This window comes from Actinoplanes sp. NPDC024001 (assembly GCF_040638955.1).
GTDB lineage: Bacteria > Actinomycetota > Actinomycetes > Mycobacteriales > Micromonosporaceae > Actinoplanes.
Window position 1 is genome coordinate 1 of sequence record NZ_JBEZZB010000077.1, and the last position, 46,883, is coordinate 46,883.

Annotated in this window: 35 protein-coding genes; 20 read left to right on the top strand and 15 right to left on the bottom strand. The window is 71.9% G+C overall.

What is annotated here, in order from left to right; all coding sequences use genetic code 11:
- Both AB0F81_RS27655 and rfbB read right to left on the bottom strand, forming a co-directional pair.
- Nucleotides 1–640: NAD(P)-dependent oxidoreductase (locus AB0F81_RS27655; RefSeq protein ID WP_360201855.1), on the bottom strand; the 640-nt coding region annotated here is incomplete at its 3' end.
- On the bottom strand, nucleotides 640–1,617 hold the full coding sequence (rfbB, locus tag AB0F81_RS27660) for a dTDP-glucose 4,6-dehydratase (RefSeq protein ID WP_360201804.1): 978 nt from the start codon (nucleotides 1,615–1,617) through the stop codon (nucleotides 640–642). The genes AB0F81_RS27655 and rfbB, both read right to left, overlap by 1 nt.
- Before the next feature lie 45 nt (nucleotides 1,618–1,662).
- Here rfbB and rfbA point away from each other — a divergent pair, with 45 nt between their 5' ends.
- The 4 genes from rfbA to AB0F81_RS27680 all read left to right on the top strand — a co-directional run bounded on the left by rfbA (nucleotide 1,663) and on the right by AB0F81_RS27680 (nucleotide 6,384).
- On the top strand, nucleotides 1,663–2,535 hold the full coding sequence (rfbA, locus tag AB0F81_RS27665; protein ID WP_360201806.1) for a glucose-1-phosphate thymidylyltransferase RfbA: 873 nt from the start codon (nucleotides 1,663–1,665) through the stop codon (nucleotides 2,533–2,535).
- Complete coding sequence (rfbC, locus tag AB0F81_RS27670) at nucleotides 2,532–3,128, top strand: dTDP-4-dehydrorhamnose 3,5-epimerase (protein ID WP_360201808.1); 597 nt, start codon at nucleotides 2,532–2,534, stop codon at nucleotides 3,126–3,128. Before rfbA ends, rfbC begins: the two co-directional genes overlap by 4 nt.
- Before the next feature lie 479 nt (nucleotides 3,129–3,607).
- Nucleotides 3,608–5,056, top strand: a complete 1,449-nt coding sequence (locus tag AB0F81_RS27675; RefSeq protein WP_360201810.1) for a sugar transferase — start codon at nucleotides 3,608–3,610, stop codon at nucleotides 5,054–5,056.
- Nucleotides 5,056–6,384, top strand: coding sequence for a UDP-glucose/GDP-mannose dehydrogenase family protein (locus tag AB0F81_RS27680; protein WP_360201812.1), 1,329 nt, complete (start codon nucleotides 5,056–5,058; stop codon nucleotides 6,382–6,384). Before AB0F81_RS27675 ends, AB0F81_RS27680 begins: the two co-directional genes overlap by 1 nt.
- Nucleotides 6,385–6,444: 60 nt before the next feature.
- Here AB0F81_RS27680 and AB0F81_RS27685 read toward each other — a convergent pair whose 3' ends face one another.
- Nucleotides 6,445–9,624, bottom strand: coding sequence for a N,N-dimethylformamidase beta subunit family domain-containing protein (locus AB0F81_RS27685; protein ID WP_360201813.1), 3,180 nt, complete (start codon nucleotides 9,622–9,624; stop codon nucleotides 6,445–6,447).
- 220 nt (nucleotides 9,625–9,844) lie between these two features.
- Between AB0F81_RS27685 and AB0F81_RS27690 the strand changes: the two genes are divergently transcribed.
- Entirely contained in the window at nucleotides 9,845–10,780 is a 936-nt protein-coding gene (locus AB0F81_RS27690) for a glycosyltransferase family 2 protein (RefSeq protein WP_360201814.1), read from the top strand.
- Here AB0F81_RS27690 and AB0F81_RS27695 read toward each other — a convergent pair whose 3' ends face one another.
- Genes AB0F81_RS27695 through AB0F81_RS27705 form a run of 3 tightly spaced genes read right to left on the bottom strand, consistent with a single transcriptional unit; the run spans nucleotide 10,781 to nucleotide 13,604 of the window.
- Nucleotides 10,781–11,446, bottom strand: coding sequence for a polysaccharide deacetylase family protein (locus tag AB0F81_RS27695; RefSeq protein ID WP_360201816.1), 666 nt, complete (start codon nucleotides 11,444–11,446; stop codon nucleotides 10,781–10,783).
- 8 nt (nucleotides 11,447–11,454) lie between these two features.
- A complete protein-coding gene (locus AB0F81_RS27700) occupies nucleotides 11,455–12,306 on the bottom strand; it encodes a glycosyltransferase (protein ID WP_360201817.1) in 852 nt (283 codons plus the stop codon).
- The gene (locus AB0F81_RS27705) at nucleotides 12,303–13,604 is read right to left on the bottom strand and encodes a glycosyltransferase family 4 protein (protein ID WP_360201819.1); all 1,302 of its coding nucleotides are present in this window, start codon (nucleotides 13,602–13,604) and stop codon (nucleotides 12,303–12,305) included. Before AB0F81_RS27705 ends, AB0F81_RS27700 begins: the two co-directional genes overlap by 4 nt.
- A gap of 400 nt (nucleotides 13,605–14,004) precedes the next feature.
- Between AB0F81_RS27705 and AB0F81_RS27710 the strand changes: the two genes are divergently transcribed.
- Together AB0F81_RS27710 and AB0F81_RS27715 are read left to right on the top strand one after the other, a co-directional pair.
- Nucleotides 14,005–14,919: a hypothetical protein gene (locus AB0F81_RS27710; RefSeq protein ID WP_360201821.1), complete on the top strand. Its 915-nt coding sequence runs from the start codon at nucleotides 14,005–14,007 to the stop codon at nucleotides 14,917–14,919.
- A gap of 25 nt (nucleotides 14,920–14,944) precedes the next feature.
- Nucleotides 14,945–16,330: an O-antigen ligase family protein gene (locus AB0F81_RS27715; RefSeq protein WP_360201823.1), complete on the top strand. Its 1,386-nt coding sequence runs from the start codon at nucleotides 14,945–14,947 to the stop codon at nucleotides 16,328–16,330.
- Between the two features lie 324 nt (nucleotides 16,331–16,654).
- On the opposite strand, the gene AB0F81_RS27720 is transcribed toward AB0F81_RS27715, so the two are convergent.
- Entirely contained in the window at nucleotides 16,655–17,803 is a 1,149-nt protein-coding gene (locus AB0F81_RS27720) for a hypothetical protein (protein ID WP_360201824.1), read from the bottom strand.
- 291 nt (nucleotides 17,804–18,094) lie between these two features.
- Between AB0F81_RS27720 and AB0F81_RS27725 the strand changes: the two genes are divergently transcribed.
- The 9 genes from AB0F81_RS27725 to AB0F81_RS27765 all read left to right on the top strand — a co-directional run bounded on the left by AB0F81_RS27725 (nucleotide 18,095) and on the right by AB0F81_RS27765 (nucleotide 30,160).
- Nucleotides 18,095–18,958: a hypothetical protein gene (locus tag AB0F81_RS27725; RefSeq protein ID WP_360201826.1), complete on the top strand. Its 864-nt coding sequence runs from the start codon at nucleotides 18,095–18,097 to the stop codon at nucleotides 18,956–18,958.
- 35 nt (nucleotides 18,959–18,993) lie between these two features.
- The gene (locus AB0F81_RS27730) at nucleotides 18,994–20,541 is read left to right on the top strand and encodes an acyl-CoA ligase (AMP-forming), exosortase A system-associated (protein WP_360201828.1); all 1,548 of its coding nucleotides are present in this window, start codon (nucleotides 18,994–18,996) and stop codon (nucleotides 20,539–20,541) included.
- Nucleotides 20,538–21,761: a pyridoxal-dependent decarboxylase, exosortase A system-associated gene (locus tag AB0F81_RS27735; RefSeq protein WP_360201829.1), complete on the top strand. Its 1,224-nt coding sequence runs from the start codon at nucleotides 20,538–20,540 to the stop codon at nucleotides 21,759–21,761. Before AB0F81_RS27730 ends, AB0F81_RS27735 begins: the two co-directional genes overlap by 4 nt.
- Nucleotides 21,762–21,779: 18 nt before the next feature.
- Complete coding sequence (locus AB0F81_RS27740) at nucleotides 21,780–22,043, top strand: phosphopantetheine-binding protein (protein ID WP_360201831.1); 264 nt, start codon at nucleotides 21,780–21,782, stop codon at nucleotides 22,041–22,043.
- Between the two features lie 211 nt (nucleotides 22,044–22,254).
- Entirely contained in the window at nucleotides 22,255–25,923 is a 3,669-nt protein-coding gene (locus AB0F81_RS27745) for a DUF4082 domain-containing protein (RefSeq protein WP_360201832.1), read from the top strand.
- A gap of 100 nt (nucleotides 25,924–26,023) precedes the next feature.
- Nucleotides 26,024–27,112 carry a glycosyltransferase gene (locus AB0F81_RS27750; RefSeq protein WP_360201833.1) on the top strand — a complete coding sequence of 363 codons (1,089 nt, stop codon included), beginning with the start codon at nucleotides 26,024–26,026 and terminating at the stop codon, nucleotides 27,110–27,112.
- Nucleotides 27,109–28,119, top strand: coding sequence for an ABC transporter ATP-binding protein (locus AB0F81_RS27755; protein WP_360201835.1), 1,011 nt, complete (start codon nucleotides 27,109–27,111; stop codon nucleotides 28,117–28,119). The genes AB0F81_RS27750 and AB0F81_RS27755 overlap by 4 nt, the downstream gene beginning before the upstream one ends.
- A gap of 5 nt (nucleotides 28,120–28,124) precedes the next feature.
- Nucleotides 28,125–28,946, top strand: coding sequence for an ABC transporter permease (locus tag AB0F81_RS27760; RefSeq protein WP_360201856.1), 822 nt, complete (start codon nucleotides 28,125–28,127; stop codon nucleotides 28,944–28,946).
- Nucleotides 28,943–30,160, top strand: a complete 1,218-nt coding sequence (locus AB0F81_RS27765) for a hypothetical protein (protein WP_360201836.1) — start codon at nucleotides 28,943–28,945, stop codon at nucleotides 30,158–30,160. Before AB0F81_RS27760 ends, AB0F81_RS27765 begins: the two co-directional genes overlap by 4 nt.
- Here AB0F81_RS27765 and AB0F81_RS27770 read toward each other — a convergent pair whose 3' ends face one another.
- Genes AB0F81_RS27770 through AB0F81_RS27780 form a run of 3 tightly spaced genes read right to left on the bottom strand, consistent with a single transcriptional unit; the run spans nucleotide 30,161 to nucleotide 33,437 of the window.
- Nucleotides 30,161–31,180, bottom strand: a complete 1,020-nt coding sequence (locus AB0F81_RS27770; RefSeq protein ID WP_360201837.1) for a glycosyltransferase family 4 protein — start codon at nucleotides 31,178–31,180, stop codon at nucleotides 30,161–30,163.
- A gap of 11 nt (nucleotides 31,181–31,191) precedes the next feature.
- Entirely contained in the window at nucleotides 31,192–32,208 is a 1,017-nt protein-coding gene (locus AB0F81_RS27775) for a hypothetical protein (RefSeq protein WP_360201839.1), read from the bottom strand.
- Nucleotides 32,205–33,437 (bottom strand): MFS transporter, encoded by a 1,233-nt coding sequence (locus AB0F81_RS27780; RefSeq protein ID WP_360201840.1) that lies wholly within the window; start codon nucleotides 33,435–33,437, stop codon nucleotides 32,205–32,207. The genes AB0F81_RS27775 and AB0F81_RS27780 overlap by 4 nt, the downstream gene beginning before the upstream one ends.
- Before the next feature lie 186 nt (nucleotides 33,438–33,623).
- Between AB0F81_RS27780 and AB0F81_RS27785 the strand changes: the two genes are divergently transcribed.
- A complete protein-coding gene (locus AB0F81_RS27785) occupies nucleotides 33,624–34,283 on the top strand; it encodes a class I SAM-dependent methyltransferase (RefSeq protein ID WP_360201842.1) in 660 nt (219 codons plus the stop codon).
- A 1-nt stretch (nucleotide 34,284) separates the two neighbouring features.
- Here AB0F81_RS27785 and AB0F81_RS27790 read toward each other — a convergent pair whose 3' ends face one another.
- The 5 genes from AB0F81_RS27790 to AB0F81_RS27810 are packed head-to-tail and all read right to left on the bottom strand — an operon-like array spanning nucleotide 34,285 to nucleotide 39,168.
- The gene (locus AB0F81_RS27790) at nucleotides 34,285–35,379 is read right to left on the bottom strand and encodes a DegT/DnrJ/EryC1/StrS family aminotransferase (protein WP_360201844.1); all 1,095 of its coding nucleotides are present in this window, start codon (nucleotides 35,377–35,379) and stop codon (nucleotides 34,285–34,287) included.
- Nucleotides 35,380–35,391: 12 nt separating this feature from the next.
- The gene (locus AB0F81_RS27795; RefSeq protein ID WP_360201845.1) at nucleotides 35,392–36,021 is read right to left on the bottom strand and encodes an acetyltransferase; all 630 of its coding nucleotides are present in this window, start codon (nucleotides 36,019–36,021) and stop codon (nucleotides 35,392–35,394) included.
- Nucleotides 36,018–37,157, bottom strand: coding sequence for a DegT/DnrJ/EryC1/StrS family aminotransferase (locus AB0F81_RS27800; RefSeq protein ID WP_360201846.1), 1,140 nt, complete (start codon nucleotides 37,155–37,157; stop codon nucleotides 36,018–36,020). The genes AB0F81_RS27795 and AB0F81_RS27800 overlap by 4 nt, the downstream gene beginning before the upstream one ends.
- A complete protein-coding gene (locus tag AB0F81_RS27805) occupies nucleotides 37,139–38,104 on the bottom strand; it encodes an NAD-dependent epimerase/dehydratase family protein (RefSeq protein WP_360201847.1) in 966 nt (321 codons plus the stop codon). Before AB0F81_RS27805 ends, AB0F81_RS27800 begins: the two co-directional genes overlap by 19 nt.
- The gene (locus tag AB0F81_RS27810; protein ID WP_360201849.1) at nucleotides 38,101–39,168 is read right to left on the bottom strand and encodes a Gfo/Idh/MocA family oxidoreductase; all 1,068 of its coding nucleotides are present in this window, start codon (nucleotides 39,166–39,168) and stop codon (nucleotides 38,101–38,103) included. Before AB0F81_RS27810 ends, AB0F81_RS27805 begins: the two co-directional genes overlap by 4 nt.
- A 281-nt stretch (nucleotides 39,169–39,449) precedes the next feature.
- Between AB0F81_RS27810 and AB0F81_RS27815 the strand changes: the two genes are divergently transcribed.
- The 3 genes from AB0F81_RS27815 to AB0F81_RS27825 form a co-directional block, all read left to right on the top strand.
- A complete protein-coding gene (locus AB0F81_RS27815) occupies nucleotides 39,450–40,058 on the top strand; it encodes an acyltransferase (protein WP_360201850.1) in 609 nt (202 codons plus the stop codon).
- 387 nt (nucleotides 40,059–40,445) lie between these two features.
- A complete protein-coding gene (locus AB0F81_RS27820) occupies nucleotides 40,446–45,896 on the top strand; it encodes a carboxyl transferase domain-containing protein (RefSeq protein WP_360201851.1) in 5,451 nt (1,816 codons plus the stop codon).
- Between the two features lie 84 nt (nucleotides 45,897–45,980).
- Nucleotides 45,981–46,883: EAL domain-containing protein (locus tag AB0F81_RS27825; RefSeq protein ID WP_360201853.1), on the top strand; the 903-nt coding region annotated here is incomplete at its 3' end.

The following is a 46,883-nucleotide window of genomic DNA, read 5'->3' on the forward strand; positions in this document are numbered from 1 at the left end:
AGGTGGTGGAGCCGGCGGCGGTGCCGTGGTAGGCGCCGGGCGCGGCGCGGCCGTCGGCGACCGCGGCGCCCAGCGCGACCAGCTGCCGGGCGAGCGCGTAGGACCAGGTCGGCGGGCCCTGCTGGTCGTCGACCACGGCGACCGTGTCGCGTTCGGCGGCGAGCCGCAGCATGGTGCGCACGAAGTTGGGGCCGTGCTCGCCGTAGAGCCAGGCGGTGCGCACGACGTAGCCGCCGGAGGCCAGCACCGCCCGCTCGCCGAGGGCCTTGCCGCGGCCGTACGCGTTGATCGGGGCGTGCGGGGTGTCCTCGGGGACCGGCGTGGTGGCCGAGCCGTCGAAGACGTAGTCGGTGGAGACGTGGACGAGCCGCTTGCCGGCGGCCGCGGCGAGCGCCGCGACGGCGTGGCCGTTGACCGCGGTGGCGGCCGGCTCGTCGGATTCGGCCCCGTCCACGTCGGTCCAGGCCGCGGCGTTGAGCACGATGTCGGCGCCGGCGACCGCGTCGCGGACCTGATGAGGATCGGTCACGTCCAGGTCGGCGCGGGTGGCCGCGACCACGTCGGCCGCACCGGCGCCGGCGAGCACGGCGCACAGATCCTGGCCGAGCATGCCGCCCGCGCCGGTGATCAGCCAGCGCATCAGCGGGCCGCCCGGCCCTTGAGCGGCTCCCACCAGGCGCGGTTCTCGCGGTACCAGTCAACCGTGGCGGCCAGGCCGTCGAGCAGGCTGATCCGCGGCGCGTAGCCCAGCTCCTCGCTGATCTTGCTGATGTCCAGCGAGTAGCGCCGGTCGTGGCCCTTGCGATCCTCGACCGGCCGCACCATGTCCCAGCTGGCGCCGCAGGCGTCCAGCAGGCGGACGGTGAGCTCCTTGTTGGTCAGCTCGGTGCCGCCGCCGATGTGGTAGATCTCGCCGGACCGGCCCTTCTCCAGCACCAGCTGGATGCCGCGGCAGTGGTCGGCGACGTGCAGCCAGTCGCGGACGTTGCCGCCGTCGCCGTAGAGCGGCACCGGGATGCCGTCGAGCAGGTTGGTGACGAACAGCGGGACGACCTTCTCCGGGAACTGGTACGGCCCGTAGTTGTTGGAGCAGCGGGTGACCACCACGTCCATGCCGTGGGTGCGGTGGGCGGCCAGGGCGAGCAGGTCCGAGCCGGCCTTGGAGGCGGCGTACGGCGAGTTCGGCGCCAGTGGCCAGGTCTCGGTCCAGGAGCCCTGCTCGATCGAGCCGTAGACCTCGTCGGTGGAGACGTGCACGAACCGGCCGACCCCGGCGGCGCGGGCGGCGTCGAGCAGCACCTGGGTGCCGAGCACGTTGGTGGTGACGAACGGAACCGCGCCGGAAATGGACCGGTCAACATGGGATTCGGCGGCGAAATGCACTACGGCGTCATGTCCGGGAAGCAGTTCGCGCAACAGGTCAGAATCGGAAATGTCGCCCTGCACGAATCGGAGTCGGGAATCCGACAGCGGCAGGTTGGCGCGATTACCGGAATACGACAACAGATCCAGAACGGTCACGGTCGCACCGGCTGCACCCGCGTACTCGTCCTGCAGGAGGGCCCTGACGTAGGTCGATCCGATGAATCCGGCACCGCCGGTCACGAAAATCTGCACGACTGGCGAGTGTAGAGGGTGGACGCTGAAGTTTAGGGTTCCCCGGTGCGCGGAATTCTGCTCGCCGGGGGAACCGGCTCGCGACTCTGGCCGATCACGATGGCCATGTCGAAACAGCTCATGCCGATCTTCGACAAGCCGATGGTCTACTACCCGCTGACCACTCTGGTGTCCGCCGGGATCCGGGAGATCCTGGTGATCACGACACCCGAGGATCAGCCGCACTTCCACCGGCTGCTGGGCGACGGGAGCCGGCTCGGGCTCTCGCTGTCCTACGCCGCCCAGCCGAAACCCGACGGGATCGCCCAGGCGTTCCGGATCGGCGCCGACTTCATCGGCGACCAGCCGGTCGCGCTGATCCTCGGCGACAACATCTTCCACGGGGTGGGCCTCGGTCGGCAGCTGGCCCGGTTCGGGCAGCCGAACGGGGGGCGCGTGTTCGCGTACCCGGTGGCCGACCCGGAGCGCTACGGTGTCGTCGAGTTCGACGCGGCCGGCAAGGTGCTGTCCATCGAGGAGAAACCACAGCGCCCCAAGTCGCGGTACGTGGTGCCCGGCCTCTACTTCTACGACGCCGACGTGGTCCGCATCGCCGAGAAGCTGGAGCCCAGCGCTCGCGGTGAGCTGGAGATCACCGCGGTCAACGAGGAGTACCTGCGGCAGGGCCGGCTCGACGTGACCGTGCTGGACCGGGGCACCGTGTGGCTGGACACCGGCACCTTCCAGTCGATGGTGCAGGCGTCGGAGTACGTACGGGTGATCGAGGAACGGCAGGGCTTGAAGATCGGGTGTGTGGAGGAGGCGGCCTGGCGGCTCGGCTTCATCTCCGACGCCCGGCTGCGCGAGCTGGCCGGCCCGCTGCTGAAGAGCGGGTACGGGCAGTACCTGGTGGAGCTGCTGGACGGGGGTCTGGGATGAAGATCCGGCCGTTGACGATCGAGGGCGCCTTCGAGGTCACGCCGGTGCAGCACGGCGACGACCGGGGAACCTTCCTGGAGTGGTACCGGTTCGACGCGCTGGCCGAGGCGGTCGGCCATCGGCTGGACCTGGCCCAGGCCAACCTGTCGGTGTCGGCCCGCGGCGTGGTGCGCGGCATCCACTTCGCCGACGTGCCGCCGGGGCAGGCGAAATACGTGACGTGCGTGTCCGGCGCGGTGCTCGACGTGGTGGTGGACATCCGGGCCGGCTCGCCCACGTTCGGCGCCTGGGAGGCGGTCCGGCTCGACGACGCGGACCGGCGGGCGGTCTATCTGGCCGAAGGCCTCGGGCACGGGTTCTGTGCGCTCACCGACGGCGCGACGGTGGCCTACCTGTGCTCGTCGACCTACCGGCCCGGGCACGAGCACGGGGTGCACCCGTTCGACGAGCAGCTGGGCATCGAGTGGCCGGTGGAACGGCCGGTGCTCTCCGGCAAGGACGCCGAGGCGCCGACCCTGGCCGAGGCCCTCGCGGTCGGGCTGCTGCCGCGGTACGACGACTGTGCCGCCTACATCGAGGCGCGCCGCGGGTAGATCCGCGCGGCGCGAGTGACGGGGCGGGGCGCCGGTCGGCCCCCGTCCCATTCGAGTGCACTGAAATAGCGCCCAGTCGGATTGATTACATTCAATCGTGGCCGTGGGGCCGTTGACCCGTTGCCATTTCAGTAGTAAGTGGCCGCCACCGAGACCTCGGTTCCGCCATGGTGTGGGCCGAAGCAGGTGGGAAATCGGGTTGGTCCGAACTGGACCCTCTGCACCCTTTTCGTTCTCCCCATCGTCCGAATCGCCATTCCTAACGAACGGAAAGGTGTAGCGCGAGGGGGCTACGGTTCAGCAGTCTGTCCAGTGTGTCCCGTGGCTCGCTGCCCCGGGAGGAATCCACTCAGTCCGGCCTCACCGGCATGTCCGGTAAACCGGGAAAATCGGACCATGAGTAGACCGCAGTCAATGACGGGGGCAAGGGAGTGCAGACAGTCGAATCTGCGTCGACGGTGGACCTGGCAGAGACTGCGATGCAGCTCAAGGCCCGGAACCGGGCCGGCGAGGCCCGCGCCGGGTGGCACGGTCGGTACGCACGCAACCTGTACCTCATCGACCTGGCGGTCGGGCTGCTCGCGGCCAGCGCCGCGCTGGTCCTGAGATTCGGATCCTCCGGCCCCGAGCCGTATTTGCGGGACCATCTGCTGCTCACGCTCATATTTCCGATCGCCTGGACGGCCTGCCTGGCGGTCAACCGGGCATACGAGCCCCGCCACCTGTTCGTCGGCACCGACGAGTACGCACGGGTGTTCCGTTCCGGATTGGCGCTGACCGCTGGCCTCGCCATTGTTTCCTTTGCGTTCGACCTGCGTTTGGCCCGGGGATACATCCTCATCGCGATTCCGCTGCTGCTCCTCGCCGATCTCGGCGCGCGGTACGCGTTCCGCCAGCGGCTGCACCGTTCCTGGGCCCGCGGCGAGCGGCTGCACCGGGTCATGCTGGTCGGCCACGAGCGCGCCGTCATCGACATGACCCGCCGGCTGCGCCGCGAGCGCTACCACGGTCTCGGCGTCATCGGCGCCTGCCTGCCGCCCGGGATGAGCCAGGCCCGCCTGCTGCCCGGCCTGCCGCCGGTCTACGGCACCTTCGACGCGATCGCCTCGGCGGTCGCCCGTTCCGACGCTGACACCGTCGTCGTGCTCTCCTGCCCGGAGATCGACGGGCCGATGCTGCGCCGGCTCGGCTGGCAGCTGGAGCGCGACGAGATCGACCTGATCGTGGCGAGCACGCTGATCGACGTGGCCGGAGACCGCACCACGATCCGCCCGGTCGACGGCCTGCCGATGCTGCACGTCGAGCACCCGCGCCTCAAGGGCAGCGCCCGCATCGTCAAGACTATCTTCGACCGGGTCGGCGCGCTGGTCCTGCTGCTGCTGAGCGCCCCGGTGCTGGCCGTGGTGGCGGCGCTGGTGATGTTCGGCCCCGGTGGGCGCGGGCCGGCCATCTTCCGGCAGGAGCGGGTCGGCAAGGACGGCCGGCCGTTCACGCTCTACAAGTTCCGCACCATGGTGGTCAACGCCGAGGCGCGGCTGCAGGAGCTGCGCAACCTCAACGACACCGACGGCGAGCTGTTCAAGATGCGCCGGGACCCGCGGGTCACCCCGGTCGGGCAATGGCTGCGCCGGTTCTCCCTCGACGAGCTGCCCCAGCTGTTCAACGTGCTCAAGGGCGACATGTCACTGGTCGGGCCGCGGCCGCCGCTGGCCCGCGAGGTCGCCGGCTACCCGTCCGACATGCTGCGCCGCCTCGTGGTCAAGCCCGGCCTCACCGGGCTGTGGCAGGTCTCCGGCCGCTCCGACCTGTCCTGGGAGGAGTCGATCCGGCTGGACCTGACCTACGTGGAGAACTGGTCGCTCGCCATGGACGTGGCGATCCTGGCCCGCACGGTGAGTGCCGTCGTGCGCAGCTCGGGGGCGTACTGATGAGCGCCGCCCCGCCCTGTCTCACCGTCGTCGGCACCGGCTATCTCGGCGCCACCCATGCCATCTGCATGGCCGTCATGGGCTTCGAGGTGCTCGGTGTCGACGTCGACACCGACAAGATCGCCAAGCTGGCCTCCGGCGAGGTGCCGTTCTTCGAGCCCGGCCTGCCCGAGCTGCTCACCAAGGCCCTCGACTCGGGCCGGCTGCGGTTCACCACCGACTTCGCCGAGGCCGGCGCGTTCGGCGACGTGCACTTCATCTGCGTGGGCACCCCGCAGCGGGCCGGCTCCGAGGCTGCCGACCTGACCTATGTCGACGCGGCGGTCACCGAGCTCGCCGCGCACCTGCGCCGCCGCGCGCTGGTGGTCGGCAAGTCGACCGTGCCGGTCGGCACCGCCGCCCGGCTCGCCGGGCTGGTGCGCCGGCTCGCCCCGGCCGGCGACGCCGTGGAGCTGGCCTGGAACCCGGAGTTCCTGCGCGAGGGCTTCGCTGTGGACGACACCATGAAACCCGACCGGCTGGTCTTCGGCGTCACCTCCGGGTGGGCCGAGGAGCAGCTGCGGGCGGCGTTCCGGCCGGTGCTCGCCCAGGGCGTGCCGGTGAAGGTCACCGACTTGCCGACGGCCGAGCTGGTCAAGGTAGCGGCGAACTCGTTCCTGGCCACCAAGATCTCCTACATCAACGCGATGGCCGAGATCTGCGAGGCCACCGGCGCGGACGTGCACGATCTGGCCGAGGCCCTGGCGTACGACGAGCGTATCGGCGGCAAGTTCCTGCGCCCCGGTCTCGGGTTCGGTGGTGGGTGCCTGCCCAAGGACATCCGGGCGTTCGCGCACCGGGCCGAGGAGCTGGGCGTCGGTCAGGCGGTCGGCTTCCTGCGCGAGATCGACAGCATCAACCGGCGGCGGCGGGCGCGCACCGTCGACCTGGTCGTCGAGCTGTGCGGCGGCGACGTCACCGGCAAGCGGATCGCGGCGCTCGGGGCGGCGTTCAAGCCCAACTCCGACGACATCCGGGACGCTCCGGCGCTGGACGTGGCGGCGACGCTGCACACCATGGGCGCGCACGTGGTCGTCTTCGACCCGGCCGCGATGGAGAACGCCCGGCGCGTGCACCCTGAGCTGGAGTACGGCACCAGTGCCCTGCACGCCGCCCGCGACGCTGATGTCGTCGTGCTGCTGACCGAGTGGACCGAGTTCCGCGACATCGAGCCGTCCGCGATGGCGGCCGTGGTCCGCCGCCCCCGCATCGTCGACGGCCGGCACGCGCTGGTCCCGGCTCGCTGGCGCGCCGCCGGCTGGGAGTACCGGGCCCTCGGCCGGCCCTGACCCGCGCCGGGTGAACTTCCGGCGCGTTCCGCGGCCGAACTTCCCACGCTGGGGAAGCGCCTACGACGCGGTGAAGACGACGTCCACCCAGTAATTGCTCGACTGCCACGTGTTCGTGGGGAAGCCGCTGGTTCCGTACCGATAGACGCCGTTGCCTCCGTCCACGCCGTCGCGCAGTGCGTGCAACGGCCCGCTGTCCGCCCCGCCGGCGGCGAAGTAGCCGTTGTCGGCCGCGTAGCGGCCGTTCGGCGCGTGATACGACACGATGTAGGTCGTCCCCGCGCTGATCGCCACCGGCGTGGCGAAGTTCGCCTGCTGCCATCCGGTGGCCGTCTCCGAGCCGAACGTCGCCGTGCCGAGCAGCTGACCGTCACGCGACCACAGATGGCCGACGTGCGTGCCGCTGTTGCCCGGGCCCTTGTAGAGCCGCACACCGGTGACCCGCCCGGCCACGTCACTGCGGAACTTCATCCCCACCTCGACCGCCGCGGTGTCCGAGTCGGCCGGGGTGCCCGGCGTCGCCGAGGCGGGCCAGACCGAGTAGGTCCCGGTCGGCGCGGCAGCCGTGGTGAACTGCCACGACGTGCTGGTCATCGTGTTGCCCGCTGCGTCGCGCGCGCCGCTGACCGTCACCGTGTAGGTCGCTGGGGCGGCCAGCGCGGCGCTCGGCGTGAACGTGACCCGCGCCGACGCGGTGTCGTAGGCGGCCGATCCCGGCACCGCGCCGGACGGCCCGGTCACCGTGACCACCGGACTGCCGGCGACGACCGGCTCGCTGAACGTCGCGCTCACCGTGGTGCCGGGCGCGACGCCGGTGGCGCCGGGCGCGGGGGACTGGGCTGTCACGATCGGCGCGGTCGTGTCCGGCCCCGAGCCGGTCGGGGTGAACACCACGTCGACCCAGAAGTTGGCCGACTCCCAGCCGATCGTCGGGAAGCCGCTGCCGTAGCGGTAGACGCCGTTCGGGCCCTCCAGCCCATCCCGCAGCGCCTGCAACGGCTCGCTCTCCGCCCCGCTGGTGGCGAAATATCCGGGATCGCCGGCGTAGCGCCCGTTCGGCGCCAGGTAGGACGCCACATAGGTGGCGCCCGCGGTGAGCGTCACCGGCGTGGACAGGTTCGCCTGCTGCCACCCCGAGGCGGTCTCGTTCGGGAAGGTCACGCTCGCCAGCTGGGTGCCGCTCGCCGTCCACAGCTTGCCCACGTGGGTGCCGGTGTTCCCGGCGCCCTTGTAGAACCGCAGCGCGGTGACCCGGCCCGCCACGGCGGCCCGGAACTTCACCCCGACCTCGGTGGCCGAGGTGTCCGGGTCCATCGGGATCGCCGGCACGTCACTCGCGCTCCACAGGGAGCAGGGGCAGACCCGAGGAGCGACAGCGATCGTACGGCTGACCGCCGCCCCGATCCGGGCGCTGTCGTCCACCGCCCGGGCCCGGATCTCCACCGGCCCGGCGGTCCGCGGCGTGAAGCTGTAGGTCCAGCTGCCCCGCCCGTTCGCCGGATGCCAGCTGGCGCCCCCGTCCGTCGACACCTCGACCCCGCCGACCACGCCGCCGGTGTCCGCCGCGGTCCCGGAGACGGTGACCGCCACCCCGGCCGGCACCGGCGCTCCCGCCGCCGGCGCCGTGATCGCCGCGGTCGGCGCCGTCGTGTCCGTCGACGCCGTCGCCGCGACCAGGCCGCTCTGCAGGGTCGCCGGCTGCGCGCCCATGTCGGCGAACAGATTCACCGTGGCCTGGCGCATCGGCGTGCTGGCCGCCCCCGAGCCCCGGTCGTGGTTGCTGTCCAGGCCCCACGACCACTGCACCGTCCCCGCGCCGAAGACCAGGGCGCCACTGGCCGCCCGGTGCAGCGTCAGGTGGTGGGTGGCGGTGCTGTTGCTCTGGAACGTCGAGCCGTGGTCGACCAGCACCTCCACGCCGGTGGCCCGGGTGGTGGAGAGCCGGATCTGCCCCGGCGGGCGGAACCCGTTGTCGGCGTCCTCGTCCCACTCGTAGCCGATCACGCCGGAGCCGAGCGTCGCCGTGGCTCCCGTGGCGAGCGTGGAGACCGTCGTGTCACGCCACAGCCGCATCTTGCCGTCGGCCGCCGGGACCTGCAGGTTCACCGTACCGGAGTTGACCTTGAAGATCGTGCCGGTGAGGGCGTTCTCCGGCCGGCCGCCGTTCTTCGGCGGGCTGAACCGCGGGTCGCGCCAGGTGCCGGTCCACTCGCTGCTCGGGTCGATGGCCGCGTTCGCGTGGGTCTCCTTGTAGCAGACCATCGTCCGGTACGGCGTGCCCGAGCCGTCCACCGCGGTCTCCCAGCGGGTCTTCCAGAACACCTCGTTGCCGCTGAAGAACGCCAGGTGCACCCCGGCGTCCCGGGCCGCCTCGACGTTGGCCCGCTGCGGCCCGGACCAGTACTCGTCGTGGCCGACCGACAGGAACACCCGGTGGTTGCGCAGCAGCGCGCCGCGCCGGTCGGTGTCGATGCCGGAGAAGTAGCTGACGTCGTAGCCGTTGGCCTCCAGGAACCGCACCATCGGGTACTCGGCGTTGAAGACCGCGTCCTCCGAGCCGGTGCCGCGGGTGGTGATCGGCCGGTTGTAGCTGACCTTGTACGCGCGCCCGGCCGGCGACCCGGTGTAGAGGCTGTTGCCGCCGTAGGTGTTGTACGCCTGCCAGGTCGTGTCGGAGGTCTGGAAGAGCAGGTCGGAGCGGCGGGCGTCGTCGCGGACCACGAACAGCACGTGGCTGGCGCCGCTGGTGCCGTCGGTGCGGACCAGGCGGGCGAAGTAGATGCCGGAGACCGCGGTGGCCGGCACCGGCCAGGACGCGGAGACCGCCCAGTTGCCGCAGTCCACCAGGCCGGTGGCGGCGTTCGACAGGCAGTCCGGCTGGCTCTGGCGGCCGACCGGGTTCACCGAGTCGATGAGCCGCGCGCCGTTGCCGCCGTAGTAGCCCATCCGGTAGATGTCGAGCCGGTACGACGCGGCCGTCGACCGCACCTTGAAGTGCACCGTCTCGCCCACGTCGACGCTCATCTCGGTGGGGAAGCCCTGCAGCGCCGCGCTGCCGGCCCCGGAGACGTCCCACGTGCCGCGCGGGGTGCCGGGCTTGGTGTTCTCGCACGCGACCGGGTTGACCAGCGGCGCGCACGGGTCGGCGGCGGCCGGGCCGGCGGGCGGCACGAACAGCGCCGTCGCCACGAGGACGAGCACCAGCAGCGCCCGCCGCTGGAAGATCCGGAACTTCGGCACGATAACCGCCTCCCCGCGTCGGACCGCTTCCGGTGATCCTGTTGATAGTCACTCGCCGATATCTATCGGCAAGCCGACATCGACGGCCGCCAGCGGGTTTTCGATCCGAAAGGGCGGCCCGGACCGCCTTTTCGGCTGTCGCGTCGGCCGTCCGGCCGTACCGGGCGTCCACTGCGGACGGCAGGATGGCAACCGTCCGCACCGACAGGGGGAGAGCGCGTTGGACAGCACGTCCGAGACCGTCGCGGTCGTCGTCGTCACCTACAACAGCGAGCGCCTGCTGCCCGACCTGATCGCCTCGCTGGGCCCGGGCCTGGAGGGCGTCAACTGGCACCTGACCGTCGCGGACAACGCCTCCGCCGACGACTCGGTGGGCGCGGTGCGCCGGCTGGCGCCGACCGCCACCGTGGTCGAGATGGGACGCAACGCGGGCTATGCCGCCGGCATCAACGCGGCCGTGGCGAAGGCCGGCCCGTTCACCGCGGTGCTCGTGCTGAACCCGGACGTGCGGCTGACGCCCGGCTGCGTCCGGACGCTGCTCGGCGTCCTGCGCACCGAGGGCACCGGCATCGCGGTGCCGCTGCTGGTGGACGGCGACGGCCGGCTGATCCACACGATGCGCCGCGATCCCGCTGTGCGGCGGGTGCTCGGCGACGCGCTGCTGGGCGCGGTCCGCGCCGGCCGGTACCCGGCACTGGGCGAGATGGTCACCGACGAGCGGCGCTACGGCGCGGAGACGGTCACCGACTGGGCCGAGGGCTCGACGGTCCTGTTCAGCGCCGAGTGCTGGGAGCGCGTCGGGCCGTGGGACGAGTCGTTCTTCCTCTATTCCGAGGAGACCGACTTCGCGCTGCGGGCCCGCGACGCCGGGCTGGTCACCCGGTTCACCCCGGCCGCCCGGGCGGTCCACCTGGAGGGCGACTCGAAGGTGTCGCCGGGACTGTGGACGGTGCTGACGCTCAACAAGGTGCGGCTCTACGGCCGGCGTCACGGCCGGGTCGCGGCCACCGCTTTCTGGGCCGCGCTGCTGCTGCGCGAGGCGAGCCGGGCGGCGCTGGGCAAGGCGCCGAGCCGGATGGCGGCCCGCGCCCTGCTCAGCCCGGCCCGGTTGCGGGAGACGCCCGGCCCGCACACGGTGCACCGCGCTCGCGGATAGTCACCGCAGGCGCTTGGCGACGCCGACCGCCTCCAGCTTCCAGCGGCTCAGCACGCCGGGCCCGACCAGGGCCTCGGCGCGCAGCGAGCCGACCGTGTCGTCGACCCGCACGCTGTATCGAGGCTGCAGCCAGGCGCCGGGCCGGGCGCGCCGCCGGTCGCTGGTGAAGACCCGGGTGTAACCCAGCCGCCGCATCCGGGCGATCAGCTCCCGGTCGTACCGGCCGAGCGGGCAGGCGGCCTGGTCGACCGGGGCGCCGACCACCTCGGCGAGCCGGTCGCGGGCGACCACCAGCTCCTCGTCGCTGGTCGCCGGGTCCATGCCGCGCCACGGCCGGTGCCACATGCCGTGCGTGCCGACGGTCATGCCGCTGCGGTGCAGCAGCCGGACCGCGTCCTCGTCCAGGCTGCCCGGCTTGCCGAGGCGCGCCGCCAGCACGAAGAAGTCCGCGGTCAGACCGCGCTCCAGCAACGCGGGCAGGCCGATCTCGACGTCCGAGGTGTTGCCGTCGTCGAAGCTGATCCGCACGGCCGGCCAGCCACGGATCTCGTCCAGCACCGCGTGGAACAGCTCCTCGCTGATCCAGTAGCGGTCCTCGCCCGGCTCCAGGTCCCGCTGCGGGGTGCCGATGCCGTGGAAACAGATGTTGATGACGCCGTTCTGCATGATCGCCTTTACCGTCTCGCCGCTGTCCTGGATGACTCGTCGCGTTCCCACTCCACGGCGTCGCCGGCGCGCCGGGCGGCCCGGGCCGCCCGGACGGTGATCGCCACGTAGCAGACCGCTGCGGGGGCCAGCCAGGGCCGGGGCAGCACCACGTCGCGCAGCCAGGAGAGGCGGGCTGCGGGCCGTACCGCGACGGTGATCTCGCCGGCCGCCGCCGCCCGGCGCATCGCGGCGTTGCCGCCGCGCACGCGCACCAGGCGGCGGATCAGGTCGCCGGTGCGCCGCGGCGTGGCCACCCGGGCGGTGTACGCCGTGACGTGCCGCTTCTGTTCGCGGGTGAACTGCGAGTCGAGGAACAGGTCGTCGGCCATCAGTTCCGGGAACCGGTCGAAGCGGGCCCGGCCGTCCTCGGACAGCGCCACCACACCCCGGCCGAACAGCCCGTCGCGGAACACCGGCAACCGCCCGTGGATCGCGAAGTAGGCCCGGACCGGCAGGGGCCGCCCGGTCACGTCCAGCTCCCGGCCGACGGTGGCGGCCAGGGCGCCCGGGCTGTCCAGCGCCTCGGCCAGAGCGCGCACCGCGGCCGTGGACAGCACGATGTCAGCGTCGAGATAGACCCGCGGGAAACCCACGGCGACCGCGTCCCCGGCGTTGAGCGCGCCGGCCTTGCCGGCTTCCGGAAGATCCAGCACGCGTACGCCCGTGCGCGCTTCCGCCACCGCGGCGGTGTCGTCGGTGCAGCCGTTGGCGACCACGGTCACGTCGAACTCGCCGGGTGCCGCCCCGGCCAGCAGGGTGTCGAGGCAGCGCCCGATGACCGCGGCCTCGTTGTGGGCCGCGATGACGACGCTCGTCATCGCTTGTCCGCCCGGCTCTCGCTCGCCGATCCGGTGCGCTGCCGCGGGATGCGTGCCGCGGGAGTCTCCGTCACGGTGCGGCCGCGCAGGCGCCGGGCCAGCAGCCGCTGGAACACCGCCGCGTACCGATCGGCCTGGTGTTCCCAGGAGAGCAGGCTGAGGAACCGGTCGCGGCCCAGCTTGCGCATCTGCCGGCGCCGGTCCGGGTCGTCGAGCAGGGCGTCGATCGCCGCCGCGAACTCCTCCGGCGTGCCGTTGGGCACGTAGACCCCCGCGTCACCGAGCGTGCGGCGGGTCTCGGTCAGGTCGGCCGCGACCACCGGCACGCCGCGCCCGACGTACTCCACCGTCTTCGCCATCGTCGACAGGTCGTTCATCCGGGTCGGCAGGTCCGGCTGGACGGCGATGGTGGCCTCGCGCAGCAGCGCGTCGACCGACGGGCCGTCGAGCCAGCCGGTGAACTCCACGACGTCCTCGAGGCCGCGCTCGGCGGTCAGCTTGCGCACCGACGGCATGCTCTCGCCGTCGCCGGCCAGGATCACCTTCCAGCCGGTGCGGCCGCGACGGCGGGTCAGCTCGTCGGCGGCCCGGACCACGCCCTCGACGTTGTCCTGCGGGCCGAAGACGCCGAGGTAGACGACCTTCAGCGTGCCGTCCTCGGCGACCGCCTCGTCCGGGTCGCCGGTGACCGCGATCTCGCTGGTGGCCGGGCCGTTGCGGACCACGGTCACCTTCTCCGGGGGCACGCCGCGCCGCACCGCGTTGTCCTTGAACGACTCGTTGGTGGCGACCACCTCGGTGGCGGTGCGCAGGGTGAGCCACTCCATCGCCACGAGCACCCGGGAGACCCACCTGTTGGGCTGGGCCTCGCCCTCGGCGCCGGCCCGCGACGCGTACACCTCGGGGCACAGGTCGTGGTGGTCGAAGACCCAGGGGCGGCCGATCGCGCGCAGCAGCAGGGCGAGCGGCCAGTAGACGTCCGGTGGGTTGCAGACCTGGACGGCGTGGGCGCGCCCGGCGAGCACCTCGCCGATCAGGCGGATCGCGATGCACAGGAACGACCAGCCGAACTCGACGGCGAAGGTGAGCACCCCGCTGCCGTAGACCTTCACCGGGTACGGCCTGAGGCGGGTGTTCCGGCTGCCCGGCAGCACGCGCAGGCTCTTGTCGCCGCGTGGCGCGATGACCGTGACCTCGAAGCCCTTCTCCTCGAGAGTCAGGCATTCCCGGATGACTCGCCGGTCACGCTCGGCCGGCAGATTGGCGATGAGGATGGTGACGTGCGCTTTCGCGGCCATTATGCGGTCCGTCTCCTTCGTCTGCACCGGACTCGCAAAGACACTGCTGGATCTGATGAGCGACAAGCAACCGGCTGTCCGGGCGGTACGAGGTCGTCCGTTTTTGTCAGCCGCGCGATGTGGGATGACTTTCGTGGTAAGCCCTGATTCGCACATGCGTCAGTGCATAGTGGACATTGTCCGTACGAAGTGGACACGACTTGATGCGATATGGTCCGTATTGGGCATGCGGCGAAACAGACATTGACCCATGCGAAAGGGCTTGTCGGTTTTATGACAGCCGCCAGAGCGGCAGTCGATATGGTCCGGACGGGCGAATGCCTAAGATCGATGGTGGATGGACGACCAGCCTCCAGGTCGGCGAGGGTCGGCATCGAGACCCGATGACGAGAGGGAAACCGTGGACCTCTGGGACCTCACCAGGCTCCTGCTCCGCCGGTGGTATTTCGCCGTGCCGATGCTGATGGTCACGGTCGCGGCGGTCATCGCCGCCGCCCAGACCGTGTCGCCCGACTACAAGGCCATGGGCTACATGCAGCTCATTCCGGCACCGAGCGCCGGCAAACCGCTGAACCCGAACGCCAAGCCCCGGCCCACGAACCCGTGGAACGACCTGGGTTACGCGGCGCTCGGCAACGCCGCCGCGCTCACCGTCACCAAGCCCACGTCGATCGAGAAGCTGGTCGCCGAGGGCTATTCCGACAGCATCACGGTGCTGCTCAACGACCGGACGCCGCTGTTCGAGATCGAGGTCGTCGGGCACAGCAAGGAGCAGGCCACCGGCACCGTGCAGCGGGTCATCAAGCTGCTGCAGGACGACATCGCCGCCAAGCAGAAGCAGTACGGCACGCTGCCCGAGGACACCATCTCCACCCTGGTGATCAACGATGGCAGCGCCCCGGAGCAGGACAGCGGGTCCCGCAAGCGGGTGCTCATCGTGGCCGCCGGCCTGGGGCTGCTGACGACCACCGCGTCCACGATCGCGCTGGACTACTGGCTGCGCCGCCGCAAGAGCCGCCGCGACGAGGACGACCAGGACAAGGGCAGCGGCGTGGCCTCCGCCGCCGTCGAGCCGGTGCCCACCGGGCCGGTGCCCGCCGTGCCGCTCTCGTCGGCCGAGAAGACCCAGGTGCTGCGCCCGCAGCCGCAGGCCGGCCGCAGCGTCTACGCCGGGGACCGCCGGCCGGTGGACGACCGCCGGCAGCCCGACGGGCGCAACCGCCCGGCGGCGCGCCCCGCCCAGGGCACCCGGGCCGAGGCCGGCATCGACGCCACGGTCGTCCTGCCGAACTCGCACCAGACCCGCCGCGCCTGACGGGCGGCACCATGACGGGAAGGCCATGACGGCACCGACCCTGCATCACCCGGTCGATCTCGAACCGTCGCTGATCGCTCCGCGGACGTACAGTTCGCGGCGCCTGCAGGTGCGGCTGGACGTGGCCGGGGTGATCAGCCTGCTGATCGTCCTGCTCTACGTGCTGCCGGCCACCCTGATCGTGCCGTCGCTGACCTTCGCCGGCCGGCCCGCGCTGCTGCTCGCGCTGGCGCTGTTCGCCTGGTGGCTGATGGCCCGGCTCAGTCCGCAGCTGCTCATGGTGGGGCCGCAGCCGCTGCGCTGGGCCTGCGGGTTCTATCTGGTCTCGCTGATGCTGTCCTACATGGCCGGGCTGCTGCGTGGCCTGCCCAGCCTGGAGGCCAACGGCCAGAACTTCAACGTGCTGATCTCGGTGCAGTTCATCGGGCTGGTGCTGATGGCCGCCGACGGCATCCCCAACTGGGCCCGGCTGCGCCGGGTGCTGCAGGTGTTCCTGTGGTCGGCCGCGTTCATGGCCGTGATCGGGCTGATCCAGTCGCTGTTCGAGTACGACGTCGCCCAGCACCTGGTGGTCCCCGGGCTGGAGCTCAAGTCGGATCTCGCCGACTTCCAGATGCGCGGTGCGAACCTGTTCCGCGTCGCCGGGACGGCCACCCACTACATCGAGTTCAGCACGGTGCTGGCCATGGCCGTACCGTTCGGCCTGCACTTCTCCCGCTTCGCCCAGACCCGCAACACCCGGATCATGTTCGCGGCCCTGACGCTGATCATCGCCGCGGCCGTGCCGATCGCGATCTCCCGCACCGGCGTGGTGGCGCTCGGCGTGGCGATGCTGATCATGTTCATCGCCGCCTGGAACTGGCGGATGCGCTACAACATGCTGGTGATCAGCATCGTGGTGATCGCCGCGATGAACGTGCTGCGGCCCGGCCTGCTCGGCACCCTGAAGGCGATGTTCCTCTGGGTGGAGGCCGACCCCAGCATCGAGGGCCGCACCAAGGACTACGCCTACATCGAGCACTGGTTCTCGCAGCGGCCCTGGCTCGGCCGGGGCCCCGGGACGCTGATCCCGGACCTCTACAACATCATCCTGGACAACCAGTGGGCCTACACCCTGGTGACCTGCGGCATCATCGGCGTGGTGGCGCTGGCCACCCTGCACGTGACCTGCATCGTCCTGGCGATCATCGCGCTGCGCCGGGCCGCCACCGACGAGGACCGGCACCTGTGCGCCGCGCTGATCGCCACCCAGTTCCTGGCCATCGTGGTCGGCGGCACCTTCGACTCGCTCGGCTTCACCACCTTCGCCTTCACGCTGGCGGCCCTGACCGGCCTGTGCGGCGCGGTCTGGCGCTTCACCCACCCCCGGCGCACCGTGCGAACCTCCACCGTGCGCCGCATCCTGGGCTGAACAAGCACTCCCGGCCAGCCACCACCCTCAGCTGACCGCGAGCGCTCCCTCGCGCGGCCCGAGGCGACACTGCCCGCCAGCCGGGCAGCCCAGCTGACCGCGAGTGCTGTCTCGTGCGGCCCGGGGCGGCGCTGCGCGCCGGCCGGGTGGTTCGGCTGACCGCGAGTGCTCCCTTGTGCGGCCCGGGGCGGCGCTGCGCGCCGGCCGGGTGGCCCGGCTGACCGCGAGTGCTGTCTCGGGCGGTCCGGGGCGGCGCTGCGCGCCGGCCGGGTGGCCCGGCTGACCGCGAGCGCTGCCTCGGGCGGCCTGGAGTGGCGCTGTGCGTCAGCCGCACTGCTTGAGCTTGCTTACTTCCTTCTGGATGGTTCCGGTGGCCCAGTCGTACTTGACCACGGCGTTGTCGCTCCAGTCCTGGATCCGGTCGCAGGCCACGTCGACCGGGCCGTAACCCGGCGTACCGTGGACGATCTTGTTGCCGCTGACGGACGAGTAGTTGCCGCCCATGAGGCGCAGCGAGTAGCTGCCGCCGGCCAGCAGGTTGTCGTCGACGATGCCGCCGCTGTTGCTCTGCTGGTCCGGGATGAAGATCGGAGCCGTCGGGCAGTCGTCGAGCCGCTGGTCGATGGTGTTGTGCCGGATCGTGGTCGGCGGGCCGCCGAAGGCCTGCACGCCGTCGCCGTGCGGGTCTTCCGCCGCGCACATGCCGGGCGGCACCGCGAGCTGGATGAACGAGTCCTCGATGACGACCGGGCCGGCGCCGGCGTATCCGGTGCCGCCGGTGCGGAAGCCCTCGATCCGGTTGATGATCTTGCAACGCCGGCAGGTGTAGTCGGCGACACCGATCGCGGACTCGCTGTCGTTGGTGAAGGTCTCACCGGGCGGGTTGACCAGCTCGACGTTCGTCATCGTCAGCGGGCCGTAGATCTGGTCGCCGATGAAGTTGTTGATGTTGCCGTAGACCCGGGTGTTGCGGATCGTGACGTTCTTCGCCTTGACCGTGATGCTGCCCTTGACGAGGTAGTTCTCGATGGTCGTGCCGGCTTTCGAGATGGTCAGCTCATTGACCGTCTTCCGCGGTGACCAGCCCGCCGGCACACCGGTGCAGGACGCGGTGGGATAGGCGGGCAGCGCGCAGCCGCCGCCACCGCCGCCGGTGGGCCGGGCCGGGGCGGACGAGGAGGCCTTCGGCTTGGCCGAGGGGCGCGCGCTGGAGGCGCTCGGGGCGGCGCTCGCCGAGGCCGCCGGCGTGGCGCTGGAGGTGGCCGCGGCCGGGCCGGCCGGTGACGGGGAGCCGGCGAGGACCGGCTCGGGGGTGGCGGTGGTGGTCTCGCCGGCCGTCACGGTGGGTTCGTCCGACGATCGCTGGTAGGCGACCGCCCCCGCGGCGACGACGACCACGGCGGCCGCCGCCGAGGCGATGACGAGCCACGGCCGGCGCCGGCGATGTTCGCCTTGCGTTGGGATTTCATTCACGACGGCACTTCCCTCCGAGATCATTCCGGATGGTGAATTCAGACCAGGTAGTCCGCGCTGCCGGACCAGGGTAAACGCATTCGGTGGGGGAGTGGGGGCGGGCGTTCGGTGCCCGATGCATGCAAATAGGACGACACGACGGCCCTTTTTCCTCCACCGTTCAGCGGATGACGTCGTGTGTGGACTGATGAAAGGGTTTCGGCGCGCTGACAGAAATCTGGCAGAGCCGGGTCCGCCCGGGTTTCGGCGCGGTACGGTCCTCGCGGTACCGGATCCGAAAGGAATTCCACTTTGAGCGTTCGGGTCGCACCCATCACCAGCGGGGACGTCCGAGCAGTCGCGGAGTTCCTGCACGCCAACCTCAACAGCCGGGTCCCGGCCGAGGACTGGGCGCGTGCCGTCGAGGTGCCGTGGAAGGTGGACGCCCCCAACCACGGCGTGATGCTGCTCGACGACTCCGGGGCGCTCGCCGGGGCGCTGCTGGCCTACTACAGCGAGCGCGAGATCGCCGGGCACACCGAGCGGTTCTGCAACCTGGGCGCCTGGTGCGTGCTGCCGGAGCAGCGTTTCCACAGCCTGAAACTGCTCAAGTCGCTGCTGGCGCAGCCCGGCTACCACTTCACCGACCTCTCGCCCAGCGGCAACGTGGTGCCGATCAACACCCGCCTCGGGTTCCGGTCGCTGGACACCGCGACGGCGCTGATCCCGAACCTGCCGTGGCCGTCGCTGCCGCGCCGCGGGCGCGCCGTCACCTCCCGGCCGGAGCGGCTGCGGGCCGCGCTGACCGGCCCCGATCTGGCGCTGCACCTCGATCACGCGGAGGCGGCCGCCGCCCGGCAGGTGCTGCTGACCGACGGTGACCGCACCTGCCTGGTCATCTTCCGCCGGGACCGGCGCAAGGGCCTGCCGCTGTTCGGCACGATCCTGCACGTCAGCGACCGCGAGGTGTTCCGGCGGCTGCGCGGGCGGCTGCTGCGGCACCTGCTGGTGCGCCACGGCGTGCTGCTGACCCTGGCCGAGCTGCGGGTGACGGGCGAGCGACCACGGCTGTCGGCGCTGCTGCCGTCGCACCGGCACAAGATGTTCCGCAGCGACAGCCTGGGCCCGGACGACATCGACTACCTCTACAGCGAGCTGGTCTGCCTCAACTGGTGATGACGCCGCCCGGACGAGAAGGAAGAAACCGCAGCATGCACACCCGACTGCACGAGATCGTCGCCGATGCCGCCGCCCGCCGGGCGGACGCGCCCGCGGTGACCTACGGCGGCGACACGCTCGATTACGCCGGGCTCTGGCAGGGCGTCACCCGGGTGGCCGCCGGCCTGCGCCGGCTGGGCCTGCGGCGCGGTGACCGGGTGGCCGTCTACACCGAGAAACGGATCGAGGCGGTCGAGGCGATCTTCGGGATCTCCGCGGCCGACGGCGTCTTCGTGCCGGTCAACCCGTTGCTGCGGGCCCGGCAGGTGGGCTACATCCTGGCCGACTGCACGGTGCGGGTCCTGATCACCACCCCGGAGCGGTTCGCGCTGTTGCGGGACGAGCTGGAGCAGATCAAGTCGGTCGAGACGGTCGTCCTGGTCGGCGGCTCGACCGACGGCGCCGCGGTCTCCTGGGCGGATCTGACCGCCGGCACCCCCGAGCCCCCGGCTCCCGGCGGCCTCGACATCGACGTCGCCGCGATCCTCTACACCTCGGGCAGCACCGGCCGGCCCAAGGGCGTGGTCCTCTCGCACCGCAACCTGCTGGTCGGCGGCGCCAGCGTCAGCCGGTACCTGGACAACCGCCCCGACGACGTGATCCTGGCCGCGCTGCCGCTGAGCTTCGACGCCGGTTTCAGCCAGCTCACCACCGCCTTCACGGTGGGCGCCCACGTGGTGCTGATGAACTACGTGCTCGCCCGCGACGTGGTGCGGCTCTGCGCCCAGCACCGGGTCACCGGCCTGACCTGCGTGGCACCGCTGTGGCTGCAGCTGGCCGGGCAGAAATGGACCGAGGAGGCCACCCGCCACCTGCGCTATTTCGCCAACACCGGCGGCCGGATGCCGAAGGCCACCCTGGAGCAGTTGCGAGGCCACTTCCCGCAGGCCGAACCCTTCCTGATGTACGGGCTGACCGAGGCCTTCCGCTCCACCTACCTCGACCCGGCCGAGGTGGACCGCCGGCCCGACTCGATCGGCAAGGCCATCCCCAACGCCGAGATCCTGGTGCTGCGGCCGGACGGCACCCCGACCGATCCCGGCGAGGAGGGCGAGCTGGTGCACCGCGGCGCCCTGGTCGCGCTGGGCTACTGGAACGACCCGCAGCGCACCGCGGAGCGCTTCCGCCCGCTGCCCGGCCGCGCGGGTGAGCTGGTGCCGGAGATCGCGGTCTTCTCCGGCGACACGGTGGTCCGCGACGAGGAGGGCTTCCTCTACTTCGTCGGTCGCGCCGACGAGATGATCAAGACGTCCGGCTACCGGGTCAGCCCCACCGAGATCGAAGAGGTGGCCTACGACAGCGGCCTGGTCGGGGACGCGGTCGTGGTCGGCCTGCCCGACGACGCGCTGGGCCAGCGGATCGTCCTGGTGGCCAGCCCGCCGGCCGGCGGGGCGCTCGACTCCGCCGCCCTGACCGCAATGTTCAAGCGGGAGCTGCCGCTGTTCATGGTGCCCCGCACGATCGTGGAGCGGCCGGCGCTGCCGCGGTCACCCAACGGCAAGTTCGACCGCACCCTGATCCGACAGGAGCTGAACCAGTGACCCATTCCGCCGTGGCGGCCTTCGGCCGGGACGCCGGCCGGCTCAGCGTGGGCGGGGTCCCCGTCGACCGGCTGGCCGAGCGGGCCGGCGGCACCCCGTTCTTCGCCTACGACCGGCGGCTGCTCACCGAGCGGGTCGCGCTGCTGCGGGCCACCCTGCCGGCCGAGGTGAAGCTGAGCTATGCGGTCAAGGCCAACCCGATGCCGGCCGTGGTGCAGCACCTCAGCGGCCTGGTCGACGGTCTGGACGTGGCGTCGGCGCTGGAGATGCGGGCCGCGCTGGACACCCCGGTGCCGCCGGAGCGGATCAGCTTCGCCGGCCCCGGCAAGACCGACGCCGAGCTGCGGCAGGCCATCGCCGCCGGGGTGACCATCGAGATGGAGTCGGAGAACGAGGCCGACCGGGTCGCGGCGCAGGGCCGGGCGCTCGGCATCCGGCCCCGGGTGGCGGTCCGGGTCAATCCCGACTTCGCGGTCAAGGGCTCCGGGATGCGCCTCGGCGGCGGCCCGCAGCAGTTCGGGGTGGACTGCGAGCGGGTGCCCGCGCTGCTCAAGGACCTGGCGCAGGCCGACGTCGAGTTCCTCGGCTTCCACATCTTCGCCGGTTCGCAGAACCTGCACGCGGAGAGCCTGATCGAGGCGCAGCGGCGGACCGTCGACCTGGCGGTGCGGCTGGCCGGCGAGTCACCGCTGCCGGTGCGCTACCTCAATCTCGGTGGCGGGTTCGGCATCCCGTACCACGACCGGGACCGCCCGCTCGACCTGGCCGCGGTCGGGGCGAACCTGGCCGCTCTGGTCGCCGGGCCGATCCGCGAAGGGCTGCCGCAGGCCCGGATCGCGGTCGAGCTGGGCCGCTACATCGTCGGTGAGTGCGGTGTCTACGTGACCCGGGTGGTCGACCGCAAGGAGTCGCGCGGCAAGACCTACCTGGTGGTGGACGGCGGTCTGCACCACCAGCTGGCCGCCTCCGGCAACTTCGGTCAGGTGATCCGGCGCAACTATCCGATCGCGGTGGCCGGGCGGGTCGACGACGAGCCGGCCGAGACCGTGACCGTGGTGGGCTGCCTGTGCACGCCGCTCGACCTGCTCGGGGACAACGTGTCGCTGCCCCGCGCGGAGGTCGGCGACCTGGTGGTCCTCTTCCAGGCCGGCGCGTACGGGCTGACCGCCAGCCCGACCGCCTTCCTCGGCCATCCGGCTCCGGCCGAGATGCTGCTCTGAACCGATCAAGGAGATTCTGTGGACGTCACGCAATCGGAGAACCTCGCCGAGGTCCGGTCGATGCTGGTCTCGATCCTGGGCATCGAGGACCGTGAGGACCAGCTGGACGCCTCGACGCCGCTGCTCGGCAGCCTGCCGGAGCTCGACTCGATGGCGGTGCTGGAGATCGTCGCGGGTCTGGAGGAGCGGTTCGGGATCGATGTCGACGACGACGACGTGACCGCTGAGCTGTTCGAGACGCTCGGCAGCCTGACCGCGTTCGTCGACGAGCGGCGCGGATAGCGCCACGTCCATCCGATGTCGACGGTTCGATGAACCGTTCGCACCGAACGGGTGAGCCATTACGGATGGACGAGTGTTGTTGTGCCACGGTCCCGCCGTTTAGCGTTCGGCCGACGTCGATGGGGGGCGTCGTCTGTTTCACGGGGGAACCAATACTGGGGGAGTCATGGCGGTGACTGGTATGGGCGGGATTTCCCGTCGACCACGATGGATGAAGAGCGCAGTGGTGGCGGCCAGCTGCGTCGCGGTGCTGTTGTCGGCGGGCGCACGTGGGGTGCCCGCCTACGCCGCTGCGGACCCGTGCGCGCCGGTGGTGAATCCGGTCGTCTGTGAGAACTCGAAGGCGGGCACCGACTCCGAGGTCTGGGACGAGATCTGGGGCGCCGGCGATCACACGATCCAGGGCTTCGCCACCGAGGCGAGCGTGAACGTGGGCCAGCCGATCAGCTTCAAGATCTCGGCTGCCGGCGCGTACCGGATCGACATCTACCGGCTCGGGTGGTACCAGGGCAAGGGCGCCCGCAAGTTCGACACGCTGCGCCCGCCGCTGGGCAACCCGCAGCCGAACTGCATCGACAACGCGGCCACCGAGATCTACGACTGCGGCGTCTGGTCAGTCTCGGCGACCTGGACGGTGCCGGCGAACACGGTCTCCGGCATCTTCATCGCGAAGCTGACGATCGAGGCCAGCGGCGAGGTCGACGGCGAGGAGATCCACGGCGACACCAGCCAGATCCCGTTCGTCGTCCGCAACGACGCCAGCACCTCCAAGCTCTACTTCAAGACCTCGGACGCCACCTGGCAGGCGTACAACGACTACGGCGGCTCCAACTTCTACTGGGGCGGGCCGCTGGGCCGGGCGCTCAAGGTCAGCTACAACCGGCCCTACAAGACGCGAGCGCTGTCGTACGGGCGGGACTACCTGTTCGCCAACGAGTACCCGATGCTGCGGTTCCTGGAGCGCAACGGGTACGACGTCAGCTACTTCACCGACGTGGACGCCGACATCCGCGGGCAGCTCATCAAGAACCACAAGGTGTTCCTGTCGGTGGGCCACGACGAGTACTGGTCCGGTCCGCAGCGGGCGCACGTCGAGGCGGCCCGGGACGCGGGCGTCAACCTCGCCTTCTTCAGTGGCAACGAGGTCTACTGGAAGACCCGCTGGGAGCCCAGCGTCGACGGCGCGAACAAGCCGCACCGCACCCTGGTCTGCTACAAGGAGACCTGGGCCGACGCCAAGATCGACCCGTCCTCGGAGTGGACCGGCACCTGGCGCGACCCGCGGTTCACCCCGCCCTCCAACGGCGGTGTGCCGGAGAACGCGCTGACCGGTACGGCGTACATGTCGAACAACACCGACCTGGCCATGCAGGTGCCGGCCGACCAGGGGAAGAACCGGTTCTGGCGGCACACCGACGCGGCCACACAGACCTCCGGGGCCCTGACGCTCGCGCCGCACACGGTCGGCTACGAGTCCGACGAGGACCTCGACAACGGCTTCCGGCCACCGGGCCTGTTCCGGCTCTCCACGACCACCGGCCCCGCCCCGCAGTATCTGCAGGACTTCGGCCTGCAGACCAAGGACGGCACCACCACCCACCACATGACGCTCTACCGGGCGGCCAGCGGCGCCCTGGTCTTCGGCGCCGGCACCATCCAGTGGGCCTGGGGCCTGGACGAGTACCACGACCCGGTGGCGGACGCCGAACCGGCGAACAGGGTGATGCAGCAGGCGACGGTCAACCTGATGGCCGACATGGGCGCCCAGCCGGCGACCCTGATGTCCGGGCTGACCGCCACCACCGCCTCCACCGACACCGTCGCGCCCAGCGCAGTCTTCACCTCGCCGGCCAACGGCAGCGCGGCGGGCAACGGCGCCAAGGTGACCGTCAAGGGCACCGCCACAGATCTGGGCGGCGGCAAGGTCGCCGGGGTGGAGGTCTCCACCGACGACGGCAAGAGCTGGCACCCGGCCACCGGCACCGCGTCGTGGAGCTACGACTTCCACACCACCGGGGCCACCGCCCAGGTGGTCCGGGCCCGGGCCGTGGACGACAGCGGCAACATCGGCACCAGCCCGGCCGTGCTCACCCTGGCGCTGGACGGCCCGAGCACCCTGTTCGGCCAGCGGGCGCCCAAGGTGCCGGTCGCCGACGACGGATCCTCGGTCACCCTCGGCACCAAGTTCGTGCCGTCCACCGACGGCACCATCACCGGCGTCCGGTTCTACAAGGGCACCGGCAACAGCGGCACGCACACCGGGACCGTGTGGTCGGCGAGCGGCCAGGTGCTGCGCACCGGCACGTTCATCAACGAGTCCACGACCGGGTGGCAGACGCTGAAGTTCAGCCAGCCGCTCACGGTCACCAAGAACACCACGTACGTCGTCGGCTACCACGCGCCCAACGGCCGGTACGCGGCCGACGACCGCTTCTTCAGCAGCGCCGACTGGGTGGCCGCCCCGCTCACCGCGCCGCGCGGCCGCACCTCCGGCGGCAACGGGCTGTACCGCGCCGGCAACGGCTTCCCGGTGGTCGCCTCGTCGACCGACGCCAACTACTTCGTCGACGTGCTCTTCGTCGACGGGGAGACGGCGGCGCCGGCCGTGCTGACCACCGCACCCGAGCAGGGCGAGACCGGGGTAAGCCTGGCGGCCGAGCCGATGGCCGTGTTCTCCAAGCCGCTGAACGCCTCGACCGTGCAGTTCACCCTGCGCCGGCCGGACGGCACGGCGGTCGCCGGCAGCACGGTCTACGACGCGGACACCCGCGCCGTGACCTTCCGCCCGTCGGCCCCGCTCGCCGTGGCGACCGCCTACACCGCGCGGGTCACCGCCCGCGACGCGCAGGGCGCCGCCAGCACACCGGTGGAGTGGACCTTCACCACCACGCCGTGGGCACAGGTGTCGACGCTGTACGCGCCGAACGCGGTGCCGGCGAACGCGTCGTCCGGCGACGGCGACGCGATCACCCTGGGCGTGCGGTTCAAGCCCACCGTCAGCGGCAAGGTCATCGGGGTCCGCTTCTACAAGGGCCCCGGTAACAACGGGGTGCACACCGGCACGCTCTACAACGCGACCGGTGGTGTCATGCGCAAGGCCACGTTCGTCACCGAGAGCGCGTCCGGCTGGCAGTCGGTGCAGTTCGCCTCACCGGTGGACGTGACCGCCGGCCAGACCTACACGGCCGCGTACTGGGCGCCGCAGGGCAACTACGCCTACAACCCCGGCTTCTTCGCGAACGCGCACATCGCCCCGGACCGCACCATGGTCGCGGCGACCGGCGCCAACGGCGTCTACGCGTACGGCAGCGACCGCTTCCCGGAGAACACCCACGGCGAGACCAATTACTGGGTGGACCCGCTGTTCGTGCCGGACGGGCCGCCGCCCCCGGCCGAGCAGCCGAAACCGCCGGCCGGCTCGCAGACCATCCTGGGCACGTCCACCCCGGCCATCGAGTCGTTCGACGACAACTCGGCGATCGAGGTCGGCGTCAAGTTCCGCTCCGACGTGGCCGGCAAGGTGCACGGGATCCGGTTCTGGAAGGGCGCGCAGAACACCGGCACCCACCGGGGCACCCTGTGGACCGAGGGCGGGCAGGAGATCGCCTCCGGCACGTTCGAGTACGAGACCGGCTCGGGCTGGCAGACGATGCTGTTCGACGCACCCGTCGAGATCTCGGCGAACACCACGTTCGTGGCGTCCTACCGCTCGTCGGTCGGCTACTACGCGCTCAACGTGAACGCCTTCGCCTCGGGCGTCGACAACCCGCCGCTGCACGTGGCACCGGCCGGCGGCCTCTACCGCTACGGCAGCGGTTTCCCGAACTCGGCCGTCAACCACAACTACTGGGTGGACGTCTATTTCATCCCGAACCCATAAAGGCGCGTCCACACGGGACGGTCGGCAATCCGACGACAGGGAAAGCGAGCATGCCCGCCGAACCTAGGATCATCGATAGCTCAGCGAGAAGGGCAGGCCGGTGCGGAAGGTAACCCCACGGGCGCTGACGGACCGGCCCCGCGTCACCGTCGTGATCCCGTGCTACAACTACGGGCACTTCCTGGCGGAGTGCCTGGAGAGCGTCTTCGCCGACGCCGACCAGGTCGACATCGACGCGCTGATCGTCGACGACGCCTCACCCGACGGCAGCGCGCGGGTCGCCCAGCGCTTCGCCGAGCAGGATCCACGGGTGCGGGTGATCGCCCACGAGACGAACAAGCGGCACATCGCGACGTACAACGAGGGGCTGGCCGCTGCCGAGGGCGAGTTCGTCGTGCTGCTCTCCGCCGACGACCTGCTCGCCGCGGGCTCGCTGGCGCGCTCCGCCGCGCTGCTGCGGGCCCATCCCGAGGTGGGCCTGGTCTACGGTTTCTCGCGCCGGTTCACCGGGACCCCGCCGCAGCCGCGGGCGCGGCTGCGGTCGTGGTCGATCTGGGACGGGCCGGAGTGGGTGGCCAAGGTGACCCGGACGGCCACCAACCCCATCTACACCCCCGAGGTGATGATGCGGGCGAGCACGATGCGCGAGCTGGTGGGTTATGACGTACGCCTGCCGCACGCCGCCGACTACCACCTGTGGCTGCGGGCCGGCACGCGTGCCGCGATCGGCCGGGTGAACGGCGTCGACCAGGCGTTCTACCGGGTGCACGGGGCGAACATGCACACCGGGGAGTACTCCGGCGACGTCCTCGACATCGAGCAGCGCTTCCTGACGCTGCGGATCCTCTTCGACGAGGACGGCGAGCGGCTGCCCGGCGCCGAGTCGCTGCGCGCCGGTGCGTACCAGGCTCTGGCCCGGGAGGCGCTGATCCTGGCCTGCCGTCCCTACGAGCAGGGCCGTCCCGGCGAGCAGCAGGCCGGGCAGCTGGCCCGCCTCGCGGACCTGGCCACCGAGATCTGGCCGTCCGCCGAGGACAGCGCCCTGATGCACGCCTATCGGAAGTACGCGGCGGGCGGCGGCCCGCTCGTGCCCCCGCCTGTCACCGCACTGCGCGACCGCGCGGTGCACCACCTCGGGTGGCGCCGGTGGCGCCGCTCCGGCATCTCCCCGGCGGTACGCGCATTGTGACCAGCTTTCCTGAGACCGACGGCGACGACGTCATCGTCCTGTCCGGCCTGACGAAACTGTACGAGCCCACCCCGAACTGGATGCGGGTCTTCGCCCGGTCCCACCTGACCGAGCCGGTGAAGGCCCTCGACGGCGTCGACCTGACGGTCCGGGCCGGCGAGATCTGCGCGATCGTCGGCCCCAACGGCGCCGGCAAGACCACCATGTTCCGCATCCTCGTCGGCCTCACCACCTCGACCGGCGGCACGGCCACCATCATGGGTCTCGACGCCGGGCGCGACTCCGAGCAGGTGCGCCAGGTGGTCGGCTGGATGCCGTCGGAGGACCGCAGCCTGCTGATGCGGGCCACCTCGAAGGAGAACCTGCAACTGCACGGCCGGCTCCAGGGCATGCCCCGTAAGGAGCTGGCCGAGCGGATCCCGTACGTCCTGGAGACGGTGAACCTGACCGCTCAGACCGAGTCGGTGGTGGCCGGCCTCTCGGCCGGCATGCGGGCCCGGCTGCGGCTGGCCCGGGCGCTGCTGCCCGGCCCGCGCGCGCTGATCCTCGACGAGCCGACCGGCGCGGTCGACCCGATCGCCGCGCACGGCCTGCTGACGCTGATCATGGATCTGGTCAAGCAGGAGCGGCTGGCGGTGCTGATCTCCTCGCACCGGCTGGAGGAGATCGAGGCGCTGCAGTCGCACGCGCTGCTGATGGACCGCGGCCGGGTGAAGTACTCCGGCGATCTGGACAGCCTGCGGCGCGAGTGGGACCGGCCGCTGGTCGAGTTCGTGATGGGCACCCCGGCGGAGGCGCACTCGGTGGCCGACAAGCTGGTCGCCCAAGGGCTGGAGGCGACCGTCGAGGACACGTCGGTGCACTGCCGGCAGGCCGGGGACGAGCCGGTGGGCGCGGTGCTCGCCCGGCTCGGGCCGGTGGCCGCGTCGATCCGGCACGTGCGCGAACATCCGATGCCGCTGCGCGACCTGATCGCCAGGGTGTACGAGCGAGGGGCCGGCGCGTGAACTCGATGTACCCCGCCACGATCCACAAGCGGAGCCGGGCCACCAAGATCTTCGACACGCTCGAGGCGTACATCCGGATCGACCTGGTCGAGGAGCGGATGTTCCCGGCCTCGACGATCATGCGCTACCTCGCCGTGGTCTTCCCGGTGCTGCTCTACTACTTCCAGAGCACGTTCCTGGACATCACGCCCGAGCTGTTCATGACGATGCTGATCGGCGCCGCCGTGATCGCCGGCCTGCAGGACGCGCTGACCGGCCTGACCAGCCGGCTCAACTTCGCGATGGAGCGCGGCACGCTGGAGACCTATCTGGTCGAGCCGGTGCCGTGGGCGCTGATCCCGGTGGCGATGAACATCTGGCGCAGCGTCACCGGCGCCCTGCTGGCCTGCGTGATGGTGGCGCTCGGCTGGATGCTCGGCGGCCCGGTCGCCGCGAGTGGCATCCCGGCCGGCCTGCTCGTGCTCTTCCTCGGCATCCTGGCCTGCAACGCGCTGGGCTCGTTCGCCGCCAGCTTCATCCTGCTGTTCAAGCGGGGCGAGCCGGTCGTGATGCTCTACAGCCTGGCCGCCTCGGTGCTCGGTGGCGCGCTGTTCCCGATCGAGGTGCTGCCGGTCTGGATCCGCTGGGCCAGCTACCTGGTGCCGCACTCCTACGTGATCGCCGCCGAGCGTCAGCTGCTGATGCCGGACATGCCCGCCGAGGGACTGTCCCCGCTCGCGGCGACGCTGATCCTGGCTCTGTTCTGTGCCGTGACCTTCGCCGCCGGGCTGTTCGTCTTCGACCGGTCCCTGCGGCTCGCCCGCCGACTGGGGATCCTCAGCATATGAGTCCTGACCTGCGCCACCTCAACGCCCGGCGCCGGGAAGCGGTCCGGCACCTGCGCGAGTCCGGCGTGCGCGGGCTCGCCCGGCGGGCCGTCTGGCTGGCCTACCGGCGGCTGGGCGCCTCGGAGTTGGCCGGCCAGGTCGAGCTGGACCTGATGGCCGACTCGCGGGACCTGCGGCTGGCCGTGCCCGAGCGCCGCCCGCAGCGGGGCACCCCGCTGACCGTCGGCTGGATCTGCTCGCCGCCCGGCGGCGGCTCCGGTGGGCACACCACGTTCTTCCGCATGATCGAAGGCATGGAGGCGGCCGGGCACACCTGCGTGCTCTACCTCTACGACCCGTACCGCGGCGAGCTGGCCCGGCACGAGCGGGTGATCCGCCGGTTCTGGCCGGGGATGAAAGCGGAGATCCGGTCGGTGGCGGACGGGCTCGCGCCGCTGGACGCCTACGTGGCCTCGGCGTGGGAGACCGCGCACGTGCTGGCGTCGCAGGCCGCCCTGCCGACCCGGCGGCTCTACTTCATCCAGGACTTCGAGCCGTTCTTCTACCCGCAGAGCTCGGAGTACGTGCTGGCCGAGGACAGCTACCGGTTCGGGTTCCGGTCGATCACGGTCGGGCCGATGCTGGCGAACCTGCTGCGCGACCGCTTCGGGGTGACCGCCGCCGTCGCCAACTTCGGCATCGACACCTCGGTCTACGGGCTGACGAACCGCTCTCCGCGTACCGGGGTGGTGTTCTACGCCAAGCGGGACGTGCCGCGCCGCGGGTTCCTGCTCGGGTTGCTCGCCCTGCGCGAGTTCCACCGCCGGCACCCGGACCAGCCGATCCACATCTTCGGCGACCCGACCGTCGAGGTGCCGTTCCCGGCGACCAACCACGGGGTGCTGCCCCCGGCCCGGCTCGCCGAGCTCTACAACGAGTGCGCGGCCGGGATCGCCATGTCGTTCACCAACCTGTCGCTGGTGCCGGACGAGATGCTCGCCTGCGGGGTGGTGCCGGTGATGGCCGAGTCGGAGTACGCGAAGGTCACCCTCGACAACCCCCACGTCCGGTGGGCCCATCCGACCGCGTTCGGCCTGGCCGAGGCGCTCAGCGAGGTGGTGACCGGGGAACGGCCGGCGCCGGAGGCGATCGCGGCGAGCGTGCGGTCGACGCCGTGGGACGAGGCGAAGCGGGTCACCCGGGAGACCATCGAGGACGAGGTCTACGGCCCCTGATCAGCGGGCCAGGGCGGCGAGGTGGCCGGCCTGGACCTGGGTGCTGAACCGCCGTTCGACGTCCCGCCGGGCGGCGGCGCCCATCTCCCGGGCCCGCTGCGGGTCGGCCAGCAGCTCGGCGACCGCGGCGGCCAGCGCCTCCACGTCGCCGGGTGGCACCAGCAGCCCGGTTCCGCCGTGTGTCACGTAATCGCGCATGCCGGGCGTGTCGGTGACCACCACGGGGCGCGCGCAGGCCATCGCCTCCAACGTCACCGAGATGCCGCTGACGTGCAGGTTGGGGCGTAGCGCCACGACTGTCACGGCGCCACGGCGGTAGAGGTCGCGCATCTGCGGGTGGGTCAGCTCGCTGTGCCGGACGCCGAGTTCGGACGGCACCTCCACCGGGTGCCGGGTGGCGAGCTCCAGGCGTACATCGGGGTCTTTGAGTCGGCCTGCGGCCGTGACCAATGTGCTGTGATCGCGGTGCCGGTCGTTGCCGGCGCTGACGACCAGGCCGGGGGTGGGCTCGCCGCCCGGGGTGAAGAAGTCCGCGTCGATGCCGAACGGGACGTGCACGAGGCGCTGCTGCGGGATCCCGAAGACGTCGCGCAGCACCGGCAGCTGGGCCGAGGAGAGCGACCACACCCGGTGCGCGCGGCGCAGGCCGGAGCCGCCCAGGATCCGGCGGATGCGGCCGGAGTGCTCGTCGGTCAGCCAGATCACGCCGGTGAGCACCATCGAGCTCTGCCAGGCGGCCGGGACGCCGACCCGTTCGTCCCAGCACAGCACCACATCGGGCTTGCCGGCCTTGGTGCGCGCCTCCAGCCACTGGAACCGTCCGGCGGCGCGGGCGAGACGGGCCAGCTGCTCGTTGCCGGTGTAGACCGGCGCGGGGGTCACCCGGATCCCGTGCGCGGCCATCCGGTCCAGACCGTAGGGCCAGGCGTCCGGCACCTCGCCGAGCGCGTGCCGGCGCTGCCAGTCGGTCACGTCGAGCCGCCCGCCGAACCGGACCAGGACTTCGGGTTGATCCTGCATGCTGCGCCCTCTCACCGGATGACGGCGGGCGACCAGGCGTCCCGCACCAGAGTCTGCGGGGTTCCCGTGCCGTCGGCCGGCACCCGCCACACGTCACTCGACCCGGTGCCGGCGGTCTCCCGTGGCAGCCCGTAGACGACCGTGCGGTCGTCCAGCCACTCCACCTGGTCGTCGACGCTGCGCGTCTCGGCCAGTACGGTCTCGGTGCCGGAGCGCAGGTCGTAGACCGCCAGCCGCCACCGGCCCGGCGGGAGGTCGCCGTGTTTCTTGAACGCCAGCCGGGTGCCGTCGGGTGACAGCGACGGGCACTCGACGTCGCCCCGCAGGGCGGTGACCGTCCGCGCGGACAGGCTGCCCTCCACGAGCCAGGTTTTCCCGCCGGAGGCCGCGGTCGCGTAGAACCTGTCGGCGCCGGCGAAGGTGACGCCCCACAGGTTCTTGTCCACCGCGGTGATCACCTTGCCGTCGACGACCAGCTTGAACTTCTCGATGTCGCCGACCACCTCGCCGCCGGTGCGGCTCACCACGGTACGGGTGGAGAATTGGCCCGGGTTGGCATAGGAGTCGCCGAAGACGAACGTCGTGGTGGCGGCCAGTGTGCCGTCGCCGGAGAGCCGGGCCCGCGACGGGATGCCGGTGAGCGGCAGGTCCCGGGCCGGGGCCCAGGCGGCGTCCAGCAGCCGCGCCTGGTAGGTGGTCACCAGCCCCCGCTTGGCGGACAGGCAGATCGCGTCGTCCCGGGTCGCGTAGACCCGCTCGCAGGAGGCCGGGGTGAACGTGCGCGGCCCGTCCGGCGCGCTCAGCGGCACCAGCGCGACCCGTCCGTACTCCTGGCCCAGCGCGGTGTTGCGGAAGACCAGGTGCGGCTGCGTGCGCACGGCCGCCGGGTCGCCGCCCTGCGGCACGGCCGGCGCCTCGGCGAGGGTCTCCGCCTGGCTCTGCCGCACGTTCCACACATACCCACCCGCGCCGAGAGCGGCCGCGAGCAGGACCACAGTCAGCAGGACGATGCGCAGCCGCATGCTCACGCCGGAACCTCCGCCCGATCGAGGCCGCGAAGCAGCCAGGCCACCCCGGGGATCGCCACCGCGAGCAGGCCGGCGAAGAGCAGCAGCGCCGAGGCCGCCCCGATCAGGCTCCAGAGCAGACCGAACAGCAGCGACGCGGCGAACCGGGCCAGCGCCACCACGGTCTGCGCGGCCGCGATGCCGCTGCCCCGCGCCTCGGCCGGGACCAGGCGGCTGACCAGCGCGGGCAGCACCCCGTCGGTGGCCGCGTAGAAGACACCGAGCAGCAACAGGACCGCCAGGGTCAGCCCGACCCCGCCGGACGGCAGGGCGGCGAGCAGGTAGCCGGCGAGCAGCGCGCCGTGCCCGGCGACCAGCACCCGGGCCCGGCCCACCCGGTCGGCCAGCCGGCCCAGTGGCACGGCGAGAGCCAGGTACGCCACGTTCGTGCCGACGTAGAGCAGCGGGAACCAGAGGGCGGCGAAGTCGTCGCGCTCCTGCAGGGTCAGGTAGAGGAAGCCGTCGCCGACGGTCAGCAGGCCGAGGATCCCGGCGGCCAGCAGCGGACGGCGCAGCCGGTGGCCGGCGACCGCGCGCATCGTGCGCCGCAGGCCGATCCGGGCGGTCCCGGCGGCGGTGCGCAGGTTCGGCACGAACAGCACCAGCACGGCCAGGCCCACCATGGCGAACGCGAACGACACCACGAAGATCGAGTCGTAGCTGCCCGGCACGCTCGCCAGCAGCGCGAACGCCACCAGCGGACCGAGCGCGGCGCCGACCGTGTCGAGGGCGCGGTGCACGCCGAACGAGCGGCCCAGCATCGCCGGGTCGGACGCCTCGGCGATCAGCGCGTCGCGGGGCGCCGTCCGCAGGCCCTTGCCGAGCCGGTCGGTGGTGATCACGGCGGTGATGGCGGCGAAACCGGCCGCCGGCAGCATGGCGATCCGGCTCAGGGCGGAAGCGCCGTAGCCCACCACGGCGACCCACTTGGGCTGGCCGCCGCGGTCGCCCGCATAGCCGCCGGCGATCCGCAGGAACGCGCTGACCCCCTGGTAGATGCCGTCCAGGAAGCCGTAGGCGATCGGGCTGAGACCGACCGCCGCGGTCAGGTACAGCGGCAGCACCGACGCCACCATCTCCGAGGAGACGTCGGTCAGCAGGCTCACCACGCCGAGCAGCACCACCGTCGAGGCGACCCGCTTGCCGGTGCCGCCCCGTGTGGAGCCTCCGGGCCGGTCCCGCAACGTCACATACACGTCGTCCCCCGCCTTCCGTGCCCCGACAACCTACCTCCGCGACGGTCGTTGCGGCGGGGTCCTTCTGGCGGTTCGGACAGGACGTTCGGCCAGTCGGTCGGCAACATGACGGTTGACGATGTCCCCTGTGGATTCTGGCTATGGTGATCGCGACGACAGGGACAACGATGGGGAGCAGTCATGTCGATCGGCCAGAAGGTGCGCGCACGCGTTGCCGATGGATCCCGGACCAATTCGATCGGGTTCAACGCGAGGGCACGCCGGGCTGCGAAGCTGCTGGAGACCTTCCCCGATCTCGCCGACATGAACGTGCTCGACCTCGGCGGTGAGCCGCCCTTCTGGCGTACGTTCACGGTGCGCCCCGCCTCCGTCACGGTCCTCAACCTCATGTCCTTCGACACCGACGAGCCGTGGCTCGACACGTTCGTCGGCGACGCCTGCGACCCGCCGGCCGAGGTGGCGTCCCGCAGTTACGACCTGGTCATCTCCAACTCGGTCATCGAGCACGTCGGGGGTCACTTCCCGCGCCAGCGCTTCGCCGACGTGGTGCACCGCAGCGCCGACAAGCACTGGGTGCAGACGCCGTACCGCTACTTTCCGGTGGAGCCGCACTGGGTCTTCCCGGCCATGCAGTTCCTGCCCCTGCGGGTCCGCGCCGAGGTGACCCGGCGCTGGCCGCTGAGCCCCGGGCGGGCCGACAACCTGCCCGAGGCCATTGCGAACGCCGCCTCGGTCGAGCTGCTGTCGCTGACCGAGATGCGCTCCTACTTCCCCACATCCGACCTGTGGTACGAGCGGTTCGGTGGCCTGATCAAGTCCGTGGTGGCGATCCGCGCCTGACTCAGTCCAGCGCGGCGGCCAGCGCCTCCGCGACCCGGGCCTGCTGTTCCGGCGTGATCTGCGGGAAGATCGGCAGGGACAGCAGCTCGGGGGCGGCAGCCTCGGCGTTCGGGAACGACCCGCCCAGGTGCGCGAAGGCGCCGGTCCGGTGGATCGGGAACGGGTAATGGATGGCCGCGCCGACACCGGCCGCGTTCAGGCTCGCCAGCACCTCGTCGCGGCGCGGCACCCGGACACAGTAGATGTGCCACACGTGCTCGTTGCCCTCCATCGTGACCGGCAGCGCCACCTGGTCGAGACCGGACAGCAGATGGTCGTAACGGGCGGCCGCGGCCCGGCGGCGGACGTTCCAGTCGGCCAGGCGGGCCAGTTTCGCCCGCAGCACCACCGCCTGCAGACCATCGAGGCGGCTGTTCACCCCGATCAGGTCGTGGTGGTATTTGCGCAGGCCACCGTGGCTGCCGAGGGTGCGCACCGTGGTGGCCCACTCCTCGGAATCGGTGGTGACCGCGCCCGCGTCACCGTAGGCGCCGAGGTTCTTGCCGGGGTAGAAGCTGGTCGCGGCGATCCCGTCGACCCCGGACGGGCGGCCGTGCCGGGTGGCGCCCTGCGACTGCGCGGCGTCCTCCACGATGGCGACGTCGCGGCCGGCGAGGCCCTGCCGCAGCAGCTCGACGGGAGCGAGCTGGCCGTAGAGGTGGACCGGCGCGATCGCCCGGGTGCGCGGCGTGACGGCCGCGAGCGCGGCCTCCACATCGATCAGATGGGTACGGGGGTCGCAGTCCACCAGCACCACCGTGCCGCCCGCCCGGACGACCGCCTCGGCGGTGGCGATGAACGTGTTCGCCGGCAGGATCACCTCGCTGCCCGGCCCGACCCCGACCGCCTTGAACGCCAGCTCCAGAGCGTCGGTGCCGTTCGCCACCCCGACGCAGTGCGGCACACCGGAGAACGCGGCGTACTCCCGCTCGAACGCGGCCACCTCGGCGCCACCGACGAACGCGGTGTCGGCGATGATCCGCTTGAACCCGGCCTCGACCTCCTCGGCCACCTCCGCGTGGGCGGCGGCCAGGTCGACCAGCGGGATCCTGGACATGCAGTCAACTCCTCAGACGGGACGCAGATAGCGTGCGGGGTTGCCGGCCCAGACCTGGCCCGGCGGGACGTCGCGCAGCACGACCGAGCCCATCCCGACCAGGGACCAGGCGCCGACCGTGACGCTCTCGCGGATCAGGGCGCCGGAGCCCACGTAGGCGCCGGTCTCCAGAACCGCCGAGCCGCCGAGCCGCACGCCGGAGGCGATGGTGACGTGGTCGCTCACCCGGTCGTCGTGGGTGAGCACCACGTGCGGCATGACCGCCACGTGCGAGCCGACCGTGACGTCGGCGGTCAGCACGGTGCCGGCCAGCAGCACGCTGCCCGGACCGACCGTGCTGCCGGCGCCGACCTGCGCGGACGGGTGCACGACCGTGGCGTACCGGTCCGCCGGCAGGCCGAGGCGTTCGACGATGCGCCGCCGCGCGGTGAAGTTGCGGGGATTGCCCACGCACACCACGACGGCGGCCTCGGTCTTCAGGACGTGGTCGACCGGGCCGAGGATCGGCAGGCCGGAGCGGACGGTTCCGTGCAGGGCCGGGTCGTCGTCGACGAACCCGAGTGCCCGCCACCCGGCGGCGTGCGCCGCCGCGGCCGTCTCCCGGGCGAAGCCGCCCGCTCCGACGATGACGAGATCGGTCACCGGCCGGCCAGGTCACGCAGCACGCCGACGATGTGCTCCTGGTCGGCGTCGGTGAGCTTGTGGTGCAGCGGCAGGATCAGCGACTCCCGGGTGATCCGCTCGGTCACCGGCAGCGGGCCCGGCGTCACGTCCGCGTACGCCGGCTCCAGGTGCGCCGCCATGATGCCGCGCCGCGCCGACACCCCGCGGGCGGCCAGCTCGGTCAGCACCTCGTCGCGGCTCACCGGGAAACCGTCCAGCAGCACCCAGAACGACTGGTAGTTGGTCTGCCCGTAAGCCGGGTCGCGCACCGGCACCAAGCCGTCGACATCGGCCAGCAGCTCCTGGTAGCGGGCCGCCAGCTCCCGGCGCTGCGCGACCAGCCCGGCCAGCCGGCCCAGCTGCACCAGGCCGACCGCGGCCTGGATGTCGGTCATCCGGTAGTTCCAGGCGGTCTCCAGGTACGCCTCCAGCACCGGCTGCTTGCTGGCGTGCCGGTCGGCCGCGGAGACGTTCATGCCGTGCTCGCGCAGCCGCCGCAGCCGGGCCGCCGCCTCGGCGTCGTCCACGGTGACCATGCCACCCTCGCCGGTGGTGATCAGCTTGCGCGGGTGGAAGGACCACGCGGCGACCCGCGCGCCGGTGCCGGCCGGCTGCCCGTACGCCACCGAGCCGGCCGCGCAGGCGGCGTCCTCGACCAGGCCGACCCCCCAGCCGTCGGTGGCCTTGCGCAGCGCCGCCGTGTCGAACGGCACGCCGCCCTGGTGCACCGCGATGACCGCCCGGGTCCGCGGGGTGCGCACCGCGTCGACCGTCTCCACGGTGAGGTTGCCGGTCGCCAGGTCCACGTCGGCGAAGACCGGCGTCGCCCCGACGTAGCGCACCGCGTTGGCGGTGGCGATGAACGACAGCGAAGGCACGATCACCTCGTCGCCGGGCCGCACGTCCAGCAGCACCAGCGCCAGGTGCAGGCCGGTGGTGCAGGACGACACCGCGACACCGTGCCCGGCGCCGACCGCGGCCGCGAACTCCTGCTCGAACCGGGCCACCCGCGGACCCTGGGCCACCCAGCCGGAGCGGATCGCCTCGGCCGCGGCCTGCGCCTCTTCCTCCCCGAGCTGCGGGATCATCACCGGGATCATCGCGACGACCGCCACCAGTCGACCAGACCCTGCAGGCCGTCGTTGAGCGTGAGCTCGGGCTTCCAGCCCAGCCGCTCGTCGGCGGCGGAGATGTCGGCCAGCCGGCGGGTGACGCCGTTGACCGCGCGGGCCGGGCCGTGCTCCGGCGCCAGGTCGGACTTCATCACCGCGCTGAGCGCGGCGGCCAGGTCCTTGAGGCTGGTCTCCTCGCTGCTGGCGATGTTGAACACCTCGTCGGTGACGTCGGCGCGGGCCGCCAGGATGTTGGCCCGGGCGATGTCGGCCACGTGCACGAAGTCCATCGTCTGCAGCCCGTCGCCGAGGATCAGCGGGGGCCGGCCCGACTCGATCCGCTCCATCCAGCGGATCAGCACCTCGGTGTAGAGGCCGTGGATGTCCATCCGCGGGCCGTAGACGTTGAAGTAGCGCAGGGCCACGTAGTCCAGGCCCTTCATCGCGTGGAAGCTGCGCAGCATCGCCTCGTTGAACGCCTTCGCCGCGCCGTAGAACGTGTCGTTGTTGTACGGATGGTGCCGCTCGGTGGTCGGGAACTCCTCCGCCAGCCCGTAGACCGACGCCGACGACGACGCGACCAGCTTCTTGACGCCCAGCTCGGCGGCCGCCTCGATCACGTTGAAAGTGCCGTCCACCAGCACCTCGTTGGCCAGCCGCGGCTCCTCCGCGCACTGGGTGATCCGGATCGCGGCCAGGTGGAAGACCAGGTCCTTGCCCGCGGTCACCTCCCGCACCAGCGGGATGTCGCGGATGTCGCCGTCGACCAGCCGAACCGGGCCGTTCTCCAGCGCCCACGCCAGGTTCTCCCGCCGGCCCCGCACGAAGTTGTCGAGAACCACGATCTCGGCGGCGCCGCCGCGGACGAGTTCGTCGACGACGTGCGAACCGATCGTGCCCGCTCCGCCGGTGACGAGAGCGCGCGCGCCCTCGATCTGTACCCCAGTCACGCCATGTGCCCTTCGTCCAACTTGATCATCGTTCCGCCCTCGGCCAGGCTGCGCGAGGCCGCTTGCAGGATCTCCAGCACGCGCAAGCCGGCGCGGCCGTCGGTGAGTGCGGGCGTGCCCGTGGTGATCGCCCGTGCGTACTCCTCGACCATGGTGCGCAGCGCCTCGCGCTCGCTCAGCGCCGGCGCCACCATGTCGCCGGAGCGGTAGGAGATCAGGATGTCCCGCCGCTGCTCGTCACCGAGCTCGTCCGGCGAGGCCACGTCCACGCCCCGGTCGTAGAGGGAGAGCCGCTGGCTCGGGTTGAGGTCGTCCCAGACCAGGGTCCGTTTCGAGCCGCCGAAGATGGCGGTGCGGACCTTCACCGGGGACAGCCAGTTCACGTGGATGTGCGCGATCGCGCCGTTGCTCAGCTGCAACGTCAGGTACGCCACGCAGGCCCGGCCGGCGCCGATGCCGTCCGCGCCGTGCGCCGCGACCGCGATCGGGCGCACCGCCGGCGGCAGCACGAAGTCGAGGATCGACAGGTCGTGCGGCGCCAGGTCCCACACCACGTCGATGTCGCGCTGCACCAGGCCCAGGTTGATCCGGACCGAGTCGAGGAAGTGCAGCTCACCGAGGTCGCCCGCGTGCAGCAGCTCGCGGATGCGCAGCACAGCCGGCGTGTAGCAGTAGGTGTGGTCGCACATCAGGGTCAGGCCGCGCCGCTCGGCCTCCTCGACCAGTTGCAGGCCCTCGTCGTAGGTGGCGGCGAGTGGCTTCTCGACCAGCACGTGCTTGCCGGCGCGCAGGGCGGCCAGGGCGACCGGCAGGTGGGTGCCGGCCGGGGTGGCGATGGCGACGGCCTGCACCAGCGGGTCGGCGAGGACCTCGTCCAGGTCGGCGGTGACCCGGACCGTCGAGTATCCGCCGAGGACCCGGTGGGCCCGCTCGACGTCGAGGTCGCAGAGCCACTGCAGGCGGAACGCGGTGCTGCCCTGGAAGTTGCGGACCAGGTTGGGGCCCCAGTAACCGGCCCCGACGACGGCCACGCCGATCGCAGGCGCGGAGAGCGGAGGAGTCACAAAGACATCCGTTTCGGTCTGGAAGCCGCGGCTTCGATACATCGTGGACGGTGCCGTCCGGAAAGCTATCGACTCCGCTCGGTATCACGCCAGATCACTGACGGATTTAGGGCGGAGCCGAGGTCAAGGCCGATACCTTCGGCCATCGCCGCCCGCCCGAGGGGCGAAGATCCACTCAACCATCGGCCAAAATGGATGGCGGCGTCGGATCGCCGACATTCCCGAGCCGTTTTCACCTCTACCCTGGCTCGATCCGCCGCCGGCCGTCCGAAGGGTGTTCCATGTCTGAGCTGAGCCGTGACGGCGTGACCGTCGCCCCGACCGCCGACGTCGACGAGCGGGCGGTGATCGGCGCGGGCACCCGGATCTGGCACCTGGCCCAGATCCGCGAGGACGCCACTCTCGGCCGGAACTGCACGATCGGCCGCGGCGCCTACGTCGGGCCCGGCGTGGTCACCGGCGACAACGTGAAGCTGCAGAACCACGCCCTGGTCTACGAACCGGCCCGCCTCGGCGACGGCGTCTTCGTCGGCCCGGCCGCTGTGTTCACCAACGACGAGTTCCCGCGGGCGGTCACCCCCGACGGCCGCCTCAAGACCGGCGCCGACTGGACCGCGGTGGGCGTCACGGTCGGCGAGGGCGCCGCGATCGGCGCCCGCGCCGTCTGCGTCGCCCCGGTCACCATCGGCCGGTGGGCACTGGTCGGCTCCGGCGCGGTGGTCACCAAGGACGTGCCCGATTTCGCCCTGGTGGTCGGCGTCCCCGCGCGCCGCGTCGGCTGGGTCGGCCGGGCCGGCCGCCCGCTCACCGCCAAGGGCGGCGGCGTCTGGGTCTGCCCGGAGACCGGCGCCGAATACCTCGAGGCCGACGGCAGGCTCACCGAGAGCTGACCGATTTTTCGTACGGCCTACGCAGGCGCCCGTGGCCACACGCGATCACCTGCCCACTCCCGGCCGCAGCGCGCCCGCCGGGCGTAAGCAGCTGGTCACCCCGCCCGCGCCCCGCCCCGGGCAACAGCCGCCCCAGCCGAGCCGTAGCCCATACGGCCAACGGGCACTCCATAGCCGTCATGGACGACGGCCGCCCGGGTGCCGGGAGCACGTGCCGGCGGCCTCTTGTTGACTCGTGAGTAACCCGCGATTGGCCTGGGGATGCGTGAACGGGCTGGTCACCGCGTTGTCAGCGGATCGGCATCTACTACAGTCGGATCGGTTGTCGCCCGCTCACGGTCGCGCTGGCCGACCCACTGATGCCGGCATGAGGAAGGGCTCGATTCGGTGTTCCGTCGTATCGTCATCGTCAACCGGGGTGAGGCCGCGATGCGCCTCATCCACGCCGCGCGGGACCTGGCCGCAGAGACCGGGACGCCGATCGAGACTGTCGCTCTCTACACCGACGTCGACCGGCACGCCACGTTCGTGCGGGAGGCCGACGTCGCCTATGACCTGGGCCCGGCGGCCGCCCGGCCGTACCTCGACCTGAAGGTGCTGGAGCGCGCCCTGGTCGAGACCGGCGCCGACGCGGCGTGGGTGGGCTGGGGTTTCGTGGCGGAGGACCCGGCCTTCGCCGAACTCTGCGAGAAGGTCGGGGTGACCTTCATCGGGCCCAGCCCGGACGCGATGCGCAAGCTCGGCGACAAGATCGGCTCGAAGCTGATCGCCGAGGAGGTCGGGGTCCCGGTCGCACCGTGGAGCCGCGGCGAGGTCGCCACCCTGGAAGCCGCCACCGCGGCCGCCGCGGAGATCGGCTACCCGCTGATGCTCAAGGCGACCGCTGGCGGCGGCGGGCGCGGCATCCGGGTGGTCCGCAGCGCCGACGAACTCGCCGACGTCTACGAGCGCACCAGCCAGGAGGCGGCCCGGGCCTTCGGCAGCGGCGTCGTGTTCCTGGAGCGCCTGGTCACCGGCGCCCGGCACGTCGAGGTCCAGGTGATCGCTGACGGCCAGGGCACCGCGTGGGCGCTCGGCGTGCGCGACTGCTCGGTGCAGCGGCGCAACCAGAAGGTCATCGAGGAGTCGGCGTCCCCGGTGCTCAAGCCCGAGCGGGCCGCCGAGCTGAAGGCGTCCGCCGAGCGGCTCGCCGTCGCGGTCGGCTACCGCGGTGCCGCGACCGTGGAGTTCCTCTACCACCCCGGTGAGGACCTGCTCGCCTTCCTCGAGGTCAACACCCGCCTGCAGGTGGAGCACCCGATCACCGAGGCCACCACCGGGTTCGACCTGGTCAAGGCCCAGATGTGGGTGGCCTCCGGCCGCAAGCTGGAGGGTGAGCCGCCGGCCGAGCGCGGGCACGCGATCGAGGCCCGGCTCAACGCCGAGGACCCGGACCGCGACTTCGCGCCGGCGCCGGGCCGGATCGCCCGGCTGGTCCTGCCGGCCGGCCCGGGCATCCGGGTCGACACCGGGGTCAGCGAGGGCGACACCATCGCCGCCGACTTCGACTCGATGATTGCCAAGATCATCGCGTACGGCCGGGACCGGGACGAGGCGCTCGGCCGCCTGCGCCGGGCGATGGCCGAGACCACCGTGGTGATCGAGGGCGGCGCCACCAACAAGAGCTTCGTGCTGGATCTGCTGCACCAGCCGGAGGTGATCGACGCGAGCGCCGACACCGGCTGGATCGACCGGGTCCGCGGCGCGGGCCGGCTGGTCTCGCACCGGCACTCGGCGGTGGCGCTGACCGCGGCCGCCATCGAGGTGTACCAGGAGGAGGAGCAGGCCGAGCAGCAGCGCCTGCTGTCGACCGCGTTCGGTGGGCGCCCGCAGGTGCAGCACGAGAGCGGCCGCCCGCTGGACCTGAAGCTGCGCGGCGTCACCTACCGGGTGCGGGTCGCCCGGGTCGGCCCGCAGCGCTTCCGGGTCGGCATCGAGGCCGGTGACGAGAGCCGGGTCGCCGACGTGGTGCTGGACCGCTTCGACGAGCACACCGGGCAGATCCTGGTCAACGGCACCCGCTACCGGCTGCTCACCGGCACGCACAAGTCGATCCACCTGGTCGAGGTCGACGGGGTGACGCACCGGATCAGCCGGGACGAGGGCGGCGTGCTGCGCTCGCCGATGCCCGCGCTGGTGGTGGCGACGCCGCTGGAGATCGGCGCCGAGGTGGAGGCCGGCGCGCCGGTGCTCGTACTCGAAGCCATGAAGATGGAGGCGGTGCTGCGGGCGCCGTTCAAGGCCCGGCTCAAGGAGCTGGTGGTCGCCGTCGGCAGCAAGGTCGACGCCGGCGCGCCGCTGCTGCGCCTGGAACCGCTCGCCGGCGCCGACGCCGAGCAGGCCGCCGAGGCCGGCACGGCCGAGCTGGACCTGCCCGCGGTCGCCGGCGAGGCCACCGCGCGCGAGCGCACCACCCGCGGCCAGGAGGATCTGCGCAGCCTGCTGCTCGGCTTCGACGTCGACCCGCACGACAGCCGCCGGGTGCTCGACGACTACCTGGCGGCGCGCCGCACCGCGGCCGAGGACGGCCGCCGTCCGCTGGCCGAGGAGCTGGCGCTGATCGAGCTCTTCGCCGACCTGGCCGAACTGAGCCGCAACCGGCCGGCCGGCGGCGAGGACGGCGAGGGCGACAGCCGGGTGCACAGCGCCCGCGAGCACTTCCACACCTACCTGCAGAGCCTCGACGTCGAGCGGGCCGGGCTGCCGGAGGCGTTCCGGACCCGGCTGGCCAAGGCGTTCGGCCACTACGGGGTCACCGAGCTGGACCGCACCCCGCAGCTGGAGTCCGCGGTGTTCCGCGTCTTCCTGGCACTGCAGCGGGCGTCCGCCGACGCCAAGGTGATCGGCGCGCTGCTCGGGGTCTGGCTGCGCGAGTCGCCGCCGGACGAGGCGTTGCGCGAGCCGGTCGGCCTGGCCCTGGAACGGCTGATCGCCGCCACCCAGGTGCGTTTCCCGGCGCTGGCCGACCTGGCCCGCGGCGTGGTGTTCGCCTGGTTCGCCCAGCCGCTGCTGCTGCGCAACCGGGCCCGGGTCTACAACACCGTCCGTACCCACCTGCGCCACCTGGACGAGCACCCGGACTCGGCGGACCGCGCCGAGCGGATCGCCGAGATGGTCCGCAGCACCGAGCCGCTGCTGCGGGTCCTCGGCCAGCGGCTGGCCCGCGCCGACCTGGACAACTCGGTCATGCTCGAAGTGCTGACCCGCCGCTACTACGGCAACAAGGACCTGACCGGCGTCCACACCGAGTCCTCCTTCGTGGTCGCCGAGCGGGCCGGCTCGCGGCTCGTCTCCGCCGCGGTGCGTTTCGAGGCGCTCGGCAGCACCCTGCGTGATCTCGGGAAGCTGGCGCGCAGCGGCGCGGCGGTCGACGCCGACATCTACCTGGCCTGGGAGAACCAGCCCGAGGAGCTCGACGCGATGGCCGCGGCGCTGCATGAGGTGGTCAACGCCGAGTCACTGCCGGCGCAGGTGCTGCGGGTGACGTTCGCCGTCGCCGGGCGTGGTGGCGCGGTGGCGCACCACCACTTCACCTTCCGGCCGTCGATCACCGGGATGACCGAGGAACGGCTGATCCGGGGCCTGCACCCGTACATCGCGCACCGCATGCAGCTGGAACGGCTCAGCAAGTTCGACCTGACCCGGCTGCCGTCGTCGGACGAGGACGTGCACCTGTTCCAGTGCGTGGCCCGGGAGAACCCGTCGGACCAGCGGCTGGTCGCGTTCGCCCAGGTGCGGGACCTGACCGAGCTGCGTGAGCACGACGGGCGCCTGGTGGCCCTGCCCACCGCCGAGGACGTGGTGGCGACCTGCCTCGACTCGATCCGCCGGGCCCAGTCGCGGCGCTCGCCGAAGGAACGGTTCAAGAGCAACCGGATCGTGGTCTACGTCTGGCCGGCCAGCAACCTCACCCCGGCCGAGCTGGAGATGCTGGCCCGGCGGGTGCAGCCGACCACGGCCGGCGCCGGCCTGCAGGAGATCCTGTTCATCGCCCGGCAGCGGGACCCGCAGACCGGGGAGCTGACCAAGCTCGGCATGCGGATCACCTTCGACGCGACCGGCCGGCCGGAACTGACGCTGGGCGAGCCGCCGACCGAGCCGGTGGAGCCGCTCGACGACTACCAGCAGAAGGTGCAGCGTGCGGCGGCCCGCAACACGGTCTACCCGTACGAGCTGACCGGCCTGCTCGGTGACTTCGCCGAGCACGACCTCGACGAGAACCACGTCCTGGTGCCGGTGGACCGGCCCAAGGGCCGCAACACCGCCGCGCTGGTCGCCGGCGTGGTGCGCACCCCGACCGAGCGGCACCCCGAAGGCGTCACCCGGGTGCTGCTGCTCGGCGACCCGACCAAGTCGCTGGGTGCGCTCTCCGAGCCGGAGTGCCGCCGGGTGATCGCCGCCCTGGACCTGGCCGAGCGGATGCGGGTGCCGCTGGAGTGGTTCGCGCTCTCCTCGGGCGCCCGGATCTCGATGGAGTCCGGCACCGAGAACATGGACTGGGTGGCGGCCGCGCTGAAGCGGATCGTCGAGTTCACCCAGGACGGCGGCGAGATCAACATCGTGGTCGCGGGGATCAACGTGGGCGCCCAGCCGTACTGGAACGCCGAGGCGACGATGCTCATGCACACCAAGGGCATCCTGGTGATGACACCGGACTCGGCGATGGTGCTGACCGGCAAGCAGTCGCTGGACTTCTCCGGCGGCGTGTCGGCCGAGGACAACTTCGGCATCGGCGGCTACGACCGGGTGATGGGACCCAACGGGCAGGCCCAGTACTGGGCGCCGGACCTGGCCGCGGCGGTCGACGTGCTCATGTCGCACTACGAGCACACCTACGTGGCGGCCGGCGAGAGCGGACCGCGGCGGGTCACCACCAGCGACCCGGCCGACCGGGACGTGCGCGACTTCCCGCACACCGCGGCCGGCAGCGACTTCACCACGGTCGGGGAGATCTTCTCGGTCACCGCGAACCCGGACCGCAAGAAGCCGTTCGACATCCGTACGGTGATGCGCGCCCTCACCGACCAGGACCACCCGGTGCTGGAGCGCTGGGCCGGCATGGCCGACGCGGAGACCGCGGTCGTGCAGGACGTGCACCTCGGCGGCATCCCGGTGTGCCTGGTCGGCATCGAGTCCCGCTCGGTGCAGCGCGGTGGCTTCCCGCCCACCGACGGCCCGGACACCTACACCGCCGGCACCCTGTTCCCGCGCTCGTCGAAGAAGGTGGCGCGGGCGATCAACGCGGCCTCCGGCAACCGGCCGCTGGTGGTGCTGGCGAACCTGTCCGGCTTCGACGGCTCGCCCGAGTCGATGCGCAAACTGCAGCTGGAGTACGGCGCCGAGATCGGCCGGGCCATCGTCAACTTCCGCGGCCCGATCGTCTTCTGCGTGATCTCCCGCTATCACGGCGGGGCGTTCGTGGTGTTCTCCAAGGCGCTCAACCCGAACATGACCGTGCTCGCGGTCGACGGCTCGTTCGCCTCGGTGCTCGGCGGCGCCCCCGCGGCTGCGGTGGTCTTCGCCGGCGACGTGAACGCGCGGACCGCCGCCGACCCGCGGGTCCGGGAGCTGGAGGCCCGTGCGGCCGCCTGCACCGGCCCGGACCGCAGCACGCTGCTCGCCGAGCTCGACGGCCTGCGCACCTCGATCCGCGCCGAGAAGCTCAACGAGGTGGCCGCCGAGTTCGACCGGGTGCACAGCATCCAGCGGGCCGTGCGGGTCGGCTCGGTCGACGCGGTGATCGACGCCGCCGAGCTGCGCCCGCGGATCATCGACGCGATCGAGGCCGGGCTGCGCTGACCGGCACATCCGACGGCGGCCTCAGATCGGCGAGGCCGCCGTCGATAGAACGGGGGAAGTCCGCCACGCTGAGGAGTCAGGCTGATGCACCTCGTCCACCCGGAGGCGCCGGCGGCACCCGTCGCTGACGTCACGCTCGACGCGGTCCTGAGCGGGCGGCTCGTACGGTCGCAGTTCCAGCCGATCGTCGACCTGTCCACCCGTACCGTGACGGGGTTGGAAGCGCTCGCGCGCGGACCGGCCGGAACCGGCCTGGAATTCCCGGACCGGCTGTTCGCCGCCGCCCGCGCCGCGGGCCGGCTCGGCGAGCTCGACATGCTCTGCTTCGAACGCGCCCTGGAGGGCGCGCTGGCGGCGCGGATCGCGCCGCCGGTGCTGTTCGCCAACGGCGAGCCCGCGGTGATGAACCAGCCGCTGTCGCCGCGGATCATGGAGCTGTTCGCCCAGCGGCCGTCGTTCCGGACGATCCTGGAGTACACCGAGCGGGCTCTGCCGGCCGTGCCGGGCAGCCTGCTGCGGCTGGCCGGGCACATCCAGCTGGGCGGCAACGGGATCGCCCTCGACGACGTCGGCGTCGACCCGATGTCGCTGGCGTTCCTGCCGATTCTCGAACCCGAGGTGATCAAGCTGGACATGAGCTTGGTCCGCAACCCGGAGGCCGAGCACACCCGGACGGTCTGCGCGGTCGTGCGGGCCGAGGCGGAGCGCACCGGCGCGGTGGTGATCGCCGAGGGCATCGAGACCGAGGCGGATCTGGTGACCGCCCGCGGGCTCGGGGCCCGCTGGGGTCAGGGCTGGCTGTTCGGCCGTCCGGCGCCGATCGATCAGGTCCGGCACGACTACGACCCGGCTGCGGCGAGCGTGCTGCGGGCGCCCCGGCCGGGCTTTCACCAGCCGGCCGGCACGCCGTTCGAGATCGCGACCCGGCACCGGCCGGCTGTCGCCGGCATGGCCGAGTCCGTCGCCGCGGCCCTGTCGCGGCTCCGC

Coding starts and splice junctions, on each gene's coding strand:
- rfbC (WP_360201808.1), top strand. CDS start 2,532: ATGAAGATCCGGCCGTTGACGATCGAGGGCGCCTTCGAGGTCACGCCG.
- AB0F81_RS27675 (WP_360201810.1), top strand. CDS start 3,608: ATGCAGCTCAAGGCCCGGAACCGGGCCGGCGAGGCCCGCGCCGGGTGG.
- AB0F81_RS27680 (WP_360201812.1), top strand. CDS start 5,056: ATGAGCGCCGCCCCGCCCTGTCTCACCGTCGTCGGCACCGGCTATCTC.
- AB0F81_RS27695 (WP_360201816.1), bottom strand. CDS start 11,446: ATGCAGAACGGCGTCATCAACATCTGTTTCCACGGCATCGGCACCCCG.
- AB0F81_RS27700 (WP_360201817.1), bottom strand. CDS start 12,306: ATGACGAGCGTCGTCATCGCGGCCCACAACGAGGCCGCGGTCATCGGG.
- AB0F81_RS27705 (WP_360201819.1), bottom strand. CDS start 13,604: ATGGCCGCGAAAGCGCACGTCACCATCCTCATCGCCAATCTGCCGGCC.
- AB0F81_RS27715 (WP_360201823.1), top strand. CDS start 14,945: ATGACGGCACCGACCCTGCATCACCCGGTCGATCTCGAACCGTCGCTG.
- AB0F81_RS27730 (WP_360201828.1), top strand. CDS start 18,994: ATGCACACCCGACTGCACGAGATCGTCGCCGATGCCGCCGCCCGCCGG.
- AB0F81_RS27745 (WP_360201832.1), top strand. CDS start 22,255: ATGAAGAGCGCAGTGGTGGCGGCCAGCTGCGTCGCGGTGCTGTTGTCG.
- AB0F81_RS27760 (WP_360201856.1), top strand. CDS start 28,125: ATGTACCCCGCCACGATCCACAAGCGGAGCCGGGCCACCAAGATCTTC.
- AB0F81_RS27765 (WP_360201836.1), top strand. CDS start 28,943: ATGAGTCCTGACCTGCGCCACCTCAACGCCCGGCGCCGGGAAGCGGTC.
- AB0F81_RS27770 (WP_360201837.1), bottom strand. CDS start 31,180: ATGCAGGATCAACCCGAAGTCCTGGTCCGGTTCGGCGGGCGGCTCGAC.
- AB0F81_RS27785 (WP_360201842.1), top strand. CDS start 33,624: ATGTCGATCGGCCAGAAGGTGCGCGCACGCGTTGCCGATGGATCCCGG.
- AB0F81_RS27790 (WP_360201844.1), bottom strand. CDS start 35,379: ATGTCCAGGATCCCGCTGGTCGACCTGGCCGCCGCCCACGCGGAGGTG.
- AB0F81_RS27815 (WP_360201850.1), top strand. CDS start 39,450: ATGTCTGAGCTGAGCCGTGACGGCGTGACCGTCGCCCCGACCGCCGAC.